The following is a 54607-nucleotide window of genomic DNA, read 5'->3' as shown; positions in this document are numbered from 1 at the left end:
AATGGCACGTAAAAAAATCGCATTGATCGGCGCCGGCAACATCGGCGGCGAGCTCGCCCAGCGGGCGATGCTGAAAGAGCTGGGCGACGTCGTCCTCCTCGACATCATGGAAGGCGTTCCCCAGGGCAAGGCCCTCGACCTCATGGAGGCCCGGCCGATCGACGGCTCCGGCTCCCATTTGATCGGCACCCAGGATTACAAGGACATCGAGGGCAGCGACGTGATCATCGTCACCGCCGGCCTGGCCCGCAAGCCCGGGATGAGCCGCGACGACCTCTTGGCCAAGAACATCGAGATCATCCGGGTGGTGGCCGAAGGCATCAGGAAGCACGCGCCCCAGGCCTTCGTCATCGTCATCAGCAATCCGCTCGACGCGATGGTTTACTCGGTCCAGAAAATCACCGGTTTCCCGCACAATCGGGTGGTGGGCATGGCCGGCGTCCTCGACTCGGCCCGCTTTAGGACCTTCGTCGCGATGGAGCTGGGCGTCAGCGTTCGCGACGTCACCGCCCTGGTCCTCGGCGGCCACGGCGATGACATGGTGCCGATCATCCGGCTCTGCACGGTCAACGGGATCCCGATCCAAGACCTGATCCCGCAAGAGAAGATCGACGCCATCGTCAAGCGAACTCAGCTGGCCGGCGGCGAGATCGTGGCCCTGCTCAAGACCGGCAGCGCTTATTTCAGCCCGGCGGCCGCCGCCATCGAGATGGCCGAGAGCTATTTGAAAGACCAGAAGCGGGTCCTGGCCTGCGCCGCCTACCTCAAGGGCGAGTACGGCATCGAAGGTTATTACATGGGCGTGCCGGTGGTGATCGGCCAGGGCGGCGTCGAAAAGGTCATCGAGGCCAAGCTCAATGCCGAGGAAAAGAAAGCCCTGCTCGGCAGCTTCGAGCATGTCAAAACGCTGGTTGATTCGATCAAACTATGAAAATCCACGAATACCAAGGCAAGCAGCTACTCAGTAAATACGGCGTTCCGGTACCGGAAGGCCACCTCGCCATCGGCGCCGAAGAGGCCTATCGCCACGCCAAGTCGCTGGGCGGAGTCACCGTCGTCAAGGCTCAGATCCACGCCGGCGGCCGAGGCAAGGGCGGCGGCGTCAAGGTTGCCAAGACGCCGGAAGACGCCAAGACCTACGCCGGCCAGATCCTCGGCATGATGCTCCGCACCCACCAGACCGGGCCCCAAGGCCAGGAAGTCAAGAAGGTCTGGATCGAGAAGGGCAGCAACATCGAGAAGGAATACTACCTCGGCATGGTCCTGGACCGGGCCACTTCGCGGGTCACGGTCATGGCCAGCACCGAGGGCGGCATGGAGATCGAGGAAGTCGCGGCCAAGCATCCCGAAAAGATCCTCAAGGTCGCGATCGATCCGGCGGTGGGCTTTCAGTCCTACCAGGGCCGCGAGCTCGGCTTCGGCTTGGGTCTGCCGGCGCCGTTGGTCAATAAATTCGTCAAGTTCTGTTCGGCCCTGGCCCGGGCCTACATGGAAGCCGATTGCTCGCTGCTCGAGATCAACCCCTTGGTGCTCACCAAGGAAGGCGAGTGGCTGGCCCTCGACGCCAAGGTCAACTTCGACGACAACGCGCTCTTCCGCCATCCGGAGTATGAAGACCTCCGCGACTTGGACGAGGAGAACCCCAACGAGATCGAGGCCAAGAAATTCGACCTGAGCTATATTAGCCTCGACGGCAACATCGGCTGCATGGTCAACGGCGCCGGCTTGGCGATGGCCACGATGGACATCATCAAGCTCTACGGCGGCGAGCCGGCCAACTTCCTCGACGTCGGCGGCGGGGCCACCGCCGAGAAGGTCACCGCGGCCTTCAAGATCATCCTCTCCGATCCCAACGTCAAAGCCATCCTGGTCAACATCTTCGGCGGCATCATGAAATGCGACGTCATCGCCACCGGCGTGGTCGCGGCGGCCCGGGAGATCGGGCTCAAGGTTCCGCTGGTCGTGCGTTTGCTCGGCACCAACATGGAGCTGGGCAAGAAGATCCTCGCCGAATCGGGCCTGCCGATCATCTCGGCCGACCGGATGGACGAGGCCGCCGAGAAGGTGGTGAAGGCGGTGAAGGGTTAATATGAGCGTCCTGATCGATAAAAACACCAAGGTCATCACCCAAGGCATCACCGGCGCCACCGGCCAATTCCACACCCGGGCCTGCAAGGAGTACGGCACCCAAATGGTCGCCGGCGTCACGCCCGGCAAGGGCGGCCAGGACTTCGAAGGCATCCCGATCTTCGACACCGTCCTCCAGGCCAAGCGGAAGACCGGCGCCACCGCCTCGGTCATCTACGTACCGCCGCCCTTCGCGGCCGACGCCATCCTCGAGGCGGTCGACGCCGAGCTCGACTTGGTCGTCTGCATCACCGAGGGCATCCCGGTCGTCGACATGATCCGGGTGAAGCGGGCGATGGAAGGATCGAAAACCCGGCTGATCGGCCCGAACTGCCCCGGCGTCATCACGCCGGGCCAGGCCAAGATCGGCATCATGCCCGGCCACATTCACATGCCCGGTCCGGTCGGCGTCGTCTCGCGGAGCGGCACCCTGACTTACGAGGCGGTCTACCAATTGACCGAGCTCAAGATCGGCCAGTCGACCTGCATCGGCATCGGCGGCGATCCGGTCAACGGCACCAACTTCATCGATTGCCTCAAGCTCTTCAATGAGGATCCCAAGACCGAAGCCATCGTGATGATCGGCGAGATCGGCGGATCGGCCGAAGAAGAAGCCGCCGAGTACGTGAAGAAGAACGTCAAGAAGCCGGTGGTCGGCTTTATCGGCGGCATGACCGCCCCGCCCGGCAAGCGAATGGGCCACGCCGGCGCCATCATCTCCGGCGGCAAGGGCACCGCCAGCGAGAAGATCGCGGCGCTCGAGGCCGCCGGCATCAAGGTCAGCCGCTCGCCGGCCGAGATCGGCAAAACTCTCCAATCGGTTTATAAAAAATAGGAAGGAATTTTATGGCCAAGGAACGCACCCTCTCCATCATCAAGCCCGACGGCGTCGAAAAGAACGTGATCGGCGAATGTTTCCGCCGCTTCGAGCAAGGCGGCCTCAAGGTCATTGCCGCCAAGATGATCCACATGGACCAAAAGAAGGCCGAAGGCTTCTACGCGGTCCACAAGGAGCGGCCCTTCTTCGCCAGCCTGGTGAAGTTCATGACCCGCGGCCCGGTCGTGGTCTCGGTCCTCGAGGGCGAGAACGCCATCGCCAAGAATCGCGAGATCATGGGCGCGACCGATCCGGCCAAAGCCGCCCCCGGCACCATCCGCAAGGACCTCGCCTCCAACATCGAGGAGAACACGGTCCACGGCAGCGACGGCCCCGATACGGCGAAGTTTGAAGTCTCGTATTTCTTCGAGAATTCGGAAATTTTTTCGCGGTAGGGGCACCCCTCGCGGGTGCCCGATGCGCGGATTTTCCTTTCACCTCAAGTAGATGGGGCGACCGCAAGGGTCGCCCCTACAACTATTCTATGCTCAAATTCTACTGGTACGCCAAATGCGACACCTGCCGCCGGGCCAAGAAATGGCTCGAGGCCAAGGGCAAGAAATTCGAGGAGATCGACATCACCCTCGCTCCGCCGAAGCTCGCCGACTTGAAGGACTACGTCGCCAAGAGCGGCCGCGACTATAAGGACTTCCTCAACAAGAGCGGCATCCAGTACCGCGAGCAGAACATGAAGGAGAAGGTGAAGGCCTTGCCCGAGGCCAAGATCCTGGAGATGCTCGCCAAGGAAGGCCGCCTCCTCAAACGGCCCATCGTCACCGACGGCAAGAAGGTCACCGTCGGCTTCGACGAGAAGGATTTCGCCAAACATTGGGGCTAGCGCGCTTTTCGCGAAGCCCCGGCTTTTCAGCTTCCCTTTCCCCTCAGACTCTGTACAATTTCATTCGGGGTAATTGAATAGGGTACCACCGACAATTTGGACTTTCGACATGGAAGGGATTCGCGAAGGGGATTTTTCTGCCTTCGACGGAAACGGCAGAAAGCAAGAAAAGGGGTGGTGATATGCGTCTCCAACAAGGTTTGGTCCGAGGGAGTCTCGGACTCACGATTTTCTTTGTGATCAGCGGTGGGGCTGGGGCCAAGGGCAAGGCCCAAGATATCCTTGTCCAAAACACCGCCGAATTGGTGGCGGCGATGAACCCGGCGAATGCCGGGAAGACGATCCGGATCAATGCCGGCACTTACTGTCCCAGCGGGCCTTTGACCCTGCCGGAAGGATCGCGGATTCTCGGCGCCGGCGAGATGGAATATGAGGACGGGTTTCCGGCCGGATTCCGCGAAGGCACCGCAACCGAGATCGTCCCGGCCGATGGCGGCATCCGTTGTCCGGCCGAGCTGGGGAAATTCGCCGGCAACTCGGTGATCACTCTGACCGACGGCAGCAGACTTCAAGGCATCAAGATCAGCATCGACTTGAGCGCCGGCTATACCTTCGCCGGCAACACGGTGATAGCCCATGCCAAGGGCGGCCAGACGATTCGAACTTTGGTTTCGGAGTGCGATATTCAGGCCCGCTCCGGTCCTCCTTCCATCGTGCCGCCCGGAATTCCGGCGGGGCGGGCGATTCAGCTGATGACCGGCGACGGTCCGCCGAACCACGATTTGCCGGGTGATCCGTCGATCCAAGCCGTGATCAGCCGCTCGGTCATTCGCGGGAACAACACCGTTGCGCTCTTCACCGGTCAGTGGGAATCCAAGGGCCGAATTTTCTTGGCGCTCCAAGGCAATGTCGTCGAGGAAGCGAACTGGACCTTGGATTTGGTCGGCGGAATCAGCCGGATCGCCGCCGGAGTGTCGATCGTCACCGAGGACACCACAACCGAGGTCCTCTCGATCCGAAATCTTTACCAAGGCGTCGGAGCAACCTCGACTGGTTGGCTCCTGACCGCCGGGGCCAATGGTCCGCCCCCGGGCTCGCCGTCCTCGAATCGAAATAATCTGACTCTGACCAGTCTTAGCGACCGGATCGAAAACGTCGGAGTTGGCGTCAATGCCCGGGCGGCCCTTCGGCGAAGCCCTAATCACGGCTATGTCAACGACAACACCACCGACCTTCAGATGATCGGCACCGCGATTTCAAGCCTCACGACTCAGGACCCTAATTCCTTCACGGCTGATTTAATCTTTTGCCCGGTCGCGGGTCAGGGTTCGGCGACGAAGTTCGACAAGGCCGGCGACGGCAACTGGATCTACACCTCGGCGATCGGGCTGAATGGAAGCGGGACTCGCGACAACCTCTACGAATATCTCGCCGGCATTTGCGGCCACATGGACAGCACCGGCGACGACAACGGGATGACCTTCTGGGGCAATGCCCGGCTCTGGGAGGTCATGAACAAGAACATCGATCCCGATCCGCCGGCCGAGCTCTTCAGCTTTTAAGGTCAGGCCCGGGCCTCGAGCACGATGTTGAAGGGCGTCTCGGCCGCCCGCCGGACCTTGGTGAAACCACCCTCCCGCAAAACCTCACGGAGCTTGGCTTCGCCGGCTTGGGCGCCCAGCGCCGGCCCGTTCTGGGCCAGCGAGGCCGGGACGCAGACCGAAGTCGAGGCGGCATAAAAGACCCGGCCGATCGGATTGAAATTCTCCTCGGGCTTGTCGCCGGCGAAGGGCTCGACGATCATCCAAACCCCGTCCTTGGCCAAAGTCTCCTTCACCCGCCGGGCCGCGCCGACCGGATCGCCCATGTCGTGGAGGCAGTCGAAATGGGCCACGAGGTCGTAATTCTCCCCGGGATAATCGGTCGATTTCGCCACCTCGAAGCGGGCGCGGTCGGCGACGCCGGCGCTCTCGGCCCGCTTCCGCGCCGCCTCGATCGAGGGCCCATGGTAGTCGAAACCGACGAATTGCGACCGGGGGTAGGTCTTGGCCATCAGGATGGTCGAAGCCCCGTGGCCGCAGCCGATGTCGGCGACCTTGGCGCCGCTCTTCAGCTTGGCCTCGACTCCCTCGAGCGAGGGAATCCACTCCGAAATCAAATGGGCGAGATAGCCCGGCCTAAAGAAACGCTCGGTGCCGACGAAGAGCAGCGGGTGCTGCTCGCCCCAGTCGAGGCCCTTGCCGGTCTTGAAGCATTCGGCGAGCTTGTCGTGAGCGGCGAAGATCGCGGCCATGCATTGGAAGGCGCCGGGGATGAAGAAGGGGCTGTCCTCCTTGGCCAGCGCCGCCGTTTGCTCTTCGTTCAAGAAATACTTGCCGGCCTTGGCGTCATAGCTGACGTAGCCGGCGGCGGCTTGGCTGCGGACCCATTCCCGGAGGTAGCGCTCGGCGTTGCCGGTCTTTTTCGCCAATTCCTCGGAGTTGGCCGGCCCCAGCTCGGCCATGGCCTTGTAGAGTCCCAGCCGGTCGCCGAGCAAAATCATCGGCGCGGTCGCGGTGGCGCCCATGTCGCCGAGCGCTTTCATCATGAATTCTTGCATCTTGGCTTCGTCCATAAGGCCCTCCTTGGATCGACGTCGAATTCTAAACCGAGGGGACTTGGAACATCAAGCGAACTGGATGGTGGTCGCTCGGACGGTCGCCGGCGGGGTAGTCGGCGCCGGGCTTGAGCCGGATGACTTTGGACTCGAGCGGCCGAATGCCCCGGGTCGCGAACCAATCGAGCTTGAGGCTGACCGTGCCGCCGCCTTTTTGGATCTGACGGTTGATCCAGCGCACGATCCAATCGGGGAACTGGTCCCGGGCCATTTGCCCCAGGTCGAGGTCGTCGCTGACCAGGTCGTAGGTGCCGGCTCCGATTTCATTGCAGGCGGCGAAGTCGAGGTCCGAACCGCGAAGAACCTCGAAGAGCGGCTTGTCGAACTTCAGCTCCGGCCGCGGGAAGTGGGTCCGGATCATCGCTTGGGGGCCGGTGAAAAGAACTTTGCGAAGGACGTTGCCGAGGATCGCCGGTCCGCGCAGCGAGTTGATCGTGTTGGTGTTCCAGTCGCCGGCCAGCAAGATCCGGCGCGATTGGCGCAGGGCCGCGACCGCCGTGCCGAGCTGCCGAGCCCGGATTTTGGGCGAGGAAAAGGCGTCGAGATGGGCGCAAGCCAGGGTCAGTTTCTCATCCCCGCCCAAATCGAGCTCGGCGACCAGCACCCGTTTTTGGCCGAGCCGGGCTTCCCTCGACTTGAGCTTGTCGAAGGGATTGGGCAGGGCCACCGAGCGGAGGCCGCTCAGCCGATAGCGCGAGAGCAGGGCCTTGCCGTGAAGGCCGTGGCGATTTTCGCCGCTGGTGTCGCGCTCCAAGCCGTGGCCCAAGGTGAAATTGTAATAGGAGGGAACGAAGTAGCCGAAATATCCCAAGCCTTCGGCCAGCTCGGCCGCGACGTTCCGGTTGCCGGAGCGAGCCATTCCCCAATCGACCTCGGTGAACAGGTAGAAATCGGCCTCGGCCAGCTCGGCGTGCTCGCGCAAAACTTTCAGGATGGCCGGAAAATTCTTGCCCCGCTCTAAATTCCAAGTGACGGCGCGGAAGGATCGGTCGGCCGGCAGGGGCGGCGAGGCCGAGGGAGCATGGATCTCGCGACAGGCCGAGAGAGCGGCGCTGAGCCGGCGGGCCGATTCCCGCAGCTCCGGATCGGACTTCAGCCGCCGGTGGACCGGCAAAGCCGAGGTCGAGCGGGAATGGCGCTCACGGACGAGCGCGCAGAGTTGGAGCAGATCCTCCATTAGCGTAGACGTACCCGCTTGCCGCGGGTGCCGACGCGGCCGAAGGGCGTGACCGGGATGGCCGGCGTCTCTTCGAAGGCCGGAAGTCCGGCGACCTGCTTGCGCGGCAGTTGAAAGCCGAGCAGCTTTTCGATCTGCTCGACGAAATGCATCTCGACCCAGGTCGCCAGGGTGGAAGCCATGCCGGTGGCGTTCATCCGGGCGGTTCGGCCGCTGCGATGGACGTAGTCCTCGGGACTCTGGGGGATGTCGTAGTTGACGACGTGGGCGATGCCCTTGACGTCGATGCCCCGGGCCACGATGTCGGTGGCGACCAGGATCTGGCATTGCCCCTGCTTGAAGCCTTCCAAGGCCTGAATCCGCTCGCCCTGGCTGCGGTCGGAGTGGATGGCCTCGACCGAATGGCCTTCCTTCTGAAGCAGGCGGCTCAACCAGTCGGCGTCGAGCTTGGTGCGGGTGAAGACCAGGGTTGATTCTTTTTCCTCGCGCAAGATCCGGAGGATCGCCTCGCGCTTGTATTGGGGCTCGACCACGTAAAGCGCGTGCTCGATGCCCTCGGCCGCGGTGCCGGGACGGGCGATCTCGACCCGCTGGGGGCTGTTGAGGTACTGGTTGGCCAGCTGGGTGATCTGCGAGGGCATGGTGGCGCTGAACATCAGGGTCTGACGGTCCTTGGGCAGGACCCGGAGGATGCGCCGGATCTGGGGCAGGAAGCCCAGGTCGAGCATGTGGTCGGCTTCGTCCATCACCAAGTAGCCGATGTGGCCCAAGTCGACGTTGCGCCGTTCCATGTGGTCGCAGAGCCGGCCGGGAGTGGCGACGAGGATCGAGGGCTTTTGCTTCAAAGCGTTGGCCTGGGCCCGAATCGGCTTGCCGCCGATGATCGCCACCGAGTGGACCTTGAGCGGCTTGCCGATCTTTTCGATGGAGTGATGGGTTTGGAGCGCGATCTCGCGGGTTGGGCAGAGGATCACCGCTTGGGTTCCCGGGATGCCCTGCAATTTTTCGAGCAGCGGCAGGACGAAGGCCAAGGTCTTGCCGGTTCCGGTTTGGGCGATGCCGATCAGGTCGTTGTCGGCCAGGGCCACCGGGATGGCGGCTTCTTGAATCGGGCTGGGATGGCGGTAACCGGCCTTCTCCAAGCTGTCGAGAAGGGGTTCGGAGAGGCCGAGCTCGCTGAAGAGGCGTTGAGTGGTTTCCATCAGGCTTGCTTGGTGGCGCTTTCGACCAGCGGTTGAAGCTCGCCCCGCATATACATCTCGCGGACGATATCGCAGCCGCCGATGAATTTTCCGTCGATGTAGATTTGGGGAATGGTCGGCCAGTTCGAAAAAGCCTTCACGCCGTCGCGGATCTCGGGGTCTTCCAGGACGTTGACCGTTTGGTAAGGCGCGCCGAGCCGGTTGAACACGTCGATGACCGCCGCCGAAAAGCCGCATTGGGGGAAAGTCGGGGTCCCTTTCATGAAGATCAGGATCTTGTTCTCTTTCACTTTCTTGGCGATTTCTTGTTGAACGTCGGACATAGGGTCTCCTCGTCGTCTTAAGCTTAGGCGTTCTTCCATTGCTCCGGGGTATAGGTCTTGAGGGCCAGGGCATGGATGGCCTCCTTCATCAGGTCGCCTAGGGCCCGATAAACCATCTGGTGCTGCTCGACCATCGTCTTGCCGGAGAAGTCGGAACTGATCACCAGGACCTGAAAATGGTCCATGGTGCCGGTCATGTCCTGGACTTCGACCTGCCCGGAGGGGAAGGCCGCGGCCAGGACTTTCTGTACTTCTTCAGGGTGCATCATAGGGCTATCTCACTACGCAAATTCTCCGCATTTGCTGCGCGCCCCGGCCAAGCCGGGGCTTGCTCTCCCTTACCGTACCCATAGAAGAAATCAAGGCCTATCAAGGGCTTCGCTCAAGCCTTAGTTGAATCTTCCCGGGCTTTGTGGAAACCTAAATTGATGAGCTCCGAGGCTAACTCCAGCAGTGGGGAGGCGACCGGCGCCGGCGCATTCCAAGTGGTGAGCTGCCTGGGCCTGGGTCGGCAAGCCGAAACCTACCGGGTCCGCGACCCCAAGGGCGGACCGGACTTCGTCCGCAAGGTCTTCTCGGCCGAGGTTTCGGGCCAGAACCCCGACATCGTCGACGGCAGCTTCAACCGCTGGGCGGCCTTGGACCACCCCCATTTGGCCCGGGTCCTGGATTTTGGCTGGGAGGAGGGCAAGGTCTACCTCCATTCCGAATGGATCGAAGGGGCTCCTTTGCTCAAGGCCTTGACCGGAGCACCGCTGGAGCGGATTTGGCGGGTCTTCGCCCAAATTCTGGTCGGCCTCGACGCCCTTTATCGAGAGAACATTCCCCATCTCGATCTCAAGCCCCAGAACGTGTTGGTGGGCAACGATGCGGAGGGCGCTTTGCGGGTCGGCTTAGTCGACTATGGCCTGACTTCCTTGCTCAACCCGCCCGAGATCAAGGAAGTCGCGCCGCTCGGAACGCCGCCTTACACCGCTCCCGAGTTCGCCACTCAGCGGGTGCCGAGCGTCCAAGCCGATCTCTATTCGGTGGGGGTCTTGCTCTTCTCGGCCTTGGCCCGGCGCAGCCCCTTCGAGGGCGCCGATCCGGCCGCCATCCTTCAGGCCCAGTTGCAGAAGGAAGCACCGCCGCTCAAGTCGCTGGTGGGCGGGGCGCCGCCGGCGCTTTCCGATTTTCTCCAGAAATTGTTGGCTCGCGATCCGGCCCAAAGGCCGGAGAGCCCGCTTCAAGCCCTGCGCCTCCTCCAAGAAGCGGCCGGCCCGGCCTTTCCCCAAGACGCCGCTGCCTTTCCGCCCTTTTCCGATTTCGCGATCTCGCTGCGCGGCTCCGAAGCCGTGCATTTGTTCCGCCGCATCGGCATGGCCGGCGGGCGTTGGGTGATCGGCGGCTTGAGCGGCAGCGGCAAGGACTTCGTCGCCCGAGCCATCGAGCGGATTTTCTGGCTCAACCGCATGCCGGTTTGGCACCTCAGCGGAAGGAACTTGAGCTTGGTCCAGGGCGAGCCCTCGCTCAACCCGGCCAATCCGACTTGGCTTCTGGTGTCGGAAGCCGATCACGGAGCGGTTGAAGGATGGCTGCGGGGCCGGCCCTACGAGCGGGTGATCGCCGTGGCCCAGGACCTGTCCTGGGCCCGGACGAGCAACGGTTGGCAGCGCTACATCTTGAACCCCATCGACCTCGCCGCTCTGACCCGCGCTTGGCAAGAGTCCTTCGGCGCCGCCGATGCCAAGCTGATTCAAGCCCTGCATCGGCGCTTCAAGGGCGAGCCGGCCGCGGTGGTTCGGGGCGCCCGGGCGATGGCCGCGCAAGGCCTGATCGTCCCGAGCGGGGCGACTTGGAAAGCCGACGCCGCGAAAATTCAGGGCGCCGCCGCCGGCGCCAACGCCGCCATGCTGGGCAACCCGCTGGTGGCCCTGCCCGAGCCCGGCCGCAAGCTCTATCGCTATTTGGCCTTCGCCGGAGTTCCCTTGAGCGCCCAGGCTTTGGCGGCTTGGAGCGGATTCGATCCAGCCACCACTTCGGCCGCCTTGCACCGGCTTTGCGCCGAGACTTGGCTCCGGCGCTCGCTCCGCGGCGGCCACGAATATTTCGAAGTCGACGGAGCCCCCTTGAGCGCGGCCGCTGCCGGGCTCAACGAGGATCGGGCCCTGCCGCTGCTGCGCTCCTTGGCCGAGCTCGGCTGGACGGCGCCGGCGCTGCGGGCTCTCCAGAACAGCTTCGCCGAGAGCCGCCAGCCGGCGACCCGGGCTTTCCGCGGCATTTTGCAGAGCCGCGGCGGCCTCCATGCCGAAGCCTTGCTCAGCCTCGATGCCGACCTCCTGGCGAGCCTGCCGCCGGAATGGAAGGGTCCGGCCTACGAGGCCTTGGGCGCCTCCTTGCTCGCCGCCGGCAAAAACAAAGAAGCCGAAGCGGCTTTGCGCCAGGCCTTCCCACTATATAAAGCGGCCCAGGATGCCGCCGGCCAAGCTCGGGTTTACGCGTTGATGGCCGAGGTGGTGGAAAGGGGCGGCGAGGTCGGGAAGGCCTTGCAGCTTCATCAGCAAGCCCTCAACTTGGCAGCCTCGGCTCCGGAGAAGGAAAGGCTTCAGGGCAAAATTGAAACAGCGATCGCCGAGCTTTATGCCCGGGCCACCGATTTCGACAGCGCCGAGAATCGATTCCAAACCGCGCTGGGCCTGCTCGAGGGAGTGGGGCGAGGCGACGATTTGGCCGAAGCCTACGCCGACTATGCCCAGCTTTGCCTTTTGCAGGGCGATCCCGACCGGGCCGAGTTGTTCTGCAACGAAGCCTTGGCTTGGGCGCTCTTCTATCGCTTGCCGGCCTTGCAGGCGAAAATCTACCGGGCCTGGGCCAAGGTCCATGCCGCCCGCGAGGACGCGGCCTTCGCGATCGGCCGCTACGGCGAGGCGATCGAAACCTTGACCCGCTCGGGCGACCGGCTGGCCTTGGGCGAGGTTTTGGTCGAACGATCCGAGTACCTCGACAAATACCGCGACTCGGTTTCGGCCGAGAAGGACGCGCGGCGGGCTTGGGATCTGGCCCAACGCGAGAAGATCGAGGCCTTGCGCGGACCGGCGGCCCTGGCCTTGGGGCGGGTCTTGAGCCGGGAGCTGGCCAAGCACGCCGAGGCCCGAAAATTCCTGGCCATTGCCGGCGGGGCCTTGACGGGAACGTCGCGGCATTGGGAGTGTGAATACCTGCTCGGCGAGGCCGACCGGATGCGGGGCCGGGCGCCCCAGGCCTTGCGCCACTTTCAGAGCGCCTTGCGAGCCTTGGACAAGCGGCTGAGCGCGATGAACCCGGAAAGCCCCGAAGCCCGGGAGCTGAGCCTGCGGAAACGCGAAGTCGAGATGTCGGCGGGAGCGGTGAGTTAGTCGAGCCCGAACTTAGTCAAAAATTCATTCGCTTTTGGTGAAGGTCGAATCGGGGCGGTGCCCATCCATTCCAAACCGACATGATGGCCAAGGGGAAAGCACCTTGACCAAACATGTGCCGATGGTAATACTGTATTACGCAAGGAGCCCCATGGAAGCGTCCAAACTCACGTCGAAATTTCAGGCCACCGTTCCTAAAAATGTTAGGGATTTCCTGGGCTTAGAAAAGGGAGACCTGATTGGTTTCGAATTGAAAAAAGGCCAGGTCACCGTTCGAAAGATCTCGCCTTTGGACTGGGCTTTCGCTCGCTCCTTGGAGTCGACTTTTAACGAATGGCAATCGGCCAACGACGAAGAGGCTTATCGTGACCTTTAAGGCCTTCGACGTCGTCGCCGTGCCCTTTCCTTTCACCGACCGCAAGCAAGCCAAGAAGCGGCCGGCCTTGGTGCTTTCCTCGGCGAGGAATTTCAACGAGCCGGTCGGCCAGAGCATTATGGCGATGATCACCAGCTCGAAAAATCAACCTTGGCCGGAGGATGTCCCGATCGAGGACTTGAAGTCGGCCGGCCTTCCGGTCTCTTCGGTCATTCGGATGAAGCTTTTCACTCTCGATCATCGCCTCGTTGAAAAAAAACTGGGAAGTCTGTCCGTGCGTGATCGGAAAAGACTGTTGGATTCGCTTCATTCGGTTTTGGAAGATTGTCTGTCATGAGCTTTTGGCAAAACATCCGACGCCCGATCGTGGGCCTGGCCCCGATGGACGGCGTCACCGACGCCGCTTACCGGCGGATCGCCGCCCGCCATGGCCGGCCCGACGTCGTCTTGACCGAATTCACCAACGTCGAAGGGCTGTCGCGCGGCGCTCAACTGATGCTCGAGGATTTCATCTATTCCGAGGAAGAGCGGCCGGCGGTGGCCCAGATCTACGGCTCGGAGCCCGAGTCCTTCTACAAAGTGACGGTCCTGGCCTGTGCCCTGGGCTTCGACGGCATCGACGTCAACATGGGTTGTCCGGCTAAGAACGTGGCGGCCCGCGGCTGCGGCGCGGCTTTGATCCGCAACCCGGCCCTGGCCAAGGAGATCCTCCGGGCGGTGAAGCGGGGCATCGCCGATTGGGTCGATGGAATTTCCATCGACCGCCTGGGGCTCAAGCCCCGGATGCCGACGCGGGTGCGGCGGATGAACCTCGACCGGATCGGCGCCGAGAGCGTCGCCGAACGCCGGCCGATCCCGCTCTCGGTGAAGACCCGCATCGGTTACGATAAGATCGTCGTCGAGGATTGGGTCCGCCATCTCTTGGAGGAGGAGCCGGCGGCGATCAGCCTCCATGGCCGGACCTTAAAGCAGATGTACACCGGTTCGGCCGATTGGGAAGCCATCGGCCGGGCCGCCGAGCTGATTCATCAGACCTCGACCTTGGCCTTGGGCAATGGCGATCTGGCCTCGCTGGCCATGGCCGCCGAGAAGATCGCCTTAAGCGGCGTCGACGGCGTGCTGATCGGCCGCGGCGCGATGGGCAACCCCTGGATCTTCGGACACAAGGATGACTTGAAGGATTTTCTCGAAGGTCGCCGCGGGGCTCCGCCGGCCGACCGGTTTCCCGATCTGGAAACCCGTTTCGCGGTTTTGCTCGAGCATGCCCGGCTCTTCGAGGCGGTCAAGGGCCACGCTCGCTTCGCGGCGATGCGCAAGCACTTCGCCTTTTATTGCAAAGGCATGCCCCGAGCCGCCGAGCTGCGCAACCGGATGTTCCAGACCAAGGACAGCGGCGAGGTCGAAAGGATTCTCGCCGACTATATGGCCGATGGCCGTCCCGAGGAGGAGAGGCTGCCGTGCGCCGTCTCGTCCTAGCCTCGACTTCGCCCCGGCGGCGCGAGCTGTTGGCGGCCCTGGGCCTCGCTTTCGAGGTGGCCGCGCCGCGCTTCGAGGAGAAGAGCGATCCCGGCCTGAGCCCGGAAGCCGAGGCCGTGGAGTTCGCCAAAGCCAAGGCCCGCTCGCTGGTGCCTGATTTCACCGATGCTCTGTTGATTGGCAGCGACACCTTGATCGAGTTTCAAGGCCGCAAGTTGGGCAAGCCCCGGGACGCCGCCGATGCTCGTGCCATGCTCCGCGATTTGGCCGGCAAGCCCCATCTCATCCACACCGCGGTGGCGGTGATCGACGCCGGAAGCGGGGTCGAGGAGGCCTTGCTGAGCCGGGTCAAGATTCTCATGCGGCCGGCGGCCGACGCTGAGATCGCGGCCTATGTCGCCACCGGCGAGCCGCTGGACAAAGCCGGCGCTTACGCCATCCAAGGCCGCGGCCGCGAGCTGATCGCCGAGGTGGAGGGCGACTACGAGGCGGCGGTGGGATTGTCGACGAAGGATTTGATCGCTTTGCTGCAAAAGTTCGGCGTTCGGATGTCCGATGGCCCGGAAAAACACCGCTAAAAAAAGTTCGAAATCCCCCCTCATCGCCGGACGCTATCGGCGGCTCCGGGCCCTCGGCCGGGGCGGCGGCGGCGCGGTCTATCTGGTCGAGGATTGCCTGGCCGATCAGGAAAAGCTGGCCCTCAAGGTCGTCGAGAAAGTTTCGGGCCTCGGTCCGGCCTTGGCCGACCTCAAGAACGAGTTCGCGACCTTAAGCCTCCTGCAGCATCCCCATCTGGCGGCGGTCAAGGACTTGGGATCGACCGAGCGGGAGCTTTACTTCACCAGCGAGTGGGTCGACGGCGAGGATTTCCTGGCGGCGACCAGCCGGGCCGACTTGAACCGGGTTTTCCAGCTCCTGCTCCAGGTCCTCCGGGCCTTGGATTACCTTCACCAGCGCGGCGTCCTTCATCTCGACCTCAAGCCCGCGAACATCCTGGTCACCGATCCCGACCGCACCGGCGAGCTCTCGGTCAAGCTGATCGACTTCGGCATCGCCCAATGGAAGAAGCAAGGCCGCCTCGGAAGCGGCGGCTTCAGCGGCTCGCCGCCCTATGCCGCGCCCGAGATGCTGATGGAGCGGGAGGTCGCCCCGGCGACCGATATTTACTCGCTGGGAATGCTCCTCCATCAGGTCTTCGCGAAGCGCTTCCCCTTCGCGACCCAGAATCCCCAAGAGATCATGATGCGGCAAACTTACGAGGATCCGCTGAAGATCGAAAACCTCGATCCGGCGCTGCCGCCCGAATTCTCCGATTTGCTCCACCGGATGGTGGCGCGGGAGCCGGCCGCCCGGATTTCCAGCGCCCGCCAGGTGCTGGATCAGCTCAACCTTTGTCTTGGTGAAAACTTCAGCATCCGCAGCCCTCGGGCGCCGGCCCATCTCTTGGAGGAATCGGATCATCTCTTCCACCCCGAAATCCTGGAAGATTTGGCGCGGCGATTTTCGCGCCGCGAACGGATCGAGCTTTGGGGACCGGCCGGGGCGGGCAAGACCCGGATCGTCGACCGCTTCAAGGCCTTGTTGCAGCAGAGCGGCGAGGCGCCGCTCCATTTTCGCGATCCGGCGGCTTGGCGGGAATACCTCGAGCAGGCCGGCGGCGCCGGCGATCGGGCCCTGCTGTTGGATTGGAACGAGGCGCCGGACCCGGCCACGCTGGCCGCCTTCGCCGGCGCCGCGCTGTGGACGCGGCGGGCCTCCGCTTCCGAAGCTTCGCCGGCCGCGGCGATTCGGCTGCCCGACTTGACGGAAGCGACCCTCGAGCCTTTTCTACGCGCCGAAATCCGCGAAGCGCCCGCCGGCTTGGCCGGCCGCTTGCTTCAAGCGTTGGAAGCCAAGCATCCGGCCGGTCTGGAGAAGGTTCTCCAGGCGCTCCGGGAGGAAGGTTGCCTGGCTTGGGGCAGCGGTGGATGGAATTGGCAAGGCGAAGCGCCGGTCGAGGCCGCCGCACTGCTCGAGCGCCAAGCCGGGCGCGACGAGGAGAAGCGGCGAGCGGCCCGGGAATTTTTGGAAGCTTCGGGGCTGGCGCTGCCCGGCCACGCCTTGGAGGGCTTGCTCGGCTTCGAAGCCGGCGCGCTCCGCGATTCGCTGCGGCAGTGGCTGGCCGAAGGCTGGCTGCGACGGGAGATTCGCAAGGGCCTGAGCTATTACTCGGTGGCGAGCTCGGATCCGGAAAAGGGCGAGGGGCCCGGCCGCGACCCCGAAACCGCTTCCCGCCAGTTGAACGCCCTCTACGATCAAGGCAACTTCGCGGCCGGGGTCGCCTGGATCGAGGAATGGCTCCGGCGAATCGAGCCTCAGGCCCTGCCTTCGGAAGTCGCGCTGGCCGGCGCGAGGCACTTGGTGGCTGAAGGCCGGGCCGAGCGGGCGCTCGCTTTATTGGAAGGCCGGAGCATTTCCGATCCGAGCTCGGCGGGAATGTTCCACGAGACTCGGGCCCGGGCCGAGAACTTGCTGGGCCGCTTCGAGGCGGCGGCCGGCTCGCTGGCCGAAGCCGAGCAACGCTATCAATCGGTTTCGGACCGCCGGGGCCTCGCCCGGGTCCACAACCTCCGCGGCGTGCTCGGCCGAGCGGCCCGCGATTGGAGTCGGGCCGAAGAGCAGTTCGCCCGGGCGGTCGAGCTGGCGACCCAAGCCGGCGACCTTTACTGCGCGGGGATCGCTCAAACCAATCTGGCCCTGGTTTACCAGGATCAAGGCAAGGTCGAGGCCGCCTATGAGGGCTATCGCCAAGCCTGGGACTTGGCCCGCCGCGAGCCTCATCCTTTCCTCTTGCAGTCGCTGTATCAAAAATGGATCAACCTCCTGCACCACGGCGGAAAATCGGCCGAAGCCGAGGCGGCTTGCTATGAGTGGATGAAGCTCACCCTGCGACACCGTTACCGGGATCAGCAAGCCATGGCCTTGAATTATCTCTCGCTGATCGCGGGACGCCGAGGGCATCTCGAGCTCAAGGCCGCCTATCTCGATCAGGCGCTGGCCCTTTTGGATGAGAGCAAACAACCGCGCTTTCGCGCTCAGCTCTTGGTGAATCGGGCCTACCTGAACTGGAGCTTGCAGAAGTTCCTGCCGGCCCAACTGGATGCCGAGGCGGCTATGAACGTCGGGCGGCTCTGGCCGGAGGACCGCCTCCTCGGCTGGATCGACATCATTCTCGGAAAAATTTACCGCGACCGGCCCAAGCCCGACTGGGAAAAAAGCGCCGAATTTTTCGACCGGGGCCGCGCCAACATCCTGAAGAATCAAAACCTGGAATCGCTTTGGGAGGTGGAGTTCAACCGGGGGCTTTTGGCCAAGGCGCGGGGCGAGCCGGAGCGGGCCCGCGAGGCTTTCCTCGAAGCCAAGAAAGCCCTGGAGGATTTTGCCGGGAGGTTGCCGGAGCAGCTCCGGGCCAGCTATTTGCGGGATCGGAAGCTGGAGAGCATTTTGGAAGAGCTCCAATATCTCTAGCATCTTGTGGGCAAATGGTTACGATAATCAATAAGGGGGTTTTGTGTCTCCGGCTCACTTTAATAAGTCATTAAAATTATTTGCTAATTTCTTGGCAGCGGCCGGTTTGGGGCTGGCGTTGGCGGCCTGCGCCGGGATCGGCGGCTTTGCGACCGGCTCCAAAGAGGGTGGCGAAGGCGTTCAGGCCGGCGGGGCTCTCGACGAATTCAATTCCGGCGGCCAGGTTGCGGGCCTGGGACCGGGCGGCTTTCCGGGAGCCGGCGGGGGGATGGGTCCTTTGGATCCCGATCAACCGGGAGGAGCTGGCGGCGGTGGTGGCGGCGGTTCACCCGGCGGCGGTGGCACCGATCCCTTTGGCGGAGTGGGCGGTTCCCCGGGCGAAGGCGGCGCGTCGCCCAGCGGCGGCGGCGGCGAGTGCAGCGGAGGCATTTGTTCCTCCGATACGCCGGTCGGAACCTTGATCGGCCGATTCAACATTAACGCGACTCTTTTCGTCGATATCGCGAGCCAAGGCGGCAATTGCAACAGCCTCTTGCCTCCGCCAAGCACGAAGCAAGTCTGCCGTTACGTCCGAGGATTGGCCCGGCCTTCCGGCTTTTCCTTCGCTTCGCTTTGGATGGGAAGCGCTTGGGCCTTGCCGCGTCAGCAGGATGGCCTCGAGAACGGCGGGACCGAAGTTTTGGAGGGGCAATTGGTTTGCGAAGACGAGCCCTTCCAGCCGCCGATTGATCCGGCCCTCATTCCCCGGGTGGTATTGAAGAGTGACCGCGACCTCTGGACCGGCGAAGGCAACTCCCAATGGAAGGTCAACGACGTTTCCTTCACCCCCCAATGCGGCGCTTCCGGCCAATGGGTTTTCACTTCGCCGACGATCAAGGTTCATCTCAGCCCCTATCCGGGCGCCAACAATACTTGGGTCGTCCAAGTCGACGCGCTCTACCCGCAGGACGGAGCCTGGACCCTGCGAGGCAGCAAGACCGTGACCATGAATTGCGGCTGGGATCCGACCGGGAGTTTCATTCAATGCTTGGAGCAAATTCCCCTGCCGCAACAGATTAATGTTCAAACGACGCCGGTCCAGGGTATGATCCTGAGCCGATGACCAAGCGATACTGCGTCGATTCCGCCCGCAAGCTCAAGCTCCGCCATTTCGACCCCGGCGACACCGGGGAGTTTGCCGACGACGATGAGGGTCGGGCCGAATGCGAGGCCCAAACCACCGACCTTTTAACCCGACTCGACGATTTCCAAGGCCGGCTCTACGCTTCGCGGCGCCACTCTTTGTTGATCATTCTTCAGGGAATGGACACCGCCGGCAAGGACGGCACGATTCGCAAGGTGATGGGCGGTTTCAATCCCATCGGCTGCGTCGTCGAATCCTTCAAGGTTCCCACCGAATGGGAACTGGCCCACGACTATCTGTGGCGCGTTCACCGGGTGGCGCCGCCCAAGGGTTACGTCGGCATCTTCAATCGTTCGCACTACGAAGACGTATTGGTGACCCGGGTTCACGGGATGGTCTCGAAGAAAATATGCAAGCGGCGCTACCAGGAGATCCGGAATTTCGAAAAGCATCTGGCCGAGAACGGAACCGTGATCCTCAAATTCTTCCTCCACATTGGCAAGGAAGAGCAAAGAGAGCGCCTTCAGGAGCGGATCGACACGCCCGACAAGCGCTGGAAATTCAACCTTGGCGACTTGAAGGAGCGGAAGCTTTGGGACGAATACCAAGAGGCCTATGAGGACGCGATCGGCGCCACCGGCACTAAGGCGGCGCCGTGGTACGTCGTGCCGGCCGATAAAAAATGGTACCGGAATTGGGTGGTGAGCCGGGTTCTCTGCAAGACCCTCGATGCAATGAATTTGAAATATCCGCAGCCGCCGAAGGAAGTGAATTTCCGGAAAATTCGGGTGAAGTGATTTTATTCCATTAAGAGAAGCAGTTTTCCGGCCGCCTCTTCCTTGATGGTGTCTCCGACGGCCGCCGTGACCACCAGTCGAGCCGCTTCGAGGTACGACCGGTAGGACTCGGCGTCTCCCTCCGATTGGGCGGCCTTGGCGCCGTTAAGCGGCGCCATGACGTCATCATAGGCTTCAGGCTCCACGTTGCCGGCGGATTTTTCCCGCTCCACGGCTTGCACGATCTCTTCGAGACTCGCCGCGATTCCCGGACCCGGGAGGAAGCCCAGCAGCAATGCGGCGCTTGCCAAAGTCACGCCTCTTTTCATCAGCCTTCGCAATCGTTTCATCGTCGTCGCTCCTCGTCGAACGGAGGTGTTTATTTTCCGCACGCGCTGCTCGCCGCGGCGTCCTTCAGGGCGTCGCCGTCGATATTCAGATACTTATCCAAGAAATTCACCAAGTGGGTGACGCTGCTGACGTAAGCCCCGTGATTTTTCCAGCCTTGCTCGGTCGAACAAGTCACGTGGCCGATCAGCTTGTCGGGAAACGCCGGCACGCCGGGGATTTCCACGCCGGGCAAGTCGGCGGGACAGGCGTTGCAGGGAACGAGCCCGGACACGTCGTCCACCGGACTGGGATCGCAGGCGTCGCCAAGGTCATCCGCGTCCACGTCGCTTTGACCCGGATTGGCCGTGATTGGGCAGTTGTCGGGTCCTGCGCTGCAGGTCGTGGACACCGCCAGGGGACCGTCACAGGCGCCGTCGTCATCCGTATCCGGGTCGAACGGGTCGGTCACGGTCTCGTCGACGTCGGCCAGCCCGTCGTTGTCGTCGTCGGGATCGCCGGCGTCGCAGGCGCCGTCACCGTCGTTGTCGGGCCCGTCCTTGGCCGGATTGAAGTCCGGCGAGGATCCGAAGCCGTCGACTCCCACGGCGCAGTCGTCGCAGGTATCGGCGTCCAAGTCCTGGCAGGCCTTGGGATCGAATGGAGCGCCGTCAGCACTATCCGAGACGCCGTCGTTGTCGTCATCGCCGTCGATGGCGTCGCAAGAGCCGTCGCCGTCCTGGTCCGGAAGCGGGGTGTTGGCGCAACCCGCCCCGCCGTCACAGAAATCGGCGGTGCATGGATTTCCGTCATCGCATTCGCTGTCCTCGAAGCATAGCGCCGGAGAGCCCAGGCAATCCAATGGACAATCGGCCTCCTCGCCCGCTTGACACAGGTCATCGCCGCAAATGCGCGTTTCGCAGTCCTCGGCGCAGGTCTCTTCCTCCCCGGGCTCGCATTCGAAATCTCCGCAGTATTCCACGCAATCCGAGGGGCAGGATTCGGCCGTCTCCGAGATATCGCAGTCCAAGTCCCCGCAGGTCCCGCAGTCCATTTCGCAACTTTCTTGGTCTTCGCCGGCTTCACAGAACAGATCGCCGCAAACAGCCGCCTGTGAAACCGAAATATCAGGAATTAAGAAGGAAACAATCGCAAGCGCGAAGGCGAGTATGAATTCTCGAATGACGGTTTTCATGTCCACGCTCCCCAGGAAACCAACTAAAAGTTCGCGTTGCCCGAGGCGCTCCCACCCGGTCCCCGGACACACAACACCCGGTAATGGTCAGCCGAGCCGTCCGGTCCCTCCGTCGGCACCAATCCCGCAATCGCCTGGAAATTGAAGGTTCCGACGCCGATTGTCTCCAGGAATCGAACGGCCCAGGCATAGGAAGCCCCGTTGGCGTTGACGAGTTCGCTGCTCAAGTAGCGGTAGGCGACAAAAAAACCGCTCGTGCCATCGTCGACCGAGTGGCTTACTCCATCGAACACGGAGGTGCTCTCGCCGAGATTCGTAAGTTCCGCCACGGTGGGCAGCCGAAACCCCTTCACCGTTTTTCCGCCGATCTCGTAACCCCTATTGAAGCAGCGGCTGGCTCCGCTAATCCAATCGGAAACGTTCGACGTCGAAGCGGTTTGCTCCCAGATCAGCCCGGTTTCCCTGTCATAGAGCAATGCTCCATCGGAACCGGGATATTCCACCCAACGGATGCTTTGTGCCGTGATAATGGCCCAGCCGCCCTTGTTACCGGTGGCAAAAGCGGAGTCCGGCCGAGTGATCGCGACACCAATTCCCACCACGACCATCAACGCGAAGTTGATTAAAAGTTTTATCGACTTCATCTTGAATTGCCTCCGTATTGTTTGAAATTCAAACCCCTGAACTGAAAATGTACAGTTTTATGTTCCGAGGTGTAAAGGGGGAGTTCACATCGAGGCGGGTAAGAAATGGCGAGATCGGCGGCGTTGAAGCTTGGCGCGTGGCCGGATTCCCAAAGCAAATCGAAGAAGTCGGCCAGGGAGCGGCGTGTCACAGCCGGTCAAATAGATTTCTGGATTTAATCGCATCGCCCGGCAATTTTATTCCGGCTTGGCGCCGGTCGCCGGCAGCGCTTTTTGGAACTTGGTCGGATCGAGGCCCTGGAAGCCGAATTCAAAGGCGCCGTAGGCCGCCCAGCCGAGCTTCTCGTCGCTTCGGGTCAGCAAGCCGCCGAGCACAAAGTTGACCAAGCCGCGATTCTTGTCGCCCATGGCCATCCAGCGCCCGGAGAGTCCGAACTGATCCTCGACCTTGGTTCCCTCGTACTCGAATAAGTCCTCGCGCCAGGCCCGGCCATAGTTGGCCTCAACGCCGAAATAGCGATTATGGTAATCGAGGCTGGTATTGAGGGCATGGCGCGGTTTCAGCGGCCGTAAGTTCGGATCGTCGAGACTATTGACCGGCGCGAAGTAACCGTAGCCCACCCGCAGGTCGAACATCTCGCCCAGACCTTGCTGTAAAAGGACACTGGGAGCCAGGGCGCCGCCGGCGGCCAGCGGATCGACTCCCGGATAAAGGGCCGGCAAGCTGCCCTCGGGATAATGGACGTAGCCCAAGGAGGCGCCGATCGAGGTCGCCCAGCCCGGATGATCGAACTTGTCGAGGAAACTGAAGGTGGCCAGGCCCTGGAGCAGCCCCAGCGCTTCTTTCCTTCCGCCCATGCCGCCGGCCAGCGAGAACTTCAGGTCGACCGGAACCTTTTCGGTCCAGGGTTTGCGGAAGCGGAGATCGCCGCCGAGGGGGCCGACGCTGATTTGGGGATCGGCCAAATTGCCGTTGTTGAAACCCTCGGAATTGATCCAGTCGCGCATGATCCGCTGGATGGTGTTGTCCCAGTAATAGCGGCCGAGCCGAAGCTGCCAGTTCGGCGAGGGATGGATCTTCAAATAAACTTCGGGAATGTCGACCCGCAGGTCATTGCCGTTGACCGTGTCGTGGACCAGCAGACGGCGGTCGGGATTGAGGCGGAAGAGTGGGAGCTTGGCATCGGTCAGCGCGTTCTCGTGGCCGAACTGGACGGTGGGCGAGGTATGCAGGCTCAGCGTCGGCGTGAACTGCCAGTTCACCCGCGGCGTGAAGCGAAGACCCCAATGATAACTGTCGTCGATCAGGTGGAAGGGAAAAATCCCTTCGGCGCTGAAATCCAGGGTAATATCACCCATGGCTTGTGCTCCCCCGTTCTATGGGCGGTATCGGTCCTAAATCATTAAAGTTACTGGAAAAATCGTGACGCGTGGGGTCAGCAACCGGGGAAGGTTTGGCTCCCCTCCAGCGGGTCCCAATAATGGAAGGACGCTAAATAATTGGTGAAATGGCCGTCCTCGGCCTTTTTTCTCTCCATCTCGGCCTTGGCTGCCTCGACTAGAACCCGCTCCCGGTCGAGGTCGATGACCCCCCTCAGGACCAGGGTTCGGAGGAAAACGAAGTAGGTGTCCATGGCGTCGCCCAGGCAATAGTCCTCGATCCGGAAATACTCGCCTTGCTCGAAGAGCGCCTGGACCATGTCGCCCTTGGTGTCCATTTTTCCGGGCTTACCCAGGATTTTGGAAAAGAGATTCAAGCCGCCCTTCCAGCGAATCGCCCCGAAGTTGGTCAAGAACTCGTGAAGGTCGAGATGGTGCTCCTCATTGAAGCGGTAGCGCGGCCCGAACTTGTCGTAATGCTCTTCCCGGATGTTCAGTCCCAGCCGAAAGGCCCAGAGCTCGAGGACCCGCAGGTCGAAGCCCTTGCCGTTGAAGTCGATCAGGACCGGCCGACTGTGATTGTAGGTTTCCCAGAAGTGCTCGACCAGGGCGCGGGGACTGCGGACATCCTTGCCGAGCAGACCGATCCGCAGGATCTCGAAATCGGGATTGAGGCCGATCGCGGCGATGCAGATCGGGGCGTGAAAGGCCGGATTGATGAAGTCGCGGCCCTGGCCGGCGAGCTCCTCGAGCTGGGCCCGGTAGGCCGCTTGATCGTCGAGGCCTTGGCCGCCATAGCAAACCCGGTTGAGCAGGGCTTTGTCGATGCAGGTCTCGATGTCGTAGACCAGGTAGCGAAATTGCTGAGACACTATTGGCTCCCTCGCGCCAGACGGGGGTCCCGTTCCAGCATTCCCGGCACCGACAGCAGATCGGCGAACTCCTTCCGCTTGAGGATGGCTTGATAATAGTTGGGCCCCACCGTCACCGGCCCCAGCGGATCGTAAAGCAAGTTGGCCTCCAGCTCTTCGACCGGGATTTGGGGGAACTTCCCGGCCCAAGCCGATTTTTCAATCAAGCCCATCGATTCGGCCTTGAGCGGGCGCGGCGGCGGCTTGAGGAAATTTCCGGCGGCGTCGAGGAGCGGGGCGCCGTCGTAATCCTTGAGCTCGGCCGGCTGGTCCAAGAGGGTCAAGAGCGTCGGCGCCAAGTCGATGAGGCCGGCCGGGTCGAAGGTCTCCTCGAAGCCCGAGAAGCCGGGGGCGAAGAGCGCCATCATCACGTTGCTTTGACCTCGAGTCTCGAGGTCGATGCCGTGGATGCCGCCGTAAACTTCGTAGCCCGGGACGAAGCGCTCGCCGTGGTCCGACAGGAAGACCACCAGATGGGAGTCGAAATAGCCCTCGGCCTTGAGCTCGGCGGCGAGCGATCGGAGAAAGGCGCTGGTGTGGGGCAGCCGGAGAAAATAGGGATTGTGCCAGCCCGCGGGCGTGCGCTGCAGTGGATCGCCGGGCTTGGACCAGCGCCAATAGGTGAAATCGCGGACCGCGAGCCGGTTGACGTTTTCGATTCCGCTCAGCTCCTCGCGGGTGAGGCGGATCGGAGTGTGAAGGTGACAGCTATGCAGGGCCAGCAGCAGCGGCCCCGGCGGCGCCCGATTCAAGGTCCGGAAAGCTTGGTTGAAGAAACGGGCCGGGTCGTAATTGAAGAGCGTCGGCGAGTTCCAGGTTCCGGCGAGCCAGAGATCGGCCAAGCCGTTGTTCAGCCATAGCGCCGGGAAAAGAAAGTGATTGAGCAGAAAGCCTCGGAGGTGGGCTTCCCAACCGACGGCTCCGACCGCCGCTTGATCGAAACCCTGGCCGGCGTCGAAGTAGCTGGTTTCGGGCTGGTCGGAGGCGAAGATCGAATAGTAGCCCGCGGGCTTGAGCTGCTTCGGCAAATAGAGCCAAGGCTCGATGGGTTGGAGCGGCGAGCTGAAGAAGAAGCGGACGCCATGGTGCTCGGGATAGCTGCCGCTCAAGATGGAGTTCCAGGCCGGATGGGTCGCCGGCAGCGGCGTGAAGGCATTGAGGAAGAAACGGGCGGACAAGCCCAATTCATTGACCGCCTGGCCCAGGGCCTTATGGCCGTGGTCGCCGTCGATGGCGTCGAATCCCAAAAGCAAGATCGAAGGGGCGGCGGTGGCGGCCCGGGCCTTGGGCAAATCCAAGCGGTCGGGCGACAATGCCGGGAGGTGGAGCAGGGCCGGCAGGGCAGCCGCCGAGCTCAGGACCAGGGCCGAGCGCAGTCCCCGAGGCCGGGCGCTTAAGAAGGCGAAGAGGAAGGCCAGTCCGGCCAAGCCGAGGGCGGCCAGATAGAAGCCGCCGATCGCCAAGGATTCGAGGACCGGCAGGAAGCCCACCAGAGTCGGATATTGCCAGGACGCCGCCAGCAGAAGGAGGCTGAACTGGGCCAGCAAGAGCAGGATTCGAGTCGATTGGCGGACCTCGCCATCGGGGAAGGCCAGCCTCAGCAAAAGGGCGTTGAGCATTCCGGCCACCAGGCCCACCGCCAGGTAGAGCGCCAAGAAAAACCCGAAGTGCTTGACGAAGCTGAGCTTGATGAAGCCGGGGATGCCGGTTTGGTGGGCGCTGCCGAGGTAGAAGGTCGGCGAGAAAAAGAAGAGCAGCGTCTGCAGAGCGAAAAGCGCCGCAAAGAATGCGAGAGCCGACTTCCATGAGGCGAGCAGTGCCTTCATGCCTTACCCTTTGGCGGCGATGCCTTCCTGCCAATCGAAGGCTTCATCCATGGCGTCGTCGCGCTTGAACTTGGTGATCAAGAGGTCCTGCAAGCGCCGGTGATAAGCCGAAAAATCTTGGATCGGATGGGTGGCCACTCCCGAATCCATCGCCGCCTTGGCGATCGCCGGCGCCACGTAGAGCAGGACCCGGGGATCGAGCGGCTTGGGAATGATGTACTCGGGGCCGAATTGCAATTCCTTGAGCTTGTAGGCCTGACAGACCGAGAGCGGCACTTTGGCCCGGGCCAGCTCGGCCAGGGACCGAGCCGCGGCCAGCTTCATCTCCTCGGTGATCTTGGTGGCGCCGACGTCGAGGGCGCCGCGAAAGACGAAGGGGAAGCCGAGGACGTTGTTCACTTGATTCGGATAATCGGAGCGTCCGGTGGCCATGATGATGTCCTGCCGCACTGACAAGGCCTCGTGATAGCCGATCTCGGGATCGGGGTTGGCCATGGCGAAGACGATGGCGTTGGGCGCCATGCTGGCCAGCATCTCGGGGCTGAACAGGCCCTTGCCGGAAAGGCCGATGAAGACGTGGGCGCCTTTGCAAACCTCGCCCATGCCCGAGGGCTTGATATCCTGGGCGAAGAAGCCGCGGTTGGCCTCGAGGTCGGGGCGGTCCTTGGTGACCACGCCTTTGCGGTCGCAGAGGAAGACGTTCTCCTTCTTCACGCCGATCGAGAGGAACATCTTGGCGCAGGCCACGGCGGCCGCGCCGGCCCCCGAGAAGACGACCTTCACTTCCGAGGCCTGGAGCTTGGCCAGCTCCAAGGCGTTGATCAGGGCGGCGGTGGTGATGATCGCGGTGCCGTGCTGGTCGTCGTGAAAGACCGGAATCTTCATCCGCTTGGTCAGCTCGGCCTCGATGTAGAAACATTCCGGCGCCTTGACGTCCTCGAGGTTGATGCCGCCGAAGGTCGGCTCGAGCGAACGGACGATGTCGATGAACTTGTCGGGATCCTTCTCGTCGATTTCGATGTCGAAGACGTCGATGTCGGCGAATTCCTTGAACAGCACGCCCTTGCCTTCCATGACCGGCTTGCCGGCCAGCGGCCCGATGTCGCCCAGGCCCAAAACCGCGGTGCCGTTGGTGATCACCGCGACCAAGTTGCCCTTGGCGGTGTAGCGGTAGGCATCGGCCGGATTCTTCTGAATCTCGAGGCAGGGCTCGGCGACCCCCGGCGTATAGGCCAAGGAGAGGTCTTCTTGGGTGCCGCAGGGCTTGGTGGGGGTGACGGAGATTTTTCCGGGACGGCCTTGGCTGTGGTAATCCAGGGCGGATTTCTTGTCGACCATAGAGGCAAAGCCCTACCGGAGAGCTGCGCGAACTGTCAATCGCCCAGATTGCAAAGAAAATCGGAAGCTTAGGCGCCCGGTTCTAGGATCAAATCGATCAGCGGCTGATTGCTTCCCACCACTTCGCCCTCCCGGACGTGGACCGCTTCGACGGTGGCGTCGGCCGGGGCTTGGATCTCGTTTTCCATCTTCATGGCTTCCAGGACCAAGAGGCCTTGCCGGGCCGAGACCGAGTCGCCGGGCTTCACCTTGACCGCCAGGACCTTGCCCGGCATCCGTGATTTGAGCTTTTCCTTTTCAGGCTCGGAGCGCGGGCTCGGCGTTTCGATCCGAACCGAGACGCTTTCCTCGCCGAAATGGACCTTGAGCAAACCCTGGTCGCGTTGAACCTGGAGGCTCAAGGGCTTGCCTTCGACCATGAACTCGACACGGCCGGACTCCAGCGACTTGGCGTCGATGGTCAAGACCTTGCCGTCGACCAAGAGCCGGTCTTTGTCGATTCTTTCGATTTGAACGGAGGAACCCCCGACCCGGATTTTCACGGCGCGGCCATTTTTAGCCCACCGACTCCCGACGCGCCAGCATTTTCCAAGGGTCCATGACGCTTGGCAAGGCGATGGCGGTTTCGACGACGCGGTCCTTGTTCTCCTCGTAGAGGAAAGCCGCAATGGCGGCGTAGATCGCCCGATCCGGTGAGGCCGACGGCGGCTCGATTTCCGGTTCGGCGATGATTTCTTCCACTGTGTTCATAATCATAATGGCATGTTCCCGTGTTTCTTCGTCGGCCGCGGCGACCGCTTGTTCTTCAGCATCTCGAAGCTCTCGGCCAGCCGGCTCCGGACTTCGGCCGGGTCGATGACCTCTTCGAGGAAGCCGAGCTCGGCCACCTTGTAGGGAGTCGCGAACTTCTCCCGGTATTCGGCGATGAGCCGCTCGCGCTCGGCCTCGGGATTGGCCGCGGCGGCGATCCGGCGGCGATGAATGATGTTGACCGCCCCTTCCGGCCCCATCACCGCGATTTCGGCCCCCGGAAAGGCGAAGCAGCGGTCGCTGCGGATGTGCTTCGAGTTCATTACAATATAGGCGCCGCCGTAGGCCTTGCGGACGATCACCGTGACCTTGGGAACCGTGGCTTCGCAATAAGCGTAGAGCAGCTTGGCGCCGTTGCGGATGATCCCGCCCAGCTCCTGCTCGAGGCCGGGCATAAAGCCCGGCACGTCGACCAAGGTGAGGATCGGTATATTGAAAGCGTCGCAGAAGCGAACGAAGCGAGCTCCCTTGGTCGACGCCTGGATATCGAGGCATCCAGCGAATTCCAGCGGTTGATTGGCCACGATTCCCAGGCTCTTGCCGCCCAGCCGGCCGAAGCCGACGATGAGGTTGGCAGCGTGCTTGGGCTGAATCTCAAAAAATGAATCCCGATCGAGGATGCTTTCGACGATCTCCTTCATGTCGTAAGGCTTGTTGGGGTTCTCGGGAATTTTCGCCTCGAGCTCCTCGAGCCGGCGGTCGATCGGATCGGAGCAGGCGACGGCCGGCGGGTCCTCGGCATTGTTCAAGGGCAAATAGCTCAGGAGCTTGCGGGTCAAGGCCAGGGCTTGGCGGTCGTCGGCGCCCACCAAATGGGCTTGGCCCGAAATCTTCTCGTGAGTCGGAGCGCCGCCCAGCTCCTCTTTGTCGACCTCTTGCTGAGTCACCGCCTTGACCACCTCGGGACCGGTGACGAACATATAGCTGGTTTCCCGCACCATGATGGTGAAGTCGGTCAAAGCCGGCGAGTAAACCGCGCCGCCGGCGCAAGGCCCCATGATCACCGAAATTTGAGGAATGAGGCCCGAGGCCTGAGTGTTTCGGTAGAAGATCTCGCCGTAGCCCGAAAGGCTGAGCACGCCTTCCTGGATCCGGGCCCCGCCCGAGTCATTGAGGCCGATCACCGGCGCGCCTATCTTCACCGCGTCGTCCAAGACCTTGCAGATCTTGCGGGCCGCGGCTTCGCCCAAGGAGCCGCCGATCGCGGTGAAGTCCTGGGCGAAGACGAAGACCAGCCTTCCACTGATCCGGCCATGGCCAGCCACCACGCCGTCGCCGTCGATCGAGTCGAAGTCGAGGCCGTATTCCGGTTGGCGATGCCGGGCGATTCTTTCGATTTCAACGAAACTGCCGGGGTCCAGCAGGAGGGCCATGCGCTCTCTGGCGGTGAGCTTGCCGGCCCGGTGTTGGCTTTCAATCTTCTCGATACCCCCGCCGAGAAGACAAGATTCGTTCCTTAACCGAAGCTCCTGGCTTTTCATGGCCCCCCCGGACCCTTTGGGTCCCCCAAGGGGTCATGGGTGCAATTTCTTAACCAAGATGATTCCTCCAGCGATTTCCTTGAAGCCGGCCAGGATCCGAGGGCATTCGAGTCAATAAAATGACGATTTTGGTGATAATTTATCAAACTGACATCTGAGTTCATTTCAAGACCGAGGATTCTCTGGGGATTTTTCACTTTTGGAGAGGCACGGAGATTGCACTTCTAGTTCCCGTCCAAGCAGTGGATCTCATCTTTGGTTCTCAGGGAGGGGGCAGGCAATGAGCGTTCCCAGTTTCGGGTGGGAGGGCGAAGCTCATGTGTCGCGGGGGCAGGGGCCCATCGGTTGGTGGACTCCAGGGAGCGAGGCTCCCATATTCATGACGCCGCAAATTGCGGCAGCTTCGGAACGGTTCCGCGAGATAACCCACATTATTCAGAATCCCGAGACCGGTGCCTTGGGCCTCGGCTTCGGCGGCAGTTTTTCACCGCGCGAAAGCGCCGCGGCTTTTCCGCTTTGGGCCGTCTTGCCGGCGATGTATCCGGAGTGGCTGGGCGACGAGTCCTTTCGGCTGGCCCACGGCCTGCGCTTTCCATATCTCTCCGGCGCCATGGCCAACGGAATCGCGACCGCCCGCTTGGTGGCGGCGATGGCTCGCTCCGGCATGATGGGATTCTTCGGCAGCGCCGGCCTAAGCCTCGAGCGGGTCGAAGCCGCGATCCAAGAGATTCGCCGGGAACTGAAGGGTCAGGACCTCCCCTTCGGCGTCAATCTGATCCATTCGATCGACGATCCGGCCTTCGAAGAGGCGACCGTCGACCTCTTCCTCAAAACCGGCGTGCGCCGGGCCGATGCTTCGGCCTTCATGAAGCTCTCGCCGGCGGCCGTGCGTTATTCGGCCACCGGCCTCAGGCCCGGACCCGGCGGGACGGTGCTCCGGCGGAATTTTCTCTTCGCCAAAATTTCGCGGGCCGAAGTGGCCGGGCCCTTCATGAGTCCGGCGCCGCCCCAGCTGCTGGCCAGCCTCTTTCATGAGGGGAAGTTGAGCGAGCAGGAGTTCAAGCTGGCCTCGCGGGTTTCGGTGGCCAGCGACATCATCGTCGAGGCCGATTCCGGCGGCCATACCGACAATCGCCCCCTGAGCGCCATCTTTCGGAGCATCGCCGAGCTTCGCGACCAGCTGGGACGGCTTCATTCCTACGCCGAGCCGGTCCGGGTCGGCGCCGCCGGCGGTTTGGGAACTCCGGCCGCGGTGGCGGCGGCTTTCGCGCTGGGAGCCAGCTTCGTGCTCACCGGCTCGATCAACCAGTGCGCCGTCGAATCGGGAACTTCCGATTTGGCCCGAGCCCTGCTGGCCGAGGCGGCGGTGACCGACGTGGCGATGGCGCCGGCGGCCGACATGTTCGAGATGGGCGTCAAGGTCCAGGTCCTGAAGAAGGGCACGATGTGGCCGCTCCGGGCCCAAAAGCTCTTCGAGCTCTATCGAGCCCACGATTCCTATGAGGCCATCGCGCCGGAAGAGCGCGAAAAGGTCGAGCGCGACATCCTCCGCGACAGCTTCGAGAATATCTGGCAGAGCACCCGGGACTTCTTCGAGGGCCGCGATCCGCGCCAAGTCGAGCGGGCCGAGCGCGATCCCAAGCATCGGATGGCCTTGGTCTTCCGCTGGTACTTGGGGATGGGCAGCCGCTGGGCGATTCAAGGCGAGGCTTCGCGGAAGGGCGACTACCAGCTTTGGTGCGGCCCGGCCCAAGGCGCCTTCAACGAATGGGCCCGCGGCTCCTTTTTGGAATCGCCGGCCAACCGCGGCGTCGTTCAGATCGCCTTGAACTTGATGGAAGGCGCCACCGCCGTGACTCGGGCCCAGCAATTTCGCAGCTTCGGCCTCGAGCCGGCCGGCTCGGCCTTCGATTTCCGACCCCGAAAACTAGAGGTGACTTCATGAAACGCGCTCCCTTGGAACCGATTGCCGTGGTCGGTCTTTCCTGCATTTACCCGGGCTCGATCGACGTCGAGCGGTTTTTCGAGAACTTGAAGCGGGGCAAGGATTTGATCGGCGACATTCCGCGGTCCCATTGGTTGATCGAGGATTTCTACGACGCCGACCCGCGGGCGCCCGAAAAGGTCTACGCCAAGAAGGGCGGGATCATCCCCGAGGTCGCCTTCGACTACATGAAATTCGGCATGCCGCCCAACGTGCTGCAGAGCACCGACTCCGGCCAATTGCTCGCCTTGGTCGCGGCCAAGATGCTCTTCGACAACGCTTTCGGCGAAGAATTCCATTCGCTCGACCGCGAGCGGGTCTCGGTCATCCTCGGCTATTCGATGGCGGCCCCGCACTTGATCGAGCTGGCCGTGACCCAAGCCATCCCGCTCTGGGTCAAGGCGATGAAGGAAGCCGGCCTGAGCGATGAGCAGATCGCCAAGGTCAATGCCGGGCGGCTCAAATATTCGCCGCCGATGCAGGAGAACTCCTTCCCCGGAGTCCTGCAAAACGTCGTGGCCGGGCGGATCGCCAACCGCTTCGATCTCCACGGCACCAATTGCGTCATCGACGCCGCCTGCGCCAGCTCGCTTTCGGCGATCAACCTGGCGATGCGCGAGCTCTGGACCGGCGATTCCGACTTGGTGGTGACCGGCGGGGTCCAGACCACCAGCACCCCGATGGTCTATATGTGCTTCTGCAAGACCGGCGCGCTTTCCTTCGGCGGGGTCAGCCGGCCCTTCGACGCCCGCTGCGACGGCATGATGATGGGCGAAGGTCTGGGTTTGGTCGCGCTCCGCCGCCTCTCCGACGCCGAGCGCGACGGCAATAAGATCTATGCGGTGCTGCGTGGGCTCGGCACCTCCAGCGACGGCAGGGGCAAGAGCATCTATGCCCCCGAGCCCGAAGGGCAAAAGCGGGCGCTCAGGCGCTGCTACCAGCATGCCGGCTACGGGCCCGAGACGGTCGGATTGGTCGAAGCTCACGGCACCGGAACGCGGGCCGGCGACGCCGCCGAGCTCAAGGCGCTCAGCGAAGTGTTCTCGGAATCGGGGCGGGCCGATCCCGGCTGGTGCGCCATCGGTTCGGTGAAGTCCCAGATCGGCCACACCGCCGGAGCGGCCGGAGCGGCCAGCTTGATCAAGGCAATTCTCGCTCTCCATCACAAGGTCCTGCCTCCGACGATCAATGTCGAGGAGCCGACCCCGGCCATCGATTGGGAAAGGGGACCCCTTTACATCAACAGCGAGTCGAGGCCCTGGATTCACGGGGCCGACCATCCGCGCCGGGCCTCGCTCAGCTCCTTCGGTTTTGGCGGGACCAATTATCACCTGACCCTCGAAGAGTATCGCGGGGAGCATCGGCCGCCCCGCCTCGATCGCCACGGCGCCGAGGCCGTCTTGGCTTCGGCCGGCAGCCGGGCCGGGCTGCTGGAGACGCTTCGGGCGCTGCGGGCTCAAGTCGAGGCCGGCGCCTCCTTGTTCGCCACCGCCAAGGCCAGCCACCGGGATTTTCGGGCCGGCGAGGATTTTCGTCTCGCAGTGGTGGCGAGGAGCCAGGCCGAGCTGAGGGCCCGGCTCGATCAAGCCATCGGCCATTTGGAGAAGAGCGAGGCCGCGCTCTGGCTGCCGCCTCAGGGGATCTATTTCCGGCCGGGCTTCAAGCCGGCCAAGGTCGCGATGCTTTTCTCCGGCCAAGGCAGCCAATCCCTGGGCATGGGCGGGGATTGGGCGATGCACCTCGAGGAGGTCGGCCGCTTCTGGGATCGGATCGATGCTCTGACCCAAGGCTGGAACGCTCGCTTGAGCGAAGTGGTCTTTCCGCGGCCGGTCTTTTCGGAAGAGGCCCGCCAGCGGCAGCGGGCCCGGCTCACCGCCACTGAATGGGCCCAGCCGGCGATCGGCGCGACCTCGGCCGCGCTTTATCAGGCTCTGGTCGGGCTGGGGGTGAAGCCGGACATGATGGGCGGCCACAGCTTCGGCGAGCTGACCGCGCTCTACGCCGCCGGCGTCTTCGACTTGGCGGGCTTCCTCAGCGCCGCCCGCCACCGGGGCGAGGCGATGGCCCAGGCCAGTGAGAGCCGCGGCGCGATGCTGGCGGTGGCCGAAGAGACCGAGGCCTTGAAGCGGCGGCTCGAGGAATGGCAAAGCTCGGCGATCCTCGCCAACCTCAACGCTCCCCGGCAGCAAATCCTGTCGGGCGAGGAAGGCGAGATTCACCGGGTTCAAGCCTTGCTCGAGGCGGCCGGCGTCAAGGTGACTCGGCTCAACGTCAGCACGGCCTTTCACTCGCCCTTGGTCAGCGGAGCCGCCAAGAGCTTCGGGGACTTCTTGCAGAAATCGGAGATGAGGCCGCCGAGCCTGCCGGTTTACTCGAACCAGGGCGCCGAGCCTTATCCCGAGGATCTCGCCTCGATTCGCCGGCGCTTGGCCGATCACTTGGCCAATCCGGTTCGGTTCTGCGAAGAAGTCGGGGCCATGCGCCGCGCCGGCGCCAACGTTTTTCTCGAGGTCGGCCCCGGCTCGACTTTGTCGCGCTTGGTCGAGGAGTGTTTGCCCGGCGAGGAGATCCTTTCGCTGTCCTTCGACCAGAAGGGCCAGGAAGGCATGGTCGCCTTGACCCACGGCCTGGCTAAGCTGGCTGCGGCCGGTCTCGAATTGGCTTGGCAACGGCTGGACGATCGGGAGCTGGCCGCGCTCGAGGGCTTCGAAATGACGCCGACCACGATCCTGCTCGACTCCTCGACCCACAAGAAAAAATATCCGGTTCCGGAGACGGCGGCTCGCGACAATGTCCACGTCCTGCCGAAGCCGGCTGAAATGCCCATTCCGGTGGCTTTGGCGGCCGGCGCCGAAGCCGACGCTCCGCGGCCGATGCCGGCGGCGCCATCCTTCCGCACCGGGCCCAAGGCTCCGGTCTCAGCCCCAGTCTTGACGGTCCTCAAAGCTCAGGAAGAAGCGCCGGCGAAGCCGACCGAGCTGCCGCGGCCCAGCGCTCAAGAGCTGACGGCCTTGAAGGGCTTGCTCTACCAGGTGGTGTCGGAAAAGACCGGCTACCCGACGGAGATGCTCGGCGCCGACATGCACCTCGAGGCCGACCTCGGCATCGACTCGATCAAGCGAGTCGAGATTTTCAGCACGATCCGCGACCGGGTTCCCCATCTGCCCGAAGTCGGCATCGAGCAGCTGGTGGCCCTGCAGACCATGGGCCAAATCATCGAGTTCATGGAAAAGGGGCCGGCAGTCGCGCCGGCCAGCCCGCCGCCGGCGGAGACTCCGATCGCCCCGGAAATCCCCGCCGCCTCGGCGGGCGTGGCGCCGCCCCCAGCGGAAGTTTTGGAGGAGGCGGCCGCCTCTCTCACCGCCTTGCTCTACGAGGTGGTGTCCGAGAAGACCGGCTACCCGACCGAGATGCTGGGCGCCGACATGCACCTCGAGGCCGACCTCGGCATCGACTCGATCAAGCGGGTCGAGATCTTCAGCGCGATCAAAGACCGGGCCGCCCATTTGCCGGAGGTCGGGATCGAGCAATTGGTGGCTCTGCAAACCATCGGGCAGATCATAAGTTTCATGCGTAGCGGCGCCGGTCTTGAAGGCTCGCCGGCGGTTTCCGCCGGTGAGCCGGCGCCGTCCACGCCGACGTCCCCGCCGCCACGAACCGCCGAAATCCCGGTGGCGGTGGAACCCGCGCCGGCGCCGGCGGCCGCGATCGGCCGCTTCGGTGTCGAGCTGGTTTCCACCCAGAGCCATTCCCACGTCACCCTGGCTCCGAACCGTGAAATTTTGGTGGTCTCGGACGGCGGGGGCATCGGCGAGGTCGTCCGCGAGCGCTTGATCCAAGCAGGTTTCCCGGCCCACTTGGTCGAAGGCGAGGATCAAATCGACGAGCAGGGCGCTTGGGGCGGCCTGATTTACATGGGCGGGCTTCGCTCGGCGCCGAATTTTTACTCGGCCGCCAAGATCAACAAGGAAGCCTTCCGGATCGCCAAAAAAGTCGGGCCGGCCTTGCGCGATGCGGCGGCCAAGGGCGGCGCCTGGTTCGTCACCGTCCAGGATACCGGCGGCCACTTCGGTTTTCAGGGTCTCGATCCGATCTCGGCGGCCAAGGGCGGTTTGGCCGGTCTGGCCAAGACCCTGGCCCGGGAATGGAGCGGCGTTTACTGCAAGGCCATCGATCTCCCGATCGCGAGCATCTCGCCCGAAACCGCGGCCTCGGAGATCCTCCAAGAAATTTTCCAGGGCGGCGGCGAGGTCGAGATCGGCTTGCCGCTCGACGGAAGACGGCTGACCGTCGTGCCCCGCGAGCAGAACGAGGTTTCGGGCCTGCCCCTGGCCCTCGATCAAAACTCGGTCTTGGTGGCCAGCGGCGGCGCCCGCGGCGTGACCGCGGCCTGCATCATCGAGTTGGCCAAAAAATACCGGCTCAAGATCGTCCTCTTCGGCCGCAGCCAGGTGCCGGAAGTCGAGCCCGAGGCTTATCGCTCGATTTCCGACGAAGCCGGCCTCAAGAAAGCCCTCTTTCAAAAAGCCCAAGCCGAGGGGAAGGCGATCACGCCGGCCGAGCTGGAGACCGAGACCCGGCTGATCCTCAATGCCCGCGAGGTCCGGCAAACGCTGAAGGCCCTGCGCGAGGCCGGCTCCGAGGTGAAATACTTTCCTTGCGACATCCTCGAATCGCGGCTGATCCGGACCGAGGGCCCTTCCTGGACCTGGCAGGCCGGCAATCTGGTCCGTTCGGCCTTGGCCGAGGTTCGCCAGGAGTGGGGGCCGATCACCGCCCTGATCCATGGCGCCGGAGTCATCGCCGACAAGCGGATCGAGGACAAGACTCAGGGACAATTCGACCTGGTCTTCGACACCAAGGTGCTAGGCTTCAGCGAGCTCCTCTCGGCCCTCGACAAGGAGCCGCTCAAGCTCATCGTGGCCTTCTCTTCGGTGGCCGCCCGCTTCGGCAATGCCGGCCAATGCGACTACGCGATGGGCAATGAAGTGATCAACAAGATGGCCCAGGCCGAGAAAAGGAAGCGGGCCGGCCAATGCGTGGTCAAGTCGATCAATTGGGGAGCTTGGGAGGGCGGCATGGTGAAGCCGGCGCTCTCGGCCGAGTTCAAGCGCCGCGGAATTTCGCTCATTCCCTTGGACGTCGGAGCCAAGGCCTTCGTCCGCGAGCTGGCTTCCTCCGATGCCAATCCGGTCGAGGTGATCCTGGGAGCTCCGCTGTGACCCGGCTCGGGCCCATCGACTACGATTCGCTGGCCGAGTTCTCGCGAGGCAAAGTCTCGGGGATTTTCGGGCCGGCCTTCGCCGGCCTCGACGCCATGCCGCGGAAGACCGGCTTGCCGATGCCGCCCTTGATGCTGCTCGACCGGGTGCTTCAGCTCGACTTCGAGCGCCGGGACAAAAGCTGCCAAGGCCAGATCGAGTTTGAAACCGACCTGAGCGACGATAAATTCTACCTGGGAGCCGACGGCTATCCCTCGCTCGGCATGTTGGGCGAAATGGTCCAGGGCTGCACCTTGATCCTGACCGGCTTGGGCTTCGATCTCGGTTTTCAGGAAGCCAAGCTTTTCCGGCTCTTGAACCATGAGGTCCAATTCGCCGGTCCGATCCCGCGGCGGGGCGAGACGCTCAAATTCCGATTGAAGCTCGACGCGGTGATGGAGGCCGGCGGCCTTCTCATTTTCACTTTTTCGGGCCGCTGCCTGGTGGGCGAGGAGCTTCGGCTCGAGACCAAATCCCAGGCCGGCTATTTCAGCGAGAAAGAGCTGGCTTCGGCCAAGGGCGTGCAATGGGACCCCGAAAAATGGCAGGGCCATCGTCTTTTGCCGCCGATCCCTCCGCCGGTGGTCGCATCATCGAAACGGAGCTTCAGCCGGGCCGAGCTGGTGGCCTTGAGCGAAGGCCGGATCTCGGAATGTTTGGGCGAGGCTTACCGTGAAGCCGACAGCCATGATCGCACGCCGACTTTGTCGCGGGGCAACCTTCTCCTGCTCGACGCGGTGACCGAAATCGACCTCGGGGGCGGCCCTTGGAAACGAGGTTATCTCGCGGCCGAGAGCCAGGTTTCGGCCGGCGATTGGTTTTTCCCGGCTCATTTTCGCAACGACCCTTGCATGCCCGGCAGCCTGGTCTTCGAGTCCTGCGTCCAAGCGATGCGCTTCGACTTGCTCTACCGAGGTTATTCGCTCAGCCGTCCCGGCTATCACTTCGAGCCGGTGCCGGGCAGCGGATGCAAGATCCAGTGCCGCGGCCAAGTAAGCCCGGGCAATCGCCGGCTGAAGATCGAGATTTTTGTCAAGACAGTGGGGCTGCGACCTTATCCTTGTCTTCAGGCCGATGCCCAAGTTCATTGCGACGGTTTGAAATTGTTCCGAATGGAAGACCTCGCGCTGCGCTTGGCGCCGGAAATCCCATGAGCCGGACGGTTCGGGAATGGGAAAAAGAGTTCAGCCTGTCGGCCCACCCTTGGCTGAAGGATCATTGCCCGACCTTCACGATTCCGACCCTGCCTTTCTCCTTCATGGTGGCGGAGATCGCCCAGGCCGGCCGCAAGATCAGCGGCTTGCCCCACTTGATCGAGCTCCGCGACGTGAAGGTGACTTCTTGGCTGGCGTTTCCCGAAGGCCATCAGCGGGTCCGAGTATCGGCCGAGCTCGTCGAGGCCGGCGAGGGCCGAGCCCTGGTCGCGGTGCGGCTGGCCTCCTTTCACCGCAAGATGGGCGAGCAGGAGATTTTCAGCCCCTTCTGCGAAGGGCGGGCCCTCTTGGCGGCCGAGGAAGTCCGCGATGAATTCAGCGCGATGGTGAGCGAGGAGCCGGCCCTCGCTTCGCATCCCGGTTCCGGGATTTACGCCTCGGGCTACCGCTTTTCCGGTCCTTCTTTCCGAATTCTTCGCGAGCTGCGCGCCCACCGCGGCAATTTTTGGACGGCCGAATTGGCCCTGCCCGAGGAGACCCCGGCCGACGCGGCGCTCTTCTTCCCGTTCCTCCTCGACGGGCTTTTCCAGGCGCTTCCCAAGGAGGAGTGGCCGGACTGGCATCGCTCGCTGGCCGGCAGGATCGGCTTTCCCTTTCGCATCTCCTCGGCCAGGTTCTTCGGGCCCGAAATCCAAGACGGCCCCTTTCAAGCCGAGGTGAGGTTCTTGGGCTTCGAAACGGAGAATCAGCTTCCCCAATTCCGGTTGCGGCTGTTCGCGCGCCGTCAGTCCAGCTGGAAACTGATGGCCGAGCTGGCTTATCAGGAGTACCTGGTGCCGCTGGCCAAGCTTTTGGACCTGGCGCCATCCGACCGCGCGGCCTTCCTGCGGGAGGGGCGTTATATTCCGGACCTCTCGCTCTCGGAAGTTTCGGCCGAGGAGGCTCGGCTCAAGCCGGAGACGATCCGGCAGGTCGATTGGCTCAAAGGAACGGTGGCTCAAGTCTATCTCGAATCGCCGGAGCTCATCCGGGAATACCGGGGGCTCGACCTCCGCCAGGCGCTGATTTGGCTGGCCGAACGGGTGGTGGTTAAGGAGCTGATCGCGATGAACGAGGGCATTCACCCTCGCGACGTCCATTTGAAGAAGGTCGGCGACGGGGATTGGGAGGCGACCTCGCCGGCCTTGCCTCATCAGTCCCACCAAGTGGGAGTGGAATTCTGCGACGGCGAGTTTCGGGCCCGCAAGCGGGGGCCGGCTCGGATCGATTTGGATCAAGGCTTGATCTTGTGGCGGGCGCGCCTCGGCCTCAGCCGCTCGCCGGTTGAAGTGTTGGGGAGGAGCCTGATCGAGAAATTTTTGGGAGGCATCGTCTTGGAAGATAGCCGGGATTTCGACGGCCTCCGCGGCCGACCGGTCCTATTCCTGGCCAACCACCAGACCTTCGTCGAATCCTTCCTGTTGAATTTGATGACCGCGTCGGTGGCTCAGAATCCGGTCGTGTTCTTAGCCAAGCACGAGCATCGAGAGCAGTGGATCGGGCGTTTTGAGGAGATTTGCACGACCTATCCCGGGCTCTCCGAGCTGAAAACCATCCATTTCGTCGACCGGGAAGATCCCCGGGCTCTCTTCGAGGTCGGGGCGGCCTTGGAAAATTTCTTGGTCCGCGAGCGGACCTCGGTCGTGATCCACGTCGAAGGCCGCCGGTCCTACGAGGCCGGCGATCCGGTCCAGAAAGTGAGCAGCGTTTGGCTCGATCTCAGCATTCGGACCGGCGTTCCGGTGGTCCCGGTGCAGATCGTCGGCGGGCTTCCCTTGAGCAATCCCGGCCGGCGGAAATACGATTTCCCGGTCGATTGCGGCCGGCAGCGCTTCGTGATCGGCCGATCGATACCGGCGGCAAGCTTGGCCGCCTTGCCTTACGCCGATCGCCTCCGCAAGGTGAAGGCGGCCTTGAACCGGAAGCTCGGCGCCCTGGTCGAACGGCCCTTTCCGGCCGAGCCGGAGTTTCAGGCCCGGGCCGAAGCCTTCGGCCGGCTCTCAGGCGCCTCCGAACCGGCCGCGGTCCTCTGGACCTCCTTGGAGCGCCACTGGTTGCTCCATCAGGAGCCGCGGAGCGGGCTTGAGTTCGACAATCCCTTCGACGCTTTGGTTGCCGCCGGCCGGATCATGCTCGCCTCGGGTCAAGCTCCGCACCTCGAGACCTCGGCGGTGTTGGATTCGGCATGGTTCGAAAACCTCGTGGCCTGGCTCTTCGGCGGCCGGCTCAAGGTGGAGGTCGGCGGTTTGTCGAGCGGCTATCGCTTGAAGGTCTAGACGTAGCCCAAGGCGTGGACGATGCGGAAATGCGAGGCCCGATAGGCCGGAATCAGCGAGGAGAATAAGGTCGAGAAGAAGGCGATCGCGAAAACCTGCAGCATCAGCTTGGGCGAAATCAAAAAGTAAATGCGGTACCAATCGGAGACGCCGGTGGTGGGTGGCGGCGGCATCCGGACCCCGGTTAGCGGGATGATATGACTCATGGCCCATCCGATGAGGACGCCGAGGGTTGCGCCGATCAAGCCTAGGATGGCGGCCTCGAGAACGATGACCGTGAAAATGGTCGAACGGGAATTGCCGATCGCCATCATGGTGCCGTATTCCCGCATCCGCTCGAAAAGCGCCATGTTGATGGTGTTGGCGACGCTGACGATGAAGATGACGCTGATGATGAACTTGAGGATCCAGAAGAAATTGTCGAAGAAGTGCTTGGTTTGCTTGTACATCAGGCTTTGATTTTCCCAGGGCACGATCTCGAAGGCCATCTTTTCGGCGGTCAGCGCCTCTTTCAAGGTCAGGGCGGCCGCGTCGATGCTCTCGGAATCGTCGTAATCGTCGGCCACCACCAAGAAGCTGTTGACCTGCGCGGGCAGGCCCAAGATCGCCTGGGCGCTGGACAGCGGGACCTTGACGACCCGCTCGCCGACTTCCTTCAGCACCGTCTCGAAGACGCCGCGAATGTGGAAGTCGGCGCCGTCGACCGCTCCCTCCTGGCGGGTGGTGATGAACGAGACATGGTCGCCGACCTTGAGGTTGAGCGACTTGAGCAGGCCGGCCCCGAGCACGATGCCGTAAGGATCGGAATCGTCGAGGTCCTTGCCTTCGACGATATTGGTGGTGGCCCGCTGCAGGCTGACGTTCCGGAAGCTGCTCATCCGGGCTTCGGTCCGGGGGTCGACTCCGAGAGCGATGACCGCCACGCTGTCCCGGTCCGAGCTGAGCATGCCGCCGAATTTGATCCGGGGGACGGTGTAGGCCCCGGGAATGCTTTGCTCGATCAGCTTGGCGATCCGCGGCGCGTCTTGGATCAGGTAGTTGAAGGGGGTGATCGAGCCCTTTTCGAAGTAGCCGCTTCGGCTGACTTGGAAATGGCCCGATTGGCTGTGAATGAACGTTTGCTTCAAACTATAAAGCAATCGATCGAAGAAGCCGCCGACCAGCAGCAAGCTGGCGCTGCCCACGACGATGATCAGCAAGGTCAGGGCGCTGCGCCGCTTGTTGCGCAGGACATTCTTGCCGGCGATCTTGAGCAATCGCCAAAACGCGCCGTCGCTTTTCATTGATAGGCTCCGATCGGAGCGCCGTGGAGGATGGTCCGGCGGCCCTCTTCCTGCAAAACCCCGTCGCTGATGGTCACGATCCGAGAGGCATGATGGACGACTCGGGGGTCGTGGGTCGAGAAGATGAAGGTGCTGCCGTGCTCCTTGTTCATGCGTTGCATCATCGACATGATCGTCTCAGCCGAACCGCTGTCGAGATTGGCCGTCGGCTCGTCGGCCAAGATCAGCAGGGGACGAGTGACCAGGGCCCGGGCGATCGCCACTCGCTGTCTTTGGCCGCCGGAAAGCTCGTCGGGCCGGTGGCCGGCGACTTCGGTGAGCTGGGCTTCGGCCAAGGCCGCCCAAACCCGCTCTTTCCGCTCGCCCGGGCTGACTTTGTGGAAGAGCAGGGGATATTCGACGTTCTCATAGGCGGTCAGCACCGGAAAGAGGTTGAAGGATTGAAAAATGAAGCCGAGGAATCGGCTGCGCAACTGGGCTTTCTCTTCATAGGAGAGGTTTCGAGTCGAACGGCCTTGCAGAAAAATCTCGCCCGAGGTGGGCTCGTCGAGGAGACCGAGGAGGTTGAGGAGGGTGGTTTTTCCGCTGCCCGAGGGGCCCATGATGCAGAGCATCTGTCCGGCCTCGATGCTGAAATCGACCTGGCGCAAGGCCCGGACCACCGTCTTCCCCAATAAGTACTCCTTGCTCGCACCCCGTACTTCCAGAACTTCCATGGCCCGGCCCCCCCTATTTCCTTAAGGAATACTGAATATTCCAGCAAAAGCCGTACCAACGGCAGCCCTGCGGGGAGGCGAAAATAGGGCTTATTATCGAGGATTGGGCCCCCTTCGCCATTCACTTTGAGAAACGGCCTTATCGAACGTCAAATTCTTGTCGTGAAATTGTTCTTGGTGAAGTTTCGGCCGCCCCCTAAAATCAGATTTTTGGTTCGGGGTCATCATGTCATTCCTTCCGCATTCGAAGCTCGCCAGGTTTCTGGCCTTCCTCCTTCTCATGTTGGGCGCCTCGACGGCCGGCGCGATCGAGCCCGACGAGATCGTCGCCAAAGCCGACGCGGTGCGGGTGCCCAAGGGCTCCTATGAGTTCGAAGCCGCGATCGTGAATTACGAGGGCGAAACCAAGCAATCGGAGAGCGGCTACAAAGTTTATGTGCGGGACTTGGAGCATAGCTTGGTCGAGTTCCGCAGCCCGGCCGCGGAGAAGGGCAAGAGCCTCTTGATGATCCAAGAGGATCTTTGGATCTATTTGCCCCGGGTCAAGAAGCCGGTCCGAATTCCCTTGCAGCAACGTTTGGCCGGCAACGTCTCCAATGGCGACATGGCCCGGGCCAATTTTTCCAACGACTACAGCGCCACTTTGGCCGGCGAGGAGAAAATCGGCGATCGCGAAGTCTACGTCCTCGACCTGGTCGCCAAGTCGCCGAGCAAGACCTACAACAAGATCAAGTACAAGGTGGCGAAGAGCGATTTTCATCCGGTCACCGCCGAGTATTACACGGTTTCGGGCGCCTCCTTGAAAACCTGCACCTTCGAGGATTTTCGCCAAGAGGCCGGGGCGCTCCGGCCGGTTCGCCTGGTGTTTCAGGACAGCTTGAATCCGCGGAAGAAATCGATCCTCACTTTCAGCGGCATGGTCACGAAGCAGCTTGACCTGTCGATGTTCACGAAAGACTACATGAAGACTTTGGAGTAGCGATTGCCGCCCTCTTCACTCAAGGTCCTGGCGATCTTGATCGGGACGTTTTGGGCTAGCCGGCTCCCGGCCCAAGAGGCCACGCCGCCGCCCGACCCATCCTCCTTCCGTTTCGAGTACAGCGGCGAATTGCGGCAGGAAACCGCCTTTCGCTACGCTTCACCGGCCAACTTCAGCAAGATCCGCCAATTCGCCAAGGCCGACGTCAAGTTCACCTTCAACGAGCACCTGAAGATGAAGATCGGCGGCCGCGGCTGGTACGACGCGGTCTACGATGTGACCGACCAGTATCCCGAAGATGTCCGCGTCAACATGCGGAAGGAGCTGACGATCCGCGACGCCTATCTCGACATCACGGCTTCCAAGGTCAAGATCCGGCTCGGGAACCAGCAGATCGTCTGGGGCGAGGCCTTGGGCCAATTCTTCGCCGACGTCGTGACGCCCAAGGACTTGCGGGAATTCTTCCTGCCGAGCTTCGAGTTCATCCGGATCCCGATCTGGGCCCTGGACCTGCGTTATGACTTCCTGCCCGGTTGGACCTTGGAGGCGGTCCTCACGCCCGACATGAGCGTCGATAAGCTCGCGCCTCAGGGAGCCGACTTCGCTTTCTTCATTCCGCCGCCGCCGCCGGGCTTCAACCAGGTGCTGCTTTCCGACGACAAGCCCGAGACCGATTTCAAGCATTGGAACGGCGGCCTGCGCTTTTCCTATTTGGTGAAGGGCTGGGACTTGGCTTGGTTCTATTACACCAGCCCCGACCACGTGCCGGCCTTGTTCAAGACGGTCACGGCCGGGCCCGGCGGAACTCCGACCATTGTGCTCGATCCCAAGCACAAGCGGATTCAGAACATCGCGTCGACCTTCAATAAAAGCATCGGCGACGCCGCGGTCCTCCGCGGTGAATTCGTCTATGCCATCGGCCGCTATTTCAATGCCGAAAACATCAACGTCAATCAAGGAGTGGTCCGGCGCGACCAATTCCGCTACGTGGTGGGTTTCGATTACACTTTCCATGGCTTCGACATGAATGCCGAATTCCAGCAGCAGGCCATCCTGGGTTCGACTCGCAACGTCGCCGACGACATCCTCGACACCTGGATCTTTCTTCGCTTCGAACGGGGTTTCCTGGATGAGAAGTTGATCGCCGAGCTGATCTTCATCGTGGGCTTGGAGGCCGGCGACACCGAGCTCAGCCCCCGGCTCCACTACCGCGTCAGCCCGTCGATCACCCTGACTTGGGGAACCGACGTCTTCAGCGGGCCCCAGGACACGCTTTACGGCGAGTTCGACCACAGCGACCGGGTTTTCATGAACACTAGCTGGAAATTTTAGCCGGCGGCGGCTTCGACCAAGACCAGCTTCTGGCCCGATTCGACGGCCGCGCCGGGCTGGACCGCGACTTCCTTGACGACGCCGTCGATGGCGGCGGTCAGCTCGTTCTGCATCTTCATGGCTTCGATGACGACCAAGGCTTGGCCCTTGCTGACGGCGTCGCCGGCTTTCACCTTCACTTCGACGATCTTGCCGGGCATCGGGGCGCTGATCAGGCCGTGACCGCCGGCGGCCTCGCTCTGCGAGACGGCCCGGCGGCGGGGGTCGAACACCTCCAGATGGTAGGGGACATTGCTCAGGTTCAGCTCGGCCTTGTCTTGGCGGAAGCTGACGTCGGCCTCGAGGACCTCGGTGCCGTCGATCAGGAAAGAATAGACCGAGCCTTTGGCCAGCAGGGGCTCGAAGCGGTGGCTTTCGCCGTCCAGCTTGAGCTCGTAGCCTTGCTCGAGGGTTTCAATCTCGACCTCGAACTCCTTGCCATCGAATAAAACGGTGTAGGTCTTCGCCATGCCTAATTCCTCATTCCCATCTTGCGGCCGGCCACCCGCCAAGGCGAGGCGTCGGCGGCCTCGGCGCCGCCCGAAACCGGGCGCGACTTCAGCTCCTCGAGGTGCTTGGCCAAGGCCGCGGCCATCAGGGCCTTCTTGGTTTCCTCGTAGGGGACCTTGAGTATCTCGGCCATGTGCTTGTCGATGAAGTGGGTGTCGTAGCGGCCCTCGACGAAGTCTTTGATCTCCAGGGCCCGGCGGTGGAAGTAAAGGTTGGTCTTGGGGCCGCTGACCCGGTATTCGGAGAGCGCCCGCTGCATTCTTTGGATGGCCTCCTTCCGGTCGGCGCCGTAGGCGATCAGCTTGGCCAGTATCGGATCGTAATCCATCGGGACCTGGAAGCCTTGGTAGATGCCGTTGTCGAGGCGGATGCCGGGTCCGAGGGGATATTGCATGTCGACGACCAGGCCGGGCGCCGGCATGAAGTTGTGGAAGGGGTCCTCGGCGTAGACCCGGACTTCGACGGCATGGCCCCGCTGTTGGACGTCTTCCTGCTTCATCGGCAGCTTCTCGCCCTGGGCGACCTGGATCTGGAGCTTCACCAAATCGACGCCGGTGACCAGCTCGGTGATCGGATGCTCGACTTGGAGGCGGGTGTTCATCTCCAGGAAATAGTAATTCTGCTGGTGATCGACCAGGCACTCGATCGTGCCGGCGTTGTAGTAGCCGACAGCCTTGGCCAGCTTGACCGCCATCTCGCAGACGCCCTGGCGGGTTTCGGGCGTGATGAAGGGCGAGGGCGATTCCTCGATGACCTTCTGGTGGCGGCGCTGGACCGAGCACTCGCGCTCGAAGAAGTGGACGACGTTGCCGTGCTGGTCGCCGAAGACCTGGACCTCGATGTGGTGGGGGCCTTCGACCAATTTCTCGATGTAAACGGCGTCGTCTTTGAATGAGGAAATGGCCTCGTTCTGGGCCATCGCGAAGGCGCTCTTGAGCTCTTTCTCCTCGCGGACCGCCCGCATTCCCTTGCCGCCGCCGCCGGCCGCCGCCTTGAGCAGGACCGGGAAGCCGATCTTCTTGGCGACTTCCAGCGCTTCGTCGGCGTCCTTGAGCGGGTGCTTGATGCCGGGGACGACCGGGACGCCGGCGGCCTCGGCGATTTGGCGGGCGCCGATCTTCGAGCCCATCTTGGTGATGATGTCGGGATCGGGGCCGATGAAGATCAAGCCGGCGTCCTTCACCGCTTTGGCGAAGCCGGCATTCTCCGAGAGAAACCCATAGCCCGGATGAATGGCATCGGCACCGGACTTCTTGGCCGCGGCGAGAAGCTTCTCGACGTTGAGATAGCTCTCCTTGGGGGCGGCCGCCCCGAGGTGATAGGCCTCGTCGGCCCGCCGGACATGGAGGGCGGCTCGGTCGGGATCGCTGAACACCGCGACGGTTTGGATGCCCAAGTCGCGGCAGGCTCGGATCACCCGGACGGCGATTTCGCCGCGGTTGGCGATGAGGATTTTCTTGATTGTTTTCAGGCTCATGGGGCTCGGTCCCTTAGAGATAAAAAATTTCCAAATTTCAACGTAAATTTTTTGTTAAGCTTGGAAGTCGGATCCCCTTTGCCCGGCTTGTCGAGGCTTTTGCCTTTGACCGGTGACGGGGCGACGAGAGGATCTATGACTAGAAAACCTTTCATAACGGCTCTTTACGGATTGAGCGTGGCCGCTTTCCTGTCGGGTAGCGCCGTGGCTCAGCAAACTCCAGGGACCGCAACGACGACCACCACCTCGGGTCCCGGCACTTCGACGACGACAACGATCTCAGCTCCACCTTCCGCTCCCCAGCCGGCGCCAGGCAGCTCGACAACTAGCACCACCTCGACGACGACCAGCACCACCAAGGTCCCAGTGACAACCAAGAAGGCGCCGGCGCCGAAGCCGGCGGCAAAGCCCGCGAAGACGGCGACCAAGGTCGAGGAGACCACCACGACCTCGACAACCACGACGGTCGCTCCGCCGCCGCAACCGGTGGTCGTGGTCAAGGAAGAGAAGCCTCGGACGGTCTACGACCAGGAAACCCTGGAGAAGATGGAAGACAAGCTCTGCGTCACCGGCTTCAAAGCCCATGTCGGCAGCGAGAGCAAGAACGTCTGCAACTCCATGGCTAACCCGCCCGACCTCGCCTATACCTGCTCATGGGACGAGGAAGGCCCGCCGGCTTTTCCCGCAACCAAGCAAGGTCCCTGCACCCTCGACTTCACCGAGCATCGCGGCGAGGTCGTGATCACCCGCGATAAGTGGAAAGACAATCCTCCGATGAAATACGGCTCGAAGGCCCAGTGCTGCTTCCGAGCTTCGAAATAGTTTGAGAGCCCCCTCTCCCGGCCTTCGGCCACCCTCCCCCGCGAGGGGGGAGGGCAAGATCTTCCCTCTCCCCTTGTGGGAGAGGGGCAGGGGAGAGGGGGCTGCCTTTACAATGGAATGTTCCCGTGCTTTTTCGGCGGGTTCTTATCGACCTTGTTCTTCAGCATCTCCAGGGCCCGGATGATCTTGCTTCGGGTGAAGCGCGGCTCGATGACCTCGTCGATGTAGCCCAGCTCGGCCGCCTTGTAGGGCGTGGCGAAGGTGGCCCGGTAATCCTCGGTCAAGCGGGTCCGTTCGGCCGCCGCGTCCTTGGCCTTCTCGATCTCCTTGCGGAAGATGATGTTGACCGCGCCGTCCGAGCCCATCACCGCGATCTCGGAGAAGGGATAGGCGAAGTTGACGTCGCCCCGGATGTGCTTGGAGCTCATGACGTCGTAAGCCCCGCCGTAGCCTTTGCGGGTGATCAGCGTGACCTTGGGCACGGTGGCCTCGCAGAAGGCGTAGAGCAGCTTGGCGCCGTGGAGGATGATGCCGCCGAATTCCTGGTCGGTGCCGGGCAAGAATCCGGGCACGTCGACGAAAGTCACGATCGGGATGTTGAAGGCGTCGCAGAAGCGGACGAAGCGGGCGGCCTTGATGCTGGCGTCGATGTCGAGGCAGCCGGCCAGGACCTGGGGCTGGTTGGCGACGATGCCGGCGACCCGGCCGTTGTAGCGGCCGAAGCCGATCAAAATATTTTTCGCGAAGTCGGGGCCGATCTCGAAGAAGTAGCCGTCGTCGAGGGTGCTCTTGATCAGCACCTTCATGTCGTAAGGTTTGTTGGGGCTGTCGGGAATCAGGGCGTCGAGCGCCTCGTCGACCCGGACCGGATCGTCCTTGGGCTTGACCAGCGGCGGATCTTCCAAATTGTTGGAAGGCAGGAAGGAGAGCAGCTCCCGGACCTGCTGGAGCGCCGCCTGATCGTTGGGTGCCCGCATCAGCGAGACGCCGGACTTGGTGTTGTGAGCGAGGGCGCCGCCCAAATCCTCCTTGCTGACGACTTCGTGGGTGACGGCCTTGATGACTTCGGGACCGGTGATGAACATGTGGGCGGTGTTCTCGACCATCAGGATGAAATCGGTCAGGGCCGGCGAATAGACCGCGCCGCCGGCGCAGGGTCCCATGATGACCGAGATTTGGGGAATGACGCCGCTGGAGAGCACGTTGCGCAGGAAGATGTCGGCGTAGCCGGCCAGCGATTGGACGCCCTCTTGGATGCGGGCGCCGCCGGAGTCGTTGAGCCCGATCACCGGCGCGCCGGTCTTGGCCGCGAGGTCCATGATCTTGCAAACCTTCTTGGCGAAGGCCTCGCCGAGCGAGCCGCCGAAGCTGGTGAAGTCCTGGGCGAAGACGAAGACGGTCCGGCCGTCGATGGTGCCGTGGCCGGTGATGACGCCGTCGCCCAAGATCTTCTTCTCTTCCATTCCGAAGTCGGAGCAGCGGTGAGTGACGAAGCGGTCCATCTCGACGAAGGAGCCGGGGTCGAGCAGGAAGTCGACCCGCTCCCGGGCGGTCATCTTGCCGGCCTTATGCTGGGCGGCGATGCGGTCGGTCCCGCCGCCCTGCTCGGCTTCGAGGTTCTTTTTCTTCAAGATTTCGGACATTTCACGATTGGTCGGCATGGTAAATCCCTTGGAAAATTCGGATTCTAGGCGATGCCGATCTAGATTGTAGGGCCGGCGCGGTCAAGGAAATTGCGCAGGAATTCGGGGGCCGCCTCCGCTCAATTGTTGGGGCAATCAGGCGTGGCGATCGAGTAGACCAGGGTGCCCTTGTGAGCCCGGCCGAAGCTGGCGCCCTTCGGGAGCGATCCCAATTCGGTGCCGACCTCGGCCTCGGGGTGCTTTTCCTTGAGATAGGTCGAGAGCGACTGGATCAAGGAAAGATCATGGCTTTCATCGGTGTAAAGGCTGAATTTTCGCGAGCCCTCTTGGTAAGAGGCCCCGACCATTCGGCTGATCGTGGCCCACTGGGCTCTTCGGGACTGCGTCTGCCGGGTTTCGCAGTCGCCGGAACGCGAGCTTTCCAGGCCCTTCAAGAAGCTCTCGGCTTTTTCGTCGAGTAAAACCTTGGGTTTTCGGCTGGCTTGGGATGGCGCCGGCTCGGCGCTAATCTCGGTTTTTTTCGATTTTTTCTCGTCGCATCCGGCCAGGAACAGCGCGGCGACGGACCCGAAAAGGATAATTGGCAACATGAAGGCCCCTTTCCATGATGCGTTGGGTGGAATGATGCGTTGATGGACAGCCTATCGCCTAGGCCGAAGGAAAGTTTCGGACTATTTTTTAAGAAATAAGGCTAAGGTCGATTTCCCCGAAGCTCCGCACGATGGGATGCTCGCTGAGCCCCGGCGCCGGGGCGCTCCTCAGGACCCAGCATGTCCGCAGGCCCGCGGTCTGGGCCGCGTCCAGCTCGGCTTTTACGTCGGATAAAAATAAAATGTGAGCGGCCGGGAGGCCGATCCGAGCCGTGATTTTTTGGTAGGCTTCGACTTCCCGTTTGGCGCCGATCTGGGTATCGAAATAGCCGGAGAACAGCGCTGTCAAGTCGCCGAAGGCACTGTGTCGGAAGAGTAGTTTTTGAGCCTCGACCGAGCCGGAGGAGAAAATGTAAATGGCCAAGCCTTGGGCGCGCCATGCCTGCAATTTCTCATAGGCATCCCGGTAAACGTGGCCTCGAAAATCCCCCCGTTCATAAGCCTCCCGCCACAGAATTCCTTGCAGGAGCTTTAAGGGGGTGATTTTTGAATCCTCTTCCATCCATTTCAGCAGAGTGGCAAGCGCGGTTGCTTCATCGGCGGCGGGCTGGCCGATATGCCGCTTGACCGCCTGTAAAATTTCGCGAACCTCGGGGTCGTCGCGGCGCTTTTCGATGAAAGCCCCCAAATGCCGCTGGGCATAGGGAAATAAAACATCATGGACGAAGCGGATGTCGGTGGTCGTGCCTTCGATATCTGTCAGTATCGCTTGAATCACGGGTCGGTGTATTGGGCCACCCAGCCCTCGGGGTTGGTGAAAAAACGAATCGCGGTGAAATGGGGATTTGGGCCGGCATCGAACCAATGTTTGGTGCCGGCCGGCACGCTGATAAGGTCGGATTTTTCGCAGTCCACCGCGTAAATGTGCTCGCCGATATGCAGGAAAAACAAGCCGCCGCCTTCGACAAAGAAGCGGATTTCGTCTTCGGTGTGGATGTGCTCGCGCAAAAACTTGGCCCGCAGCGCGTCCTTCTCGGGGTGCTCGGGAAACATCCGGATGACGTCAACCGCCCGAAAGCCGCAGGCGGACTTCAATCGCTCGATGCAATCCCGGTAAGCGGCGATAATTTCCTCGCCGGTCGAAGTTTCGGTGAGGCTTTGCCCGGCGTCCCATCGCTCAAAACGAATTCCCACCGCTTTCAAGGTCTCGGCGACGTCGCCATGTCGGGTGAAAATTTTCCGGGCTTGGGTCGGCGTGCTTTCGTGATAAATGCGCAATTCGCTCATCTTTGCAGGCTCCGAGACGTTAATTCGCAACTGAATAAAAATTCCAAAGCTTCGACGTGGCGCAAGGCATCTTCCATCGTTTGGCCCCAGGTGTACAGGCCGTGTCCTTTGATGAGGTAGGCGAAAACATTTTCATGGTTTTGCAGGTAATTTTCGACTTCGGCGGCCAAGGCGGCGATGTTCTGGGTGTTGTCAAAGATCGGGATGCAAATTTCGCAGGCATGGGTCGTGATGCCGGAAAAGGCTTTTTGCATTTCATAATCGCGGATTCGCAACGGATTCGGGGCGCTCAGGCGCGAAAGGACGGTCGCATGGACCGAATGAGTGTGCAAAACGGCGCCGATGCTTCGGTCGCGGGCGTAAAGCGAGGTGTGCAACATGGTTTCGGCGGAGGGTTTTTTGTCGGTGGCTACCGGGCGGCCGGCGAGATCGACCAGCATGATGTCGTCGGAGGTTAGCCGGCCTTTATGCTTTCCGGAAACCGTGATGGCAATGAGCTCGTCGTCCAAGCGGGTCGAATAATTGCTGCTGGTGGCCGAGGACCAGCCGGAGGCAAAGAGAAATTTGCCGGCCTCGATCATGGCTTGGGCGGCCTGCTGGAACGGCTCGGTCTTATCCATTTTCTTGTGAAGAATCCCGCATTACCCGCTCCCTCGGAGCAAGCATGGTGGGTCTGAGGGGCCGAGGTCAAGGAATTTAGAGGAAATCCCGGGTCACCCGGGCCTGGACCGCGGCCTTGGCCACGGCCTTGGCGACCGCCGCATGGACCAGCGGGTCGAGCGGATCGGGGATGAGCTCCTGCTCGGGCGTTTGGCCGACGATGGCGAGGGCGGCGGCGATGAAGATCTCGGGCGTGAAGCGCATCGCGTGGGCGTCGAGCGCGCCGCGGAAAATGCCGGGGAAGCCGATCAAGTTGTTGACCCGGCTGCCGTCGCTGGCGAAGGCGGCGCCGGCCGAGAGGGCCTCGGCGATGGTGATCTCGGGGAAGGGATTCGATAGCGCCAAGATGACCTGGCCCTTCTGGACGTCCTCCGGCTTGATCAGGCCGGGGAGCCCGGTGGTCGCGACGACCACTTGGCATTGGCGCAGCAGGTCCTTCAAGTCGGTGTTGATCCCGCCCAGCGTCTCGAAGCGCTTCTTGGCCTCGACGTTGACGTCGCTGCCGTAGACCGGGTTGCCGGTGTATTTCATGATGAGGTTGGCGATGGCCGACCCGGCGGCCCCGAGGCCGATCTGGCCGACCTTGGCGTTGCGCAGGTCCAGCCCGCCCATCCGGCAGGCGTTGATCAGCGAAGCCAGGGCCACGGTGGCGGTGCCGTGCTGGTCGTCGTGCATGACCGGGATCTTCAGCCGCTCGATCAGCTTGGCCTCGACCTCGTAGCAATCGGGGGTGCGGATGTCCTCGAGCTGGATCGCGGCGAAGGTCGAGGAGATGGTCTCGACCGCGTCGACGAAGCGGTTGACGTCGAGGGTGTTGATCAGGATCGGAACCATGTGGAGGCCGGAGAATTGCTGGAAGAGGGCGGCCTTGCCCTCCATCACCGGCATCGAGGCGACGGCGCCGAGATTGCCCAGACCCAGGACCCGGCTGCCGTTGGTGCAGAGGGCGACGGTCTTGCCGATGGTGGTGTAGATTTCGACTTGAGAAGGGTCTTCCTTGAGCAGCTTGCAGACGCTGGCCACGCCCGGTGTGTAGACCTTGCGCAGATCCTCGATCGACTGGATGGGAAATTTAGGCCGCATCAGCAGCTTGCCGCCGCGATGGAGCTCGAGGACCTCGTCGATCACCGATTCGAGCTCGACCTCGGGAATCTTGCGGACCGCGCTGACGATGGCGCTTAGGTGGTCCTCGTCGTTGACGATGATGGTGACGTCTCGGATGTTGTGCAGCTCGCCGAAGCTGACCGTCGAGATATTGCCGATGTCCCCGCCCATTTGCGAGATGGTGGAGATCAGCTTGGATAAGACCCCGATAAATTTACGATTTTTGCAACGTAAGGTGCGGATCAGCTTCTGATTGGACATAGGGGAGATTCAATCTCCCCTGGCCGCACCCGGGGGTCAAGGAGAAAAAATTGCGCTCCTTCAAGGGCGGCTGACGATTTCAGCGAGCAATATCCAGTCTTCGCCGGGGGTTTCGTTAGCCGCTTTTTCAGAAGGAATGAAAATGCCATATCCCCCATAGCTTTCGGCGGAGGAACTCAGGTCCGGAGAAACCGAGGGTCGGGGCAAGTAGAGAAAGAGCGCCAAGACCAAGGCGGCGAGGGGGAAGGCCAGACGCCACATCCAGGAAAGCTTGGCGAAGTAGCCGGAGCGGCCCTCGATGCGCTTAAGGATTCGGTGGTATTCGTTGGCGGGCGCCGACGGCACCTCGCTTGAATCCCGGCGCAGGAAGCTTCCGATTTTGCGATCAAGATCAGGGTTTTCTTCAGGGCGATCCATGGCTTTCTTCAATGTCCTCCATAAGCTGCCGTAGCTTCTCCCGCGCCCGGTGCAAACGCGATTTGACGGTCCCGATCGGCAGATTCAAGACCTCCGAGATTTCCTGGATGCTCAACTCTTCCATGTAGAATAATACAATCACGTCCCGTTGATCCATATCGAAGCCGGCCAGCAAGCGCCGGATCTCATTTTGTGCGAGCCGCGGTGCCTCGGGCTCTTGATCCGTCCCCTGTTCTTCCTCCCAGGCTTGAGAAGGAGGGGGTTGGCGGCGCAAGCCGTCGACGGCGACATTCCGTACGATGCGGTAGATCCAAATTTTAAGCTCACAGCGGCCCTCGAAACGAGGCAAGCCGCGCCAAATTTTCAAGAATGCCTCTTGCACCAAGTCGTCCAGCAGAGGTCGAGGGGTCAGGCGAAACATCGCCCGCCGGACGAGATTTCGATATTCCTCGTAAAGCTGGCGGAAGTTTTGAAGCCGTCCTTCCGTGATCCGGCGAATTTTTTCGTCGACGTCTTCCTGCATGGTTGAGCCGGTTTGCTTAAGGTGGAGGCGGCGGCATATCCGGGTGCTTTCGCCGGAATTCCTCGAATCTTTTTTTGCGTAGCTCGCTGAATTTTTTTCGCTGTTCGGGCGTCAATATCTGGCGAATCGCGAGCGCTTGGCGAAATCCCTCCCGTTTCATCTCGCTTTGGAGCTTTTGCAGCGCTTCGAATCGCTCCCAAATGACGGCCTCGGTTGCGGACCCGTCCATAGCCTGATCCAGGCTCGCTCTGGCCTCTTGGACGCTCTTCTGTCTTTCCTCGAAGTTGCTTCGGGACTGCTCCTGGACTTTCTGAATTTGAGTCTTCTGCTCTTCGCTGAGCCCGAGCTCCGCGACGAAGGGGGCTTTCGTCAAGTCGGGCGGATGGCGGGGAGGCGGCGGGAAATCCGGCGCCTGGGCGAAAGCGCCGGAGATCCCCGTCAGCAGCGGCAGGAAGGCCAGCAGGGTCTTGAGGGTTAGGGGTTTAGACATTCTTTCCTCCTTATTC

At 62.3% G+C, this 54607-nt stretch carries 49 protein-coding genes and 1 pseudogene; 21 read left to right on the top strand and 29 right to left on the bottom strand.

The features are described 5' to 3' along the window. The first annotated feature begins 1 nt into the window (after position 1). The 6 genes from mdh to VJR29_09995 all read left to right on the top strand — a co-directional run bounded on the left by mdh (position 2) and on the right by VJR29_09995 (position 5404). The gene (mdh, locus tag VJR29_10020) at positions 2 to 931 is read left to right on the top strand and encodes a malate dehydrogenase (GenBank protein HKY63744.1); all 930 of its coding nucleotides are present in this window, start codon (positions 2 to 4) and stop codon (positions 929 to 931) included. Further along, positions 928 to 2088 carry an ADP-forming succinate--CoA ligase subunit beta gene (sucC, locus tag VJR29_10015; GenBank protein ID HKY63743.1) on the top strand — a complete coding sequence of 387 codons (1161 nt, stop codon included), beginning with the start codon at positions 928 to 930 and terminating at the stop codon, positions 2086 to 2088. Before mdh ends, sucC begins: the two co-directional genes overlap by 4 nt. A gap of 1 nt (position 2089) precedes the next feature. After that, positions 2090 to 2962: a succinate--CoA ligase subunit alpha gene (sucD, locus tag VJR29_10010; GenBank protein ID HKY63742.1), complete on the top strand. Its 873-nt coding sequence runs from the start codon at positions 2090 to 2092 to the stop codon at positions 2960 to 2962. Between the two features lie 11 nt (positions 2963 to 2973). After that, on the top strand, positions 2974 to 3399 hold the full coding sequence (ndk, locus tag VJR29_10005; protein HKY63741.1) for a nucleoside-diphosphate kinase: 426 nt from the start codon (positions 2974 to 2976) through the stop codon (positions 3397 to 3399). Between the two features lie 89 nt (positions 3400 to 3488). After that, positions 3489 to 3842, top strand: a complete 354-nt coding sequence (locus tag VJR29_10000) for a Spx/MgsR family RNA polymerase-binding regulatory protein (GenBank protein HKY63740.1) — start codon at positions 3489 to 3491, stop codon at positions 3840 to 3842. 182 nt (positions 3843 to 4024) lie between these two features. Beyond that, positions 4025 to 5404 carry a hypothetical protein gene (locus VJR29_09995; protein ID HKY63739.1) on the top strand — a complete coding sequence of 460 codons (1380 nt, stop codon included), beginning with the start codon at positions 4025 to 4027 and terminating at the stop codon, positions 5402 to 5404. Between the two features lie 2 nt (positions 5405 to 5406). Here the strand turns inward: VJR29_09995 and VJR29_09990 are convergent, their stop codons facing one another. Genes VJR29_09990 through VJR29_09970 form a run of 5 tightly spaced genes read right to left on the bottom strand, consistent with a single transcriptional unit; the run spans position 5407 to position 9469 of the window. Continuing rightward, positions 5407 to 6456 carry a class I SAM-dependent methyltransferase gene (locus tag VJR29_09990; protein HKY63738.1) on the bottom strand — a complete coding sequence of 350 codons (1050 nt, stop codon included), beginning with the start codon at positions 6454 to 6456 and terminating at the stop codon, positions 5407 to 5409. A 28-nt stretch (positions 6457 to 6484) separates the two neighbouring features. Then, on the bottom strand, positions 6485 to 7675 hold the full coding sequence (locus VJR29_09985; GenBank protein ID HKY63737.1) for an endonuclease/exonuclease/phosphatase family protein: 1191 nt from the start codon (positions 7673 to 7675) through the stop codon (positions 6485 to 6487). Beyond that, a complete protein-coding gene (locus tag VJR29_09980) occupies positions 7675 to 8877 on the bottom strand; it encodes a DEAD/DEAH box helicase (protein ID HKY63736.1) in 1203 nt (400 codons plus the stop codon). Before VJR29_09980 ends, VJR29_09985 begins: the two co-directional genes overlap by 1 nt. Continuing rightward, complete coding sequence (gene grxD, locus VJR29_09975; protein HKY63735.1) at positions 8877 to 9200, bottom strand: Grx4 family monothiol glutaredoxin; 324 nt, start codon at positions 9198 to 9200, stop codon at positions 8877 to 8879. The genes VJR29_09980 and grxD overlap by 1 nt, the downstream gene beginning before the upstream one ends. Before the next feature lie 23 nt (positions 9201 to 9223). Next, a complete protein-coding gene (locus VJR29_09970; GenBank protein ID HKY63734.1) occupies positions 9224 to 9469 on the bottom strand; it encodes a BolA family transcriptional regulator in 246 nt (81 codons plus the stop codon). 159 nt (positions 9470 to 9628) lie between these two features. On the opposite strand from VJR29_09970, the gene VJR29_09965 reads away from it, so the two are divergent. From VJR29_09965 to VJR29_09930, 8 genes are all read left to right on the top strand, one after another. Beyond that, positions 9629 to 12574, top strand: coding sequence for a tetratricopeptide repeat protein (locus VJR29_09965; GenBank protein HKY63733.1), 2946 nt, complete (start codon positions 9629 to 9631; stop codon positions 12572 to 12574). A 151-nt stretch (positions 12575 to 12725) separates the two neighbouring features. Then, positions 12726 to 12950, top strand: a complete 225-nt coding sequence (locus VJR29_09960; protein ID HKY63732.1) for an AbrB/MazE/SpoVT family DNA-binding domain-containing protein — start codon at positions 12726 to 12728, stop codon at positions 12948 to 12950. Further along, positions 12940 to 13287, top strand: coding sequence for a type II toxin-antitoxin system PemK/MazF family toxin (locus VJR29_09955; GenBank protein ID HKY63731.1), 348 nt, complete (start codon positions 12940 to 12942; stop codon positions 13285 to 13287). Before VJR29_09960 ends, VJR29_09955 begins: the two co-directional genes overlap by 11 nt. Next, complete coding sequence (locus VJR29_09950) at positions 13284 to 14426, top strand: tRNA-dihydrouridine synthase (GenBank protein HKY63730.1); 1143 nt, start codon at positions 13284 to 13286, stop codon at positions 14424 to 14426. The genes VJR29_09955 and VJR29_09950 overlap by 4 nt, the downstream gene beginning before the upstream one ends. Next, on the top strand, positions 14408 to 15004 hold the full coding sequence (locus tag VJR29_09945) for a Maf family protein (GenBank protein HKY63729.1): 597 nt from the start codon (positions 14408 to 14410) through the stop codon (positions 15002 to 15004). The genes VJR29_09950 and VJR29_09945 overlap by 19 nt, the downstream gene beginning before the upstream one ends. Continuing rightward, a complete protein-coding gene (locus VJR29_09940) occupies positions 14982 to 17933 on the top strand; it encodes a protein kinase (protein ID HKY63728.1) in 2952 nt (983 codons plus the stop codon). The genes VJR29_09945 and VJR29_09940 overlap by 23 nt, the downstream gene beginning before the upstream one ends. 91 nt (positions 17934 to 18024) lie before the next feature. Beyond that, positions 18025 to 19035 carry a hypothetical protein gene (locus VJR29_09935; GenBank protein HKY63727.1) on the top strand — a complete coding sequence of 337 codons (1011 nt, stop codon included), beginning with the start codon at positions 18025 to 18027 and terminating at the stop codon, positions 19033 to 19035. Next, positions 19032 to 19853 carry a polyphosphate kinase 2 family protein gene (locus tag VJR29_09930; protein ID HKY63726.1) on the top strand — a complete coding sequence of 274 codons (822 nt, stop codon included), beginning with the start codon at positions 19032 to 19034 and terminating at the stop codon, positions 19851 to 19853. Before VJR29_09935 ends, VJR29_09930 begins: the two co-directional genes overlap by 4 nt. Before the next feature lie 2 nt (positions 19854 to 19855). On the opposite strand, the gene VJR29_09925 is transcribed toward VJR29_09930, so the two are convergent. The 10 genes and pseudogenes from VJR29_09925 to VJR29_09880 form a co-directional block, all read right to left on the bottom strand. Next, positions 19856 to 20182, bottom strand: a complete 327-nt coding sequence (locus VJR29_09925; GenBank protein ID HKY63725.1) for a hypothetical protein — start codon at positions 20180 to 20182, stop codon at positions 19856 to 19858. A gap of 29 nt (positions 20183 to 20211) precedes the next feature. Continuing rightward, positions 20212 to 21213, bottom strand: a complete 1002-nt coding sequence (locus tag VJR29_09920; protein HKY63724.1) for a hypothetical protein — start codon at positions 21211 to 21213, stop codon at positions 20212 to 20214. 164 nt (positions 21214 to 21377) lie between these two features. After that, the gene (locus VJR29_09915) at positions 21378 to 21998 is read right to left on the bottom strand and encodes a hypothetical protein (protein HKY63723.1); all 621 of its coding nucleotides are present in this window, start codon (positions 21996 to 21998) and stop codon (positions 21378 to 21380) included. A gap of 237 nt (positions 21999 to 22235) precedes the next feature. Further along, positions 22236 to 23357 (bottom strand): hypothetical protein, encoded by a 1122-nt coding sequence (locus VJR29_09910; protein HKY63722.1) that lies wholly within the window; start codon positions 23355 to 23357, stop codon positions 22236 to 22238. A gap of 77 nt (positions 23358 to 23434) precedes the next feature. Further along, positions 23435 to 24250, bottom strand: a complete 816-nt coding sequence (locus VJR29_09905) for a 3'-5' exonuclease (GenBank protein ID HKY63721.1) — start codon at positions 24248 to 24250, stop codon at positions 23435 to 23437. After that, positions 24250 to 26115 carry a sulfatase-like hydrolase/transferase gene (locus VJR29_09900; GenBank protein ID HKY63720.1) on the bottom strand — a complete coding sequence of 622 codons (1866 nt, stop codon included), beginning with the start codon at positions 26113 to 26115 and terminating at the stop codon, positions 24250 to 24252. Before VJR29_09900 ends, VJR29_09905 begins: the two co-directional genes overlap by 1 nt. 114 nt (positions 26116 to 26229) lie before the next feature. After that, positions 26230 to 27453, bottom strand: a pseudogene (locus VJR29_09895) (malic enzyme-like NAD(P)-binding protein). A 68-nt stretch (positions 27454 to 27521) separates the two neighbouring features. Continuing rightward, positions 27522 to 27995 carry a biotin/lipoyl-containing protein gene (locus VJR29_09890; protein ID HKY63719.1) on the bottom strand — a complete coding sequence of 158 codons (474 nt, stop codon included), beginning with the start codon at positions 27993 to 27995 and terminating at the stop codon, positions 27522 to 27524. Positions 27996 to 28008: 13 nt separating this feature from the next. Continuing rightward, the gene (locus tag VJR29_09885) at positions 28009 to 28203 is read right to left on the bottom strand and encodes a hypothetical protein (protein HKY63718.1); all 195 of its coding nucleotides are present in this window, start codon (positions 28201 to 28203) and stop codon (positions 28009 to 28011) included. A gap of 2 nt (positions 28204 to 28205) precedes the next feature. Next, entirely contained in the window at positions 28206 to 29744 is a 1539-nt protein-coding gene (locus tag VJR29_09880) for an acyl-CoA carboxylase subunit beta (GenBank protein HKY63717.1), read from the bottom strand. A 379-nt stretch (positions 29745 to 30123) separates the two neighbouring features. On the opposite strand from VJR29_09880, the gene VJR29_09875 reads away from it, so the two are divergent. From VJR29_09875 to VJR29_09860, 4 genes are read left to right on the top strand one after another with little or no spacing between them, the layout of a single operon-like run. Next, positions 30124 to 31689, top strand: coding sequence for a PfaD family polyunsaturated fatty acid/polyketide biosynthesis protein (locus VJR29_09875; protein ID HKY63716.1), 1566 nt, complete (start codon positions 30124 to 30126; stop codon positions 31687 to 31689). After that, a complete protein-coding gene (locus tag VJR29_09870) occupies positions 31686 to 36950 on the top strand; it encodes an SDR family NAD(P)-dependent oxidoreductase (GenBank protein ID HKY63715.1) in 5265 nt (1754 codons plus the stop codon). The genes VJR29_09875 and VJR29_09870 overlap by 4 nt, the downstream gene beginning before the upstream one ends. Then, complete coding sequence (locus tag VJR29_09865) at positions 36947 to 38143, top strand: hypothetical protein (protein HKY63714.1); 1197 nt, start codon at positions 36947 to 36949, stop codon at positions 38141 to 38143. Before VJR29_09870 ends, VJR29_09865 begins: the two co-directional genes overlap by 4 nt. Next, on the top strand, positions 38140 to 40458 hold the full coding sequence (locus VJR29_09860; GenBank protein HKY63713.1) for a 1-acyl-sn-glycerol-3-phosphate acyltransferase: 2319 nt from the start codon (positions 38140 to 38142) through the stop codon (positions 40456 to 40458). Before VJR29_09865 ends, VJR29_09860 begins: the two co-directional genes overlap by 4 nt. On the opposite strand, the gene VJR29_09855 is transcribed toward VJR29_09860, so the two are convergent. Both VJR29_09855 and VJR29_09850 read right to left on the bottom strand, forming a co-directional pair. After that, complete coding sequence (locus tag VJR29_09855; protein HKY63712.1) at positions 40455 to 41741, bottom strand: FtsX-like permease family protein; 1287 nt, start codon at positions 41739 to 41741, stop codon at positions 40455 to 40457. The genes VJR29_09860 and VJR29_09855 overlap by 4 nt on opposite strands. Then, entirely contained in the window at positions 41738 to 42457 is a 720-nt protein-coding gene (locus VJR29_09850; GenBank protein HKY63711.1) for an ABC transporter ATP-binding protein, read from the bottom strand. The genes VJR29_09855 and VJR29_09850 overlap by 4 nt, the downstream gene beginning before the upstream one ends. 226 nt (positions 42458 to 42683) lie before the next feature. On the opposite strand from VJR29_09850, the gene VJR29_09845 reads away from it, so the two are divergent. Together VJR29_09845 and VJR29_09840 are read left to right on the top strand one after the other, a co-directional pair. Next, a complete protein-coding gene (locus tag VJR29_09845; protein ID HKY63710.1) occupies positions 42684 to 43436 on the top strand; it encodes an outer membrane lipoprotein-sorting protein in 753 nt (250 codons plus the stop codon). Positions 43437 to 43439: 3 nt separating this feature from the next. Next, entirely contained in the window at positions 43440 to 44768 is a 1329-nt protein-coding gene (locus tag VJR29_09840; protein HKY63709.1) for a DUF1302 family protein, read from the top strand. On the opposite strand, the gene VJR29_09835 is transcribed toward VJR29_09840, so the two are convergent. From VJR29_09835 to VJR29_09825, 3 genes are all read right to left on the bottom strand, one after another. Next, on the bottom strand, positions 44765 to 45277 hold the full coding sequence (locus VJR29_09835; protein ID HKY63708.1) for a biotin/lipoyl-containing protein: 513 nt from the start codon (positions 45275 to 45277) through the stop codon (positions 44765 to 44767). The two genes, VJR29_09840 and VJR29_09835, sit on opposite strands and share 4 nt — an antisense overlap. A 2-nt stretch (positions 45278 to 45279) precedes the next feature. Continuing rightward, positions 45280 to 46794 carry an acetyl-CoA carboxylase biotin carboxylase subunit gene (gene accC, locus VJR29_09830; protein HKY63707.1) on the bottom strand — a complete coding sequence of 505 codons (1515 nt, stop codon included), beginning with the start codon at positions 46792 to 46794 and terminating at the stop codon, positions 45280 to 45282. Between the two features lie 209 nt (positions 46795 to 47003). After that, positions 47004 to 47294: a hypothetical protein gene (locus tag VJR29_09825; GenBank protein HKY63706.1), complete on the bottom strand. Its 291-nt coding sequence runs from the start codon at positions 47292 to 47294 to the stop codon at positions 47004 to 47006. On the opposite strand from VJR29_09825, the gene VJR29_09820 reads away from it, so the two are divergent. Continuing rightward, on the top strand, positions 47281 to 47616 hold the full coding sequence (locus VJR29_09820) for a hypothetical protein (protein HKY63705.1): 336 nt from the start codon (positions 47281 to 47283) through the stop codon (positions 47614 to 47616). The genes VJR29_09825 and VJR29_09820 overlap by 14 nt on opposite strands. 107 nt (positions 47617 to 47723) lie before the next feature. Here the strand turns inward: VJR29_09820 and VJR29_09815 are convergent, their stop codons facing one another. The 9 genes from VJR29_09815 to VJR29_09775 all read right to left on the bottom strand — a co-directional run bounded on the left by VJR29_09815 (position 47724) and on the right by VJR29_09775 (position 54591). Further along, on the bottom strand, positions 47724 to 49277 hold the full coding sequence (locus VJR29_09815; GenBank protein ID HKY63704.1) for an acyl-CoA carboxylase subunit beta: 1554 nt from the start codon (positions 49275 to 49277) through the stop codon (positions 47724 to 47726). A gap of 101 nt (positions 49278 to 49378) precedes the next feature. Further along, entirely contained in the window at positions 49379 to 49849 is a 471-nt protein-coding gene (locus VJR29_09810; protein HKY63703.1) for a hypothetical protein, read from the bottom strand. A gap of 88 nt (positions 49850 to 49937) precedes the next feature. Next, positions 49938 to 50627: an acireductone synthase gene (mtnC, locus tag VJR29_09805; GenBank protein HKY63702.1), complete on the bottom strand. Its 690-nt coding sequence runs from the start codon at positions 50625 to 50627 to the stop codon at positions 49938 to 49940. Next, entirely contained in the window at positions 50624 to 51136 is a 513-nt protein-coding gene (locus VJR29_09800) for an acireductone dioxygenase (protein HKY63701.1), read from the bottom strand. Before VJR29_09800 ends, mtnC begins: the two co-directional genes overlap by 4 nt. Beyond that, the gene (locus VJR29_09795; GenBank protein ID HKY63700.1) at positions 51133 to 51756 is read right to left on the bottom strand and encodes a methylthioribulose 1-phosphate dehydratase; all 624 of its coding nucleotides are present in this window, start codon (positions 51754 to 51756) and stop codon (positions 51133 to 51135) included. Before VJR29_09795 ends, VJR29_09800 begins: the two co-directional genes overlap by 4 nt. 76 nt (positions 51757 to 51832) lie before the next feature. Then, the gene (locus VJR29_09790) at positions 51833 to 53161 is read right to left on the bottom strand and encodes a malic enzyme-like NAD(P)-binding protein (protein HKY63699.1); all 1329 of its coding nucleotides are present in this window, start codon (positions 53159 to 53161) and stop codon (positions 51833 to 51835) included. A gap of 60 nt (positions 53162 to 53221) precedes the next feature. After that, a complete protein-coding gene (locus VJR29_09785; GenBank protein ID HKY63698.1) occupies positions 53222 to 53590 on the bottom strand; it encodes a hypothetical protein in 369 nt (122 codons plus the stop codon). After that, positions 53565 to 54101 (bottom strand): sigma-70 family RNA polymerase sigma factor, encoded by a 537-nt coding sequence (locus VJR29_09780; protein HKY63697.1) that lies wholly within the window; start codon positions 54099 to 54101, stop codon positions 53565 to 53567. Before VJR29_09780 ends, VJR29_09785 begins: the two co-directional genes overlap by 26 nt. A gap of 16 nt (positions 54102 to 54117) precedes the next feature. Then, complete coding sequence (locus VJR29_09775) at positions 54118 to 54591, bottom strand: Spy/CpxP family protein refolding chaperone (protein HKY63696.1); 474 nt, start codon at positions 54589 to 54591, stop codon at positions 54118 to 54120. Positions 54592 to 54607 lie beyond the last annotated feature (16 nt).

Source organism: bacterium (assembly GCA_035281585.1).
Classification (GTDB): Bacteria; UBA10199; UBA10199; order DSSB01; family DSSB01; genus DATEDP01.
The sequence above is the reverse complement of the archived record's forward strand: the minus strand, read 5'-3'. Positions and strand labels throughout refer to the sequence as shown.

What these genes read in the sequence shown, in the direction of transcription:
- mdh (HKY63744.1), top strand. Translation starts at nt 2, where the DNA reads ATGGCACGTAAAAAAATCGCATTGATCGGCGCCGGCAACATCGGCGGC.
- sucC (HKY63743.1), top strand. Translation starts at nt 928, where the DNA reads ATGAAAATCCACGAATACCAAGGCAAGCAGCTACTCAGTAAATACGGC.
- sucD (HKY63742.1), top strand. Translation starts at nt 2,090, where the DNA reads ATGAGCGTCCTGATCGATAAAAACACCAAGGTCATCACCCAAGGCATC.
- ndk (HKY63741.1), top strand. Translation starts at nt 2,974, where the DNA reads ATGGCCAAGGAACGCACCCTCTCCATCATCAAGCCCGACGGCGTCGAA.
- VJR29_10000 (HKY63740.1), top strand. Translation starts at nt 3,489, where the DNA reads ATGCTCAAATTCTACTGGTACGCCAAATGCGACACCTGCCGCCGGGCC.
- VJR29_09995 (HKY63739.1), top strand. Translation starts at nt 4,025, where the DNA reads ATGCGTCTCCAACAAGGTTTGGTCCGAGGGAGTCTCGGACTCACGATT.
- VJR29_09990 (HKY63738.1), bottom strand. Translation starts at nt 6,456, where the DNA reads ATGGACGAAGCCAAGATGCAAGAATTCATGATGAAAGCGCTCGGCGAC.
- VJR29_09985 (HKY63737.1), bottom strand. Translation starts at nt 7,675, where the DNA reads ATGGAGGATCTGCTCCAACTCTGCGCGCTCGTCCGTGAGCGCCATTCC.
- VJR29_09980 (HKY63736.1), bottom strand. Translation starts at nt 8,877, where the DNA reads ATGGAAACCACTCAACGCCTCTTCAGCGAGCTCGGCCTCTCCGAACCC.
- grxD (HKY63735.1), bottom strand. Translation starts at nt 9,200, where the DNA reads ATGTCCGACGTTCAACAAGAAATCGCCAAGAAAGTGAAAGAGAACAAG.
- VJR29_09970 (HKY63734.1), bottom strand. Translation starts at nt 9,469, where the DNA reads ATGATGCACCCTGAAGAAGTACAGAAAGTCCTGGCCGCGGCCTTCCCC.
- VJR29_09965 (HKY63733.1), top strand. Translation starts at nt 9,629, where the DNA reads ATGAGCTCCGAGGCTAACTCCAGCAGTGGGGAGGCGACCGGCGCCGGC.
- VJR29_09960 (HKY63732.1), top strand. Translation starts at nt 12,726, where the DNA reads ATGGAAGCGTCCAAACTCACGTCGAAATTTCAGGCCACCGTTCCTAAA.
- VJR29_09950 (HKY63730.1), top strand. Translation starts at nt 13,284, where the DNA reads ATGAGCTTTTGGCAAAACATCCGACGCCCGATCGTGGGCCTGGCCCCG.
- VJR29_09940 (HKY63728.1), top strand. Translation starts at nt 14,982, where the DNA reads ATGGCCCGGAAAAACACCGCTAAAAAAAGTTCGAAATCCCCCCTCATC.
- VJR29_09930 (HKY63726.1), top strand. Translation starts at nt 19,032, where the DNA reads ATGACCAAGCGATACTGCGTCGATTCCGCCCGCAAGCTCAAGCTCCGC.
- VJR29_09925 (HKY63725.1), bottom strand. Translation starts at nt 20,182, where the DNA reads ATGAAACGATTGCGAAGGCTGATGAAAAGAGGCGTGACTTTGGCAAGC.
- VJR29_09920 (HKY63724.1), bottom strand. Translation starts at nt 21,213, where the DNA reads ATGGACTGCGGGACCTGCGGGGACTTGGACTGCGATATCTCGGAGACG.
- VJR29_09915 (HKY63723.1), bottom strand. Translation starts at nt 21,998, where the DNA reads ATGAAGTCGATAAAACTTTTAATCAACTTCGCGTTGATGGTCGTGGTG.
- VJR29_09910 (HKY63722.1), bottom strand. Translation starts at nt 23,357, where the DNA reads ATGGGTGATATTACCCTGGATTTCAGCGCCGAAGGGATTTTTCCCTTC.
- VJR29_09900 (HKY63720.1), bottom strand. Translation starts at nt 26,115, where the DNA reads ATGAAGGCACTGCTCGCCTCATGGAAGTCGGCTCTCGCATTCTTTGCG.
- VJR29_09885 (HKY63718.1), bottom strand. Translation starts at nt 28,203, where the DNA reads ATGAACACAGTGGAAGAAATCATCGCCGAACCGGAAATCGAGCCGCCG.
- VJR29_09880 (HKY63717.1), bottom strand. Translation starts at nt 29,744, where the DNA reads ATGAAAAGCCAGGAGCTTCGGTTAAGGAACGAATCTTGTCTTCTCGGC.
- VJR29_09875 (HKY63716.1), top strand. Translation starts at nt 30,124, where the DNA reads ATGACGCCGCAAATTGCGGCAGCTTCGGAACGGTTCCGCGAGATAACC.
- VJR29_09870 (HKY63715.1), top strand. Translation starts at nt 31,686, where the DNA reads ATGAAACGCGCTCCCTTGGAACCGATTGCCGTGGTCGGTCTTTCCTGC.
- VJR29_09860 (HKY63713.1), top strand. Translation starts at nt 38,140, where the DNA reads ATGAGCCGGACGGTTCGGGAATGGGAAAAAGAGTTCAGCCTGTCGGCC.
- VJR29_09855 (HKY63712.1), bottom strand. Translation starts at nt 41,741, where the DNA reads ATGAAAAGCGACGGCGCGTTTTGGCGATTGCTCAAGATCGCCGGCAAG.
- VJR29_09850 (HKY63711.1), bottom strand. Translation starts at nt 42,457, where the DNA reads ATGGAAGTTCTGGAAGTACGGGGTGCGAGCAAGGAGTACTTATTGGGG.
- VJR29_09845 (HKY63710.1), top strand. Translation starts at nt 42,684, where the DNA reads ATGTCATTCCTTCCGCATTCGAAGCTCGCCAGGTTTCTGGCCTTCCTC.
- VJR29_09835 (HKY63708.1), bottom strand. Translation starts at nt 45,277, where the DNA reads ATGGCGAAGACCTACACCGTTTTATTCGATGGCAAGGAGTTCGAGGTC.
- accC (HKY63707.1), bottom strand. Translation starts at nt 46,794, where the DNA reads ATGAGCCTGAAAACAATCAAGAAAATCCTCATCGCCAACCGCGGCGAA.
- VJR29_09815 (HKY63704.1), bottom strand. Translation starts at nt 49,277, where the DNA reads ATGCCGACCAATCGTGAAATGTCCGAAATCTTGAAGAAAAAGAACCTC.
- VJR29_09810 (HKY63703.1), bottom strand. Translation starts at nt 49,849, where the DNA reads ATGTTGCCAATTATCCTTTTCGGGTCCGTCGCCGCGCTGTTCCTGGCC.
- VJR29_09800 (HKY63701.1), bottom strand. Translation starts at nt 51,136, where the DNA reads ATGAGCGAATTGCGCATTTATCACGAAAGCACGCCGACCCAAGCCCGG.
- VJR29_09795 (HKY63700.1), bottom strand. Translation starts at nt 51,756, where the DNA reads ATGGATAAGACCGAGCCGTTCCAGCAGGCCGCCCAAGCCATGATCGAG.
- VJR29_09790 (HKY63699.1), bottom strand. Translation starts at nt 53,161, where the DNA reads ATGTCCAATCAGAAGCTGATCCGCACCTTACGTTGCAAAAATCGTAAA.
- VJR29_09780 (HKY63697.1), bottom strand. Translation starts at nt 54,101, where the DNA reads ATGCAGGAAGACGTCGACGAAAAAATTCGCCGGATCACGGAAGGACGG.
- VJR29_09775 (HKY63696.1), bottom strand. Translation starts at nt 54,591, where the DNA reads ATGTCTAAACCCCTAACCCTCAAGACCCTGCTGGCCTTCCTGCCGCTG.